At 63.9% G+C, this 56,814-nt stretch carries 51 protein-coding genes, 3 tRNA genes and 1 pseudogene (2 of these 55 only partly in view); 14 read left to right on the top strand and 41 right to left on the bottom strand.

Annotated features, from left to right (window positions below; all coding sequences use genetic code 11):
* A protein-coding gene (locus tag AC1MGT_RS04270) for a fumarylacetoacetate hydrolase family protein (protein WP_499503140.1) crosses the window boundary here: on the bottom strand, positions 1–675 show its 5' portion. It extends 351 nt beyond the left edge of the window; the window shows 675 of its 1,026 coding nt (coding positions 1–675); the start codon lies at positions 673–675; its stop codon lies off the left edge, out of view.
* A 96-nt stretch (positions 676–771) separates the two neighbouring features.
* Here AC1MGT_RS04270 and AC1MGT_RS04275 point away from each other — a divergent pair, with 96 nt between their 5' ends.
* A complete protein-coding gene (locus tag AC1MGT_RS04275) occupies positions 772–1,677 on the top strand; it encodes a LysR family transcriptional regulator (RefSeq protein WP_499503141.1) in 906 nt (301 codons plus the stop codon).
* A gap of 53 nt (positions 1,678–1,730) precedes the next feature.
* A complete protein-coding gene (locus AC1MGT_RS04280; protein ID WP_499503142.1) occupies positions 1,731–2,312 on the top strand; it encodes a gamma-glutamylcyclotransferase in 582 nt (193 codons plus the stop codon).
* Here AC1MGT_RS04280 and AC1MGT_RS04285 read toward each other — a convergent pair.
* The 3 genes from AC1MGT_RS04285 to AC1MGT_RS04295 all read right to left on the bottom strand — a co-directional run bounded on the left by AC1MGT_RS04285 (position 2,293) and on the right by AC1MGT_RS04295 (position 4,806).
* The gene (locus tag AC1MGT_RS04285; RefSeq protein WP_499503143.1) at positions 2,293–2,877 is read right to left on the bottom strand and encodes an AAA family ATPase; all 585 of its coding nucleotides are present in this window, start codon (positions 2,875–2,877) and stop codon (positions 2,293–2,295) included. The two genes, AC1MGT_RS04280 and AC1MGT_RS04285, sit on opposite strands and share 20 nt — an antisense overlap.
* Positions 2,878–2,938: 61 nt before the next feature.
* Positions 2,939–4,234, bottom strand: coding sequence for an MFS transporter (locus AC1MGT_RS04290; RefSeq protein WP_499504249.1), 1,296 nt, complete (start codon positions 4,232–4,234; stop codon positions 2,939–2,941).
* Between the two features lie 236 nt (positions 4,235–4,470).
* Positions 4,471–4,806 (bottom strand): four-helix bundle copper-binding protein, encoded by a 336-nt coding sequence (locus AC1MGT_RS04295; protein ID WP_499503144.1) that lies wholly within the window; start codon positions 4,804–4,806, stop codon positions 4,471–4,473.
* A gap of 284 nt (positions 4,807–5,090) precedes the next feature.
* On the opposite strand from AC1MGT_RS04295, the gene AC1MGT_RS04300 reads away from it, so the two are divergent.
* The 3 genes from AC1MGT_RS04300 (at position 5,091) to AC1MGT_RS04310 (ending at position 8,902) form a co-directional block, all read left to right on the top strand.
* Positions 5,091–6,161 carry a mechanosensitive ion channel family protein gene (locus AC1MGT_RS04300; protein ID WP_499503145.1) on the top strand — a complete coding sequence of 357 codons (1,071 nt, stop codon included), beginning with the start codon at positions 5,091–5,093 and terminating at the stop codon, positions 6,159–6,161.
* Between the two features lie 160 nt (positions 6,162–6,321).
* Positions 6,322–7,671 carry a DUF2254 domain-containing protein gene (locus AC1MGT_RS04305; protein WP_499503146.1) on the top strand — a complete coding sequence of 450 codons (1,350 nt, stop codon included), beginning with the start codon at positions 6,322–6,324 and terminating at the stop codon, positions 7,669–7,671.
* Positions 7,664–8,902 (top strand): cation:proton antiporter, encoded by a 1,239-nt coding sequence (locus tag AC1MGT_RS04310; RefSeq protein WP_499503147.1) that lies wholly within the window; start codon positions 7,664–7,666, stop codon positions 8,900–8,902. The genes AC1MGT_RS04305 and AC1MGT_RS04310 overlap by 8 nt, the downstream gene beginning before the upstream one ends.
* A gap of 18 nt (positions 8,903–8,920) precedes the next feature.
* On the opposite strand, the gene AC1MGT_RS04315 is transcribed toward AC1MGT_RS04310, so the two are convergent.
* From AC1MGT_RS04315 to AC1MGT_RS04355, 9 genes and pseudogenes are all read right to left on the bottom strand, one after another.
* Positions 8,921–9,613: a DUF421 domain-containing protein gene (locus AC1MGT_RS04315; protein ID WP_499503148.1), complete on the bottom strand. Its 693-nt coding sequence runs from the start codon at positions 9,611–9,613 to the stop codon at positions 8,921–8,923.
* A 37-nt stretch (positions 9,614–9,650) separates the two neighbouring features.
* Positions 9,651–10,793: a PA0069 family radical SAM protein gene (locus AC1MGT_RS04320; protein ID WP_499504250.1), complete on the bottom strand. Its 1,143-nt coding sequence runs from the start codon at positions 10,791–10,793 to the stop codon at positions 9,651–9,653.
* Between the two features lie 160 nt (positions 10,794–10,953).
* Positions 10,954–11,607, bottom strand: a pseudogene (ubiG, locus tag AC1MGT_RS04325) (bifunctional 2-polyprenyl-6-hydroxyphenol methylase/3-demethylubiquinol 3-O-methyltransferase UbiG); the annotation flags it as partial.
* Between the two features lie 62 nt (positions 11,608–11,669).
* Entirely contained in the window at positions 11,670–12,692 is a 1,023-nt protein-coding gene (locus AC1MGT_RS04330; protein WP_499503149.1) for an NAD(P)/FAD-dependent oxidoreductase, read from the bottom strand.
* Entirely contained in the window at positions 12,689–13,111 is a 423-nt protein-coding gene (locus tag AC1MGT_RS04335) for a thiol-disulfide oxidoreductase DCC family protein (protein WP_499503150.1), read from the bottom strand. The genes AC1MGT_RS04330 and AC1MGT_RS04335 overlap by 4 nt, the downstream gene beginning before the upstream one ends.
* Positions 13,112–13,123: 12 nt before the next feature.
* Positions 13,124–13,819, bottom strand: a complete 696-nt coding sequence (locus AC1MGT_RS04340) for a tRNA-uridine aminocarboxypropyltransferase (RefSeq protein WP_499504251.1) — start codon at positions 13,817–13,819, stop codon at positions 13,124–13,126.
* On the bottom strand, positions 13,801–15,168 hold the full coding sequence (locus tag AC1MGT_RS04345; protein ID WP_499503151.1) for an efflux transporter outer membrane subunit: 1,368 nt from the start codon (positions 15,166–15,168) through the stop codon (positions 13,801–13,803). Before AC1MGT_RS04345 ends, AC1MGT_RS04340 begins: the two co-directional genes overlap by 19 nt.
* Positions 15,169–15,179: 11 nt before the next feature.
* The gene (locus tag AC1MGT_RS04350) at positions 15,180–16,271 is read right to left on the bottom strand and encodes an HlyD family secretion protein (RefSeq protein WP_499503152.1); all 1,092 of its coding nucleotides are present in this window, start codon (positions 16,269–16,271) and stop codon (positions 15,180–15,182) included.
* A 1-nt stretch (position 16,272) separates the two neighbouring features.
* On the bottom strand, positions 16,273–17,955 hold the full coding sequence (locus AC1MGT_RS04355; RefSeq protein WP_499503153.1) for an MFS transporter: 1,683 nt from the start codon (positions 17,953–17,955) through the stop codon (positions 16,273–16,275).
* Positions 17,956–18,153: 198 nt separating this feature from the next.
* Between AC1MGT_RS04355 and AC1MGT_RS04360 the strand changes: the two genes are divergently transcribed.
* Positions 18,154–19,425 carry a dienelactone hydrolase family protein gene (locus AC1MGT_RS04360; protein ID WP_499503154.1) on the top strand — a complete coding sequence of 424 codons (1,272 nt, stop codon included), beginning with the start codon at positions 18,154–18,156 and terminating at the stop codon, positions 19,423–19,425.
* A gap of 137 nt (positions 19,426–19,562) precedes the next feature.
* Positions 19,563–20,762: an esterase/lipase family protein gene (locus AC1MGT_RS04365; RefSeq protein ID WP_499503155.1), complete on the top strand. Its 1,200-nt coding sequence runs from the start codon at positions 19,563–19,565 to the stop codon at positions 20,760–20,762.
* Between the two features lies 1 nt (position 20,763).
* On the opposite strand, the gene AC1MGT_RS04370 is transcribed toward AC1MGT_RS04365, so the two are convergent.
* A complete protein-coding gene (locus AC1MGT_RS04370; protein WP_499503156.1) occupies positions 20,764–21,324 on the bottom strand; it encodes a DUF2325 domain-containing protein in 561 nt (186 codons plus the stop codon).
* A gap of 164 nt (positions 21,325–21,488) precedes the next feature.
* Here AC1MGT_RS04370 and AC1MGT_RS04375 point away from each other — a divergent pair, with 164 nt between their 5' ends.
* Together AC1MGT_RS04375 and AC1MGT_RS04380 are read left to right on the top strand one after the other, a co-directional pair.
* Entirely contained in the window at positions 21,489–23,747 is a 2,259-nt protein-coding gene (locus AC1MGT_RS04375) for an ATP-binding protein (protein WP_499503157.1), read from the top strand.
* Complete coding sequence (locus tag AC1MGT_RS04380) at positions 23,740–24,195, top strand: response regulator (protein ID WP_258835020.1); 456 nt, start codon at positions 23,740–23,742, stop codon at positions 24,193–24,195. Before AC1MGT_RS04375 ends, AC1MGT_RS04380 begins: the two co-directional genes overlap by 8 nt.
* On the opposite strand, the gene AC1MGT_RS04385 is transcribed toward AC1MGT_RS04380, so the two are convergent.
* On the bottom strand, positions 24,177–25,826 hold the full coding sequence (locus tag AC1MGT_RS04385; RefSeq protein ID WP_499503158.1) for a response regulator: 1,650 nt from the start codon (positions 25,824–25,826) through the stop codon (positions 24,177–24,179). The two genes, AC1MGT_RS04380 and AC1MGT_RS04385, sit on opposite strands and share 19 nt — an antisense overlap.
* Before the next feature lie 165 nt (positions 25,827–25,991).
* Here AC1MGT_RS04385 and AC1MGT_RS04390 point away from each other — a divergent pair, with 165 nt between their 5' ends.
* Positions 25,992–26,306, top strand: a complete 315-nt coding sequence (locus AC1MGT_RS04390) for a hypothetical protein (RefSeq protein ID WP_499503159.1) — start codon at positions 25,992–25,994, stop codon at positions 26,304–26,306.
* A 62-nt stretch (positions 26,307–26,368) separates the two neighbouring features.
* On the opposite strand, the gene AC1MGT_RS04395 is transcribed toward AC1MGT_RS04390, so the two are convergent.
* Positions 26,369–26,444 (bottom strand) — tRNA-Asn (locus tag AC1MGT_RS04395).
* Positions 26,445–26,577: 133 nt separating this feature from the next.
* Between AC1MGT_RS04395 and purT the strand changes: the two genes are divergently transcribed.
* On the top strand, positions 26,578–27,789 hold the full coding sequence (gene purT / locus AC1MGT_RS04400; protein ID WP_499503160.1) for a formate-dependent phosphoribosylglycinamide formyltransferase: 1,212 nt from the start codon (positions 26,578–26,580) through the stop codon (positions 27,787–27,789).
* A 56-nt stretch (positions 27,790–27,845) separates the two neighbouring features.
* Here purT and AC1MGT_RS04405 read toward each other — a convergent pair.
* The 4 genes from AC1MGT_RS04405 to AC1MGT_RS04420 all read right to left on the bottom strand — a co-directional run bounded on the left by AC1MGT_RS04405 (position 27,846) and on the right by AC1MGT_RS04420 (position 30,217).
* Positions 27,846–27,921 (bottom strand) — tRNA-Asn (locus AC1MGT_RS04405).
* 57 nt (positions 27,922–27,978) lie between these two features.
* Positions 27,979–28,737, bottom strand: coding sequence for an alpha/beta fold hydrolase (locus AC1MGT_RS04410; protein ID WP_499503161.1), 759 nt, complete (start codon positions 28,735–28,737; stop codon positions 27,979–27,981).
* A 76-nt stretch (positions 28,738–28,813) separates the two neighbouring features.
* Positions 28,814–28,889 (bottom strand) — tRNA-Asn (locus tag AC1MGT_RS04415).
* A gap of 116 nt (positions 28,890–29,005) precedes the next feature.
* Positions 29,006–30,217: an amino acid aminotransferase gene (locus AC1MGT_RS04420; RefSeq protein WP_499503162.1), complete on the bottom strand. Its 1,212-nt coding sequence runs from the start codon at positions 30,215–30,217 to the stop codon at positions 29,006–29,008.
* A 119-nt stretch (positions 30,218–30,336) separates the two neighbouring features.
* Here AC1MGT_RS04420 and uvrB point away from each other — a divergent pair, with 119 nt between their 5' ends.
* Positions 30,337–32,424, top strand: coding sequence for an excinuclease ABC subunit UvrB (gene uvrB, locus AC1MGT_RS04425; protein WP_221290607.1), 2,088 nt, complete (start codon positions 30,337–30,339; stop codon positions 32,422–32,424).
* 21 nt (positions 32,425–32,445) lie between these two features.
* Here the strand turns inward: uvrB and AC1MGT_RS04430 are convergent, their stop codons facing one another.
* Together AC1MGT_RS04430 and AC1MGT_RS04435 are read right to left on the bottom strand one after the other, a co-directional pair.
* On the bottom strand, positions 32,446–34,467 hold the full coding sequence (locus tag AC1MGT_RS04430) for a hybrid sensor histidine kinase/response regulator (RefSeq protein ID WP_499503163.1): 2,022 nt from the start codon (positions 34,465–34,467) through the stop codon (positions 32,446–32,448).
* Between the two features lie 87 nt (positions 34,468–34,554).
* Entirely contained in the window at positions 34,555–35,151 is a 597-nt protein-coding gene (locus AC1MGT_RS04435; protein ID WP_499503164.1) for a MarC family protein, read from the bottom strand.
* Positions 35,152–35,265: 114 nt separating this feature from the next.
* Between AC1MGT_RS04435 and AC1MGT_RS04440 the strand changes: the two genes are divergently transcribed.
* Entirely contained in the window at positions 35,266–35,595 is a 330-nt protein-coding gene (locus AC1MGT_RS04440) for a TfoX/Sxy family protein (RefSeq protein WP_499503165.1), read from the top strand.
* A gap of 102 nt (positions 35,596–35,697) precedes the next feature.
* Here the strand turns inward: AC1MGT_RS04440 and AC1MGT_RS04445 are convergent, their stop codons facing one another.
* The 16 genes from AC1MGT_RS04445 to ndk form a co-directional block, all read right to left on the bottom strand.
* Positions 35,698–36,237, bottom strand: coding sequence for a phosphoribosyltransferase (locus AC1MGT_RS04445; RefSeq protein ID WP_183555411.1), 540 nt, complete (start codon positions 36,235–36,237; stop codon positions 35,698–35,700).
* Positions 36,238–36,261: 24 nt separating this feature from the next.
* Positions 36,262–37,578: an adenylosuccinate synthase gene (locus AC1MGT_RS04450; RefSeq protein WP_183555412.1), complete on the bottom strand. Its 1,317-nt coding sequence runs from the start codon at positions 37,576–37,578 to the stop codon at positions 36,262–36,264.
* 3 nt (positions 37,579–37,581) lie between these two features.
* Positions 37,582–38,736, bottom strand: coding sequence for an ATP phosphoribosyltransferase regulatory subunit (locus AC1MGT_RS04455; protein ID WP_499503166.1), 1,155 nt, complete (start codon positions 38,734–38,736; stop codon positions 37,582–37,584).
* A 271-nt stretch (positions 38,737–39,007) separates the two neighbouring features.
* Positions 39,008–39,886, bottom strand: a complete 879-nt coding sequence (hflC, locus tag AC1MGT_RS04460; protein ID WP_499503167.1) for a protease modulator HflC — start codon at positions 39,884–39,886, stop codon at positions 39,008–39,010.
* The gene (gene hflK / locus AC1MGT_RS04465) at positions 39,886–41,172 is read right to left on the bottom strand and encodes an FtsH protease activity modulator HflK (protein WP_499503168.1); all 1,287 of its coding nucleotides are present in this window, start codon (positions 41,170–41,172) and stop codon (positions 39,886–39,888) included. Before hflK ends, hflC begins: the two co-directional genes overlap by 1 nt.
* 4 nt (positions 41,173–41,176) lie before the next feature.
* Positions 41,177–42,400: a GTPase HflX gene (gene hflX / locus AC1MGT_RS04470; RefSeq protein ID WP_258835116.1), complete on the bottom strand. Its 1,224-nt coding sequence runs from the start codon at positions 42,398–42,400 to the stop codon at positions 41,177–41,179.
* Positions 42,401–42,432: 32 nt separating this feature from the next.
* Positions 42,433–42,672 (bottom strand): RNA chaperone Hfq, encoded by a 240-nt coding sequence (gene hfq, locus AC1MGT_RS04475; protein ID WP_183555416.1) that lies wholly within the window; start codon positions 42,670–42,672, stop codon positions 42,433–42,435.
* A 147-nt stretch (positions 42,673–42,819) separates the two neighbouring features.
* Complete coding sequence (der, locus tag AC1MGT_RS04480; RefSeq protein WP_183555417.1) at positions 42,820–44,157, bottom strand: ribosome biogenesis GTPase Der; 1,338 nt, start codon at positions 44,155–44,157, stop codon at positions 42,820–42,822.
* A 6-nt stretch (positions 44,158–44,163) separates the two neighbouring features.
* Entirely contained in the window at positions 44,164–45,318 is a 1,155-nt protein-coding gene (gene bamB / locus AC1MGT_RS04485) for an outer membrane protein assembly factor BamB (protein ID WP_499503169.1), read from the bottom strand.
* 85 nt (positions 45,319–45,403) lie between these two features.
* Positions 45,404–46,090 (bottom strand): YfgM family protein, encoded by a 687-nt coding sequence (locus AC1MGT_RS04490; RefSeq protein ID WP_499503171.1) that lies wholly within the window; start codon positions 46,088–46,090, stop codon positions 45,404–45,406.
* Positions 46,091–46,137: 47 nt separating this feature from the next.
* Positions 46,138–47,490 carry a histidine--tRNA ligase gene (gene hisS, locus AC1MGT_RS04495; RefSeq protein WP_499503173.1) on the bottom strand — a complete coding sequence of 451 codons (1,353 nt, stop codon included), beginning with the start codon at positions 47,488–47,490 and terminating at the stop codon, positions 46,138–46,140.
* A 46-nt stretch (positions 47,491–47,536) separates the two neighbouring features.
* Positions 47,537–48,838, bottom strand: a complete 1,302-nt coding sequence (gene ispG, locus AC1MGT_RS04500) for a flavodoxin-dependent (E)-4-hydroxy-3-methylbut-2-enyl-diphosphate synthase (protein ID WP_499503174.1) — start codon at positions 48,836–48,838, stop codon at positions 47,537–47,539.
* A gap of 23 nt (positions 48,839–48,861) precedes the next feature.
* Positions 48,862–49,893, bottom strand: a complete 1,032-nt coding sequence (locus AC1MGT_RS04505; protein WP_499503176.1) for a helix-turn-helix domain-containing protein — start codon at positions 49,891–49,893, stop codon at positions 48,862–48,864.
* 27 nt (positions 49,894–49,920) lie between these two features.
* Complete coding sequence (gene pilW, locus AC1MGT_RS04510; protein WP_499503177.1) at positions 49,921–50,730, bottom strand: type IV pilus biogenesis/stability protein PilW; 810 nt, start codon at positions 50,728–50,730, stop codon at positions 49,921–49,923.
* Positions 50,730–51,899 carry a dual-specificity RNA methyltransferase RlmN gene (rlmN, locus tag AC1MGT_RS04515; RefSeq protein WP_258835036.1) on the bottom strand — a complete coding sequence of 390 codons (1,170 nt, stop codon included), beginning with the start codon at positions 51,897–51,899 and terminating at the stop codon, positions 50,730–50,732. Before rlmN ends, pilW begins: the two co-directional genes overlap by 1 nt.
* A gap of 126 nt (positions 51,900–52,025) precedes the next feature.
* Positions 52,026–52,451, bottom strand: a complete 426-nt coding sequence (gene ndk, locus AC1MGT_RS04520) for a nucleoside-diphosphate kinase (RefSeq protein ID WP_499503179.1) — start codon at positions 52,449–52,451, stop codon at positions 52,026–52,028.
* Between the two features lie 252 nt (positions 52,452–52,703).
* Here ndk and AC1MGT_RS04525 point away from each other — a divergent pair, with 252 nt between their 5' ends.
* The gene (locus tag AC1MGT_RS04525; protein WP_183555426.1) at positions 52,704–53,387 is read left to right on the top strand and encodes a Bax inhibitor-1/YccA family protein; all 684 of its coding nucleotides are present in this window, start codon (positions 52,704–52,706) and stop codon (positions 53,385–53,387) included.
* Between the two features lie 545 nt (positions 53,388–53,932).
* On the opposite strand, the gene rlmD is transcribed toward AC1MGT_RS04525, so the two are convergent.
* The 3 genes from rlmD to AC1MGT_RS04540 form a co-directional block, all read right to left on the bottom strand.
* Positions 53,933–55,303, bottom strand: a complete 1,371-nt coding sequence (gene rlmD, locus AC1MGT_RS04530; protein ID WP_499503181.1) for a 23S rRNA (uracil(1939)-C(5))-methyltransferase RlmD — start codon at positions 55,301–55,303, stop codon at positions 53,933–53,935.
* Positions 55,304–55,416: 113 nt separating this feature from the next.
* Positions 55,417–56,409, bottom strand: a complete 993-nt coding sequence (gene rpoS, locus AC1MGT_RS04535; RefSeq protein ID WP_499503183.1) for an RNA polymerase sigma factor RpoS — start codon at positions 56,407–56,409, stop codon at positions 55,417–55,419.
* A 6-nt stretch (positions 56,410–56,415) separates the two neighbouring features.
* Positions 56,416–56,814, bottom strand: partial view of a peptidoglycan DD-metalloendopeptidase family protein gene (locus AC1MGT_RS04540; RefSeq protein ID WP_499503184.1) — the 3' end only. Its footprint extends 480 nt past the window's final position; the window shows 399 of its 879 coding nt (coding positions 481–879); its start codon lies off the right edge, out of view — the gene reads right to left on this strand; it ends in the stop codon at positions 56,416–56,418.

The raw sequence follows: 56,814 nt of genomic DNA on the forward strand, positions 1-56,814 counted from the left end.
ATTGAGCGTGACCAGGATCGGCAGATGCAGCTTGTTGCCCTGCCAGGCGTCGCCCAGCTCATCCGGCGTGACCGCCACCGGCGAAAAGGCACTGGCCGGCTTCGACTGGTAAAAACCGAAGCCCTTGGCCAGTTCGTTCGGGATCAGATTACGCAGCGACACGTCGTTGACCAGCATGACGAGGCGGATGGCGCTGGCAGCCTCGGCTGCGTCGGCACCCATCGGCACGTCGTCCGTGACCACGGCCACCTCGGCTTCGAGATCGATGCCCCAGTCTTCGGACAGGGCCGCGATCGGGTCCGTCGGGCCGACGAAGGAATCGCCACCGCCCTGGTACATCAGCGGATCGGTATAGAACGACGCCGGCACCTCGGCGCCGCGCGCCTTGCGCACCAGCTCGACGTGGTTGATGTAAGCCGAGCCGTCGGCCCACTGGTAGGCGCGCGGCAGCGGCGAGTGGCAATCTTCTTCGATGAACGATTCGGCCGCCTCGGCGTTGCCGTCATTGAGCTGGGCATAGACGTCTTCGAGCTGCGGCTTGCACGCATCCCAGTTGTCGAGCGCGGCCTGCAGCGTGCGCGCGATGGTCGGGACTTGCTGGCAGGTGACCAGGTCACGGCTGACGACGACCAGGGTGCCGTCGCGGCCGCCGGCTTTGAGGGTGGCGAGTTTCATGGACTATCCTTTTGTTATTGCTGAGTAGCCGCCATTACAAGGTAAAACGCACTATCATACAAACGATATTTTCAGCGTGATATATCACCTTATCTGATGAATCCAACGTTACGACAAATGCGCGCCTTCGTCGCGCTGGCCCGCACCGGCAACTTCACGCTGGCCGCGCAGTCGCTGCACGTGACGCAATCGGCACTGTCGGGCCTGATCAAGGAGCTCGAGCAGACGCTGGACGCCCGGGTCGTCGACCGCAGCACGCGCCGGATCGGCCTGACCGATATCGGTCGCGAATTGCTGCCCTTATTTAGCCAGATCATCGACGACCTGGACGGTGCGCTGGCTAACGTGGCCGACCATACGCGCCTGAAGAAAGGCGTCGTGCGCATCGCGGCGCCACAGCTGATGGCGTGCACCCTGCTGCCGCCAAGCATTGCCGCCTACCGCGCGCAGCACCCCGAGATCGTCGTACGCCTGGCCGATACCGAAGTCGAGGGTGTCATTACGCGCGTGCTGTCGGGCGAGGCCGATGTGGGGATCGGCCCGGAACGCACGCCCGCGCCGCCACTGCTGGCGCGCGAACTGTTCACCATGCCGTTCGCGCTGGTGTTTCCGCACCAGCATCCGCTGGCCGCGCTCGAGCGCGTGACGTGGCAGGATGCGGCGGCCTACCCGTTCATTTCGCTGCAGGGCCAGTTCACCGAATTGCTGCTCGACGCGGTGCAGCCCTCGCGCACGGGCGTTGCGCTCACGCCGGCGCACGAAGTGACGTTCATGACGACGGCGCTGGCCATGGTCAGCGCGGGTCTGGGCGTCACGGTATGCCTGCCCTACGCGGCGCCGCTGGCCACGCTGTACGGCTTGACGATGCGCCCGCTCGATGCGCCGACGCTGCAGCGGCGCTTTTTCGTCTACACGCGGCCCGGCCGGTCGCTGTCGCCAGCCGCCGAGAGTTATGTGGAATTCCTCTTTGCATATGTAAAACGGGCGCAAGCGGAAGGCTGATTCTCACAAAAAGGCACGCTACAATGGGTCGTGTCTTTTTTATCGGACCCACGATGTCCCTCGATACGATCGCGATCAACCGCCAGATGAACAAGTTCGATGGCCATGCCAGCGTCTGGCTGTTTGGCTACGGCTCCCTGATCTTCAAACCCGATTTCCCGTTTCTCGAAAAGCGCGCTGCGTTTATCCGCGGCTGGACGCGCCGCTTCTGGCAAGGCTCACACGATCACCGCGGCACCGAGGCCGCGCCGGGGCGCGTGGTGACGCTGGTGCAGGATCCTGACGCCGTCTGCCACGGCATGGCGTTTCTCGTCACGCCCGAAGAATTCGCGCATCTCGACCATCGCGAAAAGAACGGCTACCTGCGCCTGGCAACGCAAATGCAGTTTGATGACGGCAGCAGCGACGAAGGCATCGTGTATATCGCCACGCACGACAACGCAGCGTATCTGGGTCCGGCCGATGAACACGCCATTGCGCGCCAGATCGCCACGGCGCGCGGCCCGAGCGGCCCGAACAGCGACTACCTGCTGGGCCTGGCCCAGTCACTGCGCGCGCTGGGCAAACCCGATGCGCACGTGTTCGAGATCGAACGGCATCTGGCGGAGATGGGTGTTACGCAGCAGTACGCGTAATTGAGTTCCCCTGCGGCGCGATGGCTGCAAGTGTGGCCAGCACGCGCGCAGCACGCTGTTCGAGCGAACCCGTCAGGATCGTGTAGCCGATGCCGCGCCCATCCAGATCGTCCAGCACCAGTTGCTGGATCTGCGTGCGCCACGCCGCGTTCTCGCGCACGCCGGGCTCTTCTTCGTAGGGGATGTCGTCGGCGCACACGAAGTGGTGCAGGTAGCGCGTGCGGCATTCCAGCGCGTAGCGCAGCAAGGCCGGTGGCACCGGCTCGGTGACCTGGCCGAAGCGCAGGCCAAGCAGCAGCGTGGTCAGTGCATTGGTGTCGACGAAGACGTAGTCGCCAGCGGCGTTCGCGATAGCGGCGTCTTCGGCAGCGCGGTGCCGTTCGGCGATCTCGACGTAATCGGCGGCCACCAGCTGGCCCTGCTTTTCTTCCCAGACGAAACGGCCGATCTCGGGCACGAACTGCGCGCCCTGCCCGCGCGCCAGCATGCTGGCCAATGTCGATTTTCCCGTCGACTCGGCGCCGACGAACACTACCAGCCGACTGCCCGCCTCTTGCTCACCCATGCCTGCATCCTGTAACGATTGATGCGACATCCTAGCCGAGCCGCCGTGACAACTCAACGGTTCAGTCGAGCGCGCGCTGGCGCGACTCGGTGTCCACGCACAGGATGGCAATGGCGCCCATGAGCAGGAAACCAGAGAGCATGATCAGCGCCAGCGTGAAGTGCGTCGCCATCACCGGCGCGACGATCGCGGGCGCGAACAGGCCGCCGAAACGGGCAACTGCCCCGGCCATGCCCATGCCGCTGGCGCGCAGGCGGGTCGGGTAGACCTCGGGCGTGAACGCATACAGCGCGCCCCACGTGCCCAGCAGCGCAAAGCTCATCAACAGCGTCGAACCGACGACCAGCACGGTCGAGCTGCCCAGGCTGTAGCCGAGGCATCCGACACTACTGAGCAAGAGAAAACCGACGAGCGTCGGCTTGCGGCCCCAGCGTTCGACGCCGTAGGCTGCCAGCGCGAAGCCGGGCAACTGGACCAGCGCCAGCACGATCAGGAATTCCTGGCCGCGCATGAAGCCGAAGCCTTCCGCGCTCAGCCGGATCGGCAGGTAGACGAACACGCCGTAGTAGGCAATCGAAATCAGGCCCCAGGCGACGAACAGCGCGATGCTGCGCCGGCGCAGCCCGCCCGAGAACAGCGACAGCAATGTCGTCCTGACCTGCGGCTCGGGCAGCAACGGCGGTATTGCGACCGTGCGGCCGTTGGCCCTGGCCACGCGCGCCAGCACGGCGCGCGCCTCGTCCGGTTTGCCGCTGCGATGCAGGTACATGGGCGACTCGGGGATATACCAGCGCAGCACGATGCCGATGAGCGCCGGGATGCCGGTGACAAAGAAGATCACGCGCCACGCATCGTCGCCCCAGCCCACCGCCCACAGGGCCAGCACGGCCAGAGCGATCGTGCCGAGCGCCCAGAACGATTCGAGCAGCACCAGCCAGCGGCCGCGCCGGTCACTGGGCAAAAATTCGGCCATCATCGTGTAGTCGACCGGCAGCGTCGCGCCCACGCCGATGCCCGTCATCAGGCGCAGCGCCAGCAGCCACGTAAAATCGGGCGCGAACGCCGACGCCACGCCGAAGCAGGCATCGATCACCACCGCCATCAGCAGCACGGGCCGGCGGCCGATGCGATCCGCCAGGCGCCCGAAGGCAAACGCGCCGATCAGCATGCCGACGAAGAACACGGTCCCCGTCTGCAGTGCCTGCGGCATCGACAGCCCGAAGGTTTTTGCGATCGACGGCGCAGAAAAGCCGATCGACAGCACCTGCATCGCGTCGGCCAGCCACACCAGACCGAAGATCAGGAAAATGCGGTATTGGAACTTGCCGACGCCGGCGGTATGCAGCGCCTGTTCCATCGATACGGCAACGCCGTCAGCGCTGATTGCGCCGGGGATCGCGTCCTGTCCTGCACTGACCGAAGGGCTCATGGATTCTCTTGAAATGCAACGCGTCGGCTTCAAGCCGTGCGCTAGCGCTGCACAGCCATGCCTCGTGCGGGAGACCAGCGCCAATACCGCCATTCGGATTGGTCAGCCGGTCAATGTTGCATCTTAAGATAAAACGAACGCTTCAGTACCTTTCGCAGCAGGCGTCAGGCCGGACCGGCCATCGCGCGGCAGGCCTCGGCGCAGCGCCGGCATGCTTGCGCACAGCGCTGGCAATGATCCATTTCATGCTGCGCGCACTCGTCGCCGCAGGCCGAGCAGATCTGCGCGCAGAGCGAGCAGATTGCCGCAGTGAATTCACTACCGCGTGCCATGTACGCGGCAGCAAGCCGACAAATGGCTGCACAGTCCATATCGAGCGAGATACAGCGCGACATCATCTTGACATCCTCCTCGCCAAGGCAGGCGGCGGAGCATGCATCGCAAGCTGCCGCACAGGCGTTACAGGCATCGATGCAATCTTGAACATTGTCGTTTGTCATAGGCTCTCCAGGTTTCCGGGCTCAACCGATATCACCGTTCAACGTTGCCGCCCCGCGCCTGCGCAGCGGCTCGCCATCCGGTATCCAGGCTCAAGCCTACGCAATCTGGCCAGCGGGCGCCGTACGTTTCGGCGCGACAAGTAGCAGTTGCCAACCTGCCACGAACGGTCCCTGCTCCGTCGGCGGCGCCCGTCCGGTACGGTACACGGCATGTGGATTTGTACGAATACGTTATCGTCTCTACAATATTAAGAATCAACGACCACGCGCAACGGCACCCACCAATGAACTACATCATCCTGGATAACGAATTGACGGTCTGGGCAGTCGCCATCGGCGTCGCCCTGACTGTCTCCTTGGCACTTTTCATCATCAAGCGGGTGCTGGTCAAGCGGCTTGGCGCCTACGCCGCGCACACCGAGACTTATCTTGATGATCTCGCCATCAAGGTACTGTCAGCAACGCACCCCCTGTTCATCGTACTCATCGGCCTGTTCGCCGGAGCGCACTGGCTGACGCTGCCGCCCAAGCTTGCAACCTTGCTGTCGCACCTGACCGTGGCCGTTCTGCTGCTGCAGGTGGCGCGTTGGGCTGACGCTGGCCTGCATGCCTGGTTGCGCCGCTATCGCGCGAAGCGCAGCGCCGAAGATGTGGCCAGCGCCACCTCGACCGCGGCCATCGGGTTCCTGGCACGCACCTTCCTGTGGCTGGTCATCCTGCTGATGATTCTGGATAACTTTGGGGTCAACATTACGACCCTCGTGGCCAGCCTGGGCATCGGCGGCATCGCGGTGGCGCTTGCGCTCCAGAACATCCTGGGCGACCTGTTTTCTTCGCTGTCGATCGTGCTCGACAAACCGTTCGTGGTGGGCGATTTCGTCTCGGTCGGCGATGTGTCAGGGACGGTGGAGTATGTGGGCCTGAAGACAACCCGCATCCGCGGCCTCGGCGGCGAGCAGGTCGTGTTCTCCAACAGCGACCTGCTCCAGAGCCGGATTCACAATTTCAAGCGCATGGAGACGCGCCGTATCGTGTTTTCGATCGGTGTCGTCTACGAGATCAGCCGCGAGCAGTTACGCGCCATTCCCGGCATGCTGCGCGCAGCAGTCGAAGCGCAAGCGAACGTGCGCTTCGACCGCGCGCACTTCAAGGCATATGGCGCGTCGTCGCTCGACTTCGAGATCGTCTACACCGTGCTGTCGCCGGACTATGGCGTCTATATGGACATCCAGCAGGCAATCAACGAGCTTCTGTTCGAGCGCTTCGAGGATGCGGGAATCGGCTTCGCCTACCCGACCCAGACGGTTCACCTGGCCAATCCCGAGATCGCGGTCCGTCGCGCGCCGAGCCGGTAAGCCCGCGGCTTGAGGGCGCTGGCACACGTGCCGGCTGCCACCCGTGTGTGTTGCATCGCGAACCGACAAGCTGCGGTCCGGCATCCAGACTTTGGCGTCTGCTGTCACCGCCAGCAGGCCGGGCGCCTGCACCAGACGCTAACCGAAAGCTGACAGAATCATGCGAAATCGACTGCAGTTCCTGTTCAACCGCCTGCGGGAGCGCCTCTGGGTCAAACCGCTGATCGCCTGCATCCTGTCCGTCGGCGGCGTCCTTCTGGCGCAACTCGCCGATACCATTCCGATCGACTGGAAGGTTCCGGAGATCGCGCAAGGTTCGGTGGTCGACATGTTGGAGATCATTGCCGCGAGCATGCTGGGCGTGGCCACCTTCGCCGTCGCGTCGATGGTGTCGGCATATGCATCGACCGGGCAATCCGCCACCGCGCGCGCTTTCCCGCTGATCGTGGCGGATGACGTATCGCAGAACGCACTGTCGATCTTCGTGGGGGCGTTCATTTACGCCATCGTCGCCCTGAGTGCCACGACCAACGACTATTTTGGCAAGGCGGGCCGCTTCACGCTGTTTGTTCTGACGCTGCTCACCATCGTTGCCGTCGTGCTGGTGTTCGTGCGCTGGGTCGACAGCATCGCGCGACTGGGGCGGCTCGGCGCCGTCATTGCCAAGGTCGAGCAGGCGACCATGGCTGCCATGAAACGGCGCCAGAACGACCCGTGGCTCGGCGGCGTGGCGCTGCACGACGCGCCGCTCGGTGTGCCGATGTACAGCGAGCGCATCGGATTTCTGCAGCGGGTCGATATGGATTTGTTGCAGCGCTGCGCCACCAAACACAAATTACGTATCAGCCTGGCGGTACTGCCGGGCGCGTCGGTCGTCCCTTCGCGCCCGCTCGCCCATATCCTCAATGATGGCGTCGACAGTACGTCCCCTGCTCAAGCCGACCTCGACAAGGCATTCATTATCGGCCCGCTGCGCCAGTTCGACGACGACCCCCGCTTCGGACTCGTGGTGCTGGCCGAGATCGGCTGCCGCGCGCTGTCGCCGGCGATCAACGATCCGGGCACGGCCATCGCCATCCTCGACACGCTGCACCGCCTGTTCGCGCTCTGGGGCCGTCAGGCCGAACACGCCGAGCCGGAATGCAGCCGGGTGTCGGTGCCATGCCTGGTGCTCGGCGACATGGTCGAAGAGAGCTTTACCGCCATCGCGCGCGACGGTGCCCATCTGGTCGAAGTGGCGCTGCATGTGCAGCGCGTGCTGGGCGAGATCGGTACCTGCGACGACGCAACAACGCGCACCGCCGCACGCCATCACGCCGGCCTCGCGCTGGCACGGGCCGAGCGCGCACTCGACTTTGCCCCCGATCTGGCGCAGGTACGCCTCTGCCATGCCCGCTACGGCAAACTGGCCAGCAGGCGCGCGAGCCGCAGCCTGAAGACAGCCCCTTCCCAACCGTTCGTGGCATCCGGCACCACCACCTGTTCAAGCGAAAGGCCCAACGATGCCTGAATTTATTCCGGTCTTCCTGGTTATCACTGCCGTGATCGCCTGGTTCAACGCCCGCTTCCTCAAGCTCCCGTCGACGATCGGGGTGATGGCTGCGGCCCTGATGCTCTCCACTGCGGCGCTCCTGCTCGACTACGCGGGCGTGACCCATCCGCGGCAGTATGCGGCCGAGCTGCTCGGTACGGTCGACTTTTCGCAGGTGCTCATGGAAGGCATGCTCAGCCTGCTGCTGTTCGCGGGCGCCCTGCACGTCGACCTGCAGCAACTGGCGCGCTACCGCTGGCAGATCGGTCTGCTGGCGGTGTTCGGCACGCTGGCCGCCGCGGTGGCGGTTGGATTCGGCCTGTACTACCTGCTGCCGCTGACCGGACTCGCCCTTCCGCTGGCGTTCTGCATGGTATTCGGCGCGCTGATCGCGCCGACCGACCCGATTTCGGTTACCGGACTGCTGCGCAAGGTCGGGGCGCCGGCCAGTCTCGAGTCGGTGGTGTCAGGCGAATCCTTGTTCAACGACGGCGTCGGGATCGTCATCTTTTCAGTCATGGCAGCGATTGCGGTCGAGCACCATGTGCCGGGCGGCGTCGAAACCTCGGTGCTGTTGCTGCGCGAAGCCGGCGGTGGCATCGCGTTCGGCGCCGTGCTCGGCGGCGTGACTTACCTCATGCTCAAAAGCATCGACAGCTACCAGGAGGAAGTCCTGCTGACAGTGGCAGCGGTCCTGGGCGGCTACAGCCTGACCCATGTTCTCGGCGTGTCCGGTCCGCTGGCAATGGTTGCGGCCGGCATCCTGATCGGCAATCGCGGCCGGCGCAAGGCGATGTCGGCGCACACGCGCGAACAGCTCGACGGCTTCTGGGAACTGCTCGATTCGATGCTGAACGCCGTGCTGTTCGTGCTGATCGGATTCGAAGCCCTGCTGTTGCCGTTTTCGGGGCCGTTGCTGGCCGCAGGACTGCTCGCGGCCGGGGTGACCTTGCTTGCCCGCCTGCTTAGCGCCGGTCTGCCGGTGGCAGCGCTCGGCAAACGCGCCGGCCTGCCGGAAGGCGCGTGGCAGGTGCTGACCTGGGGTGGCTTGCGCGGCGGGATTTCCGTGGCACTGGCCCTGTCGCTGCCTGCCGGCCCGGAACGCGACGTGATCGTAACGATGACCTATATCGTGGTTGTACTGTCGGTGTTGATACAGGGCCTGAGCGTGGAACGGCTCGTGCGGAAAGTGGTGCCCTGCGCCACCTGAGGCGCAGCGCAACGCCGGTCAGTCGCCGAGGCTGCCAAGTTTTGCACAGGCGGAGCGGTCACCGGCCTGGCTGGTCGGAATGACCGACAGGCTGCCATCGGCTTCAAGGATGACGAGATCGATGTCGTGCAACGATCCGCGCCCTTGCTTGCGCACTGCGGCCATGACCTCGTCGTCGGTTACGCGCTCACGCTTGAGGGCATCCTGGCAGAGCTGGCCACCTTTCAGCAGCACGGTCGGCCTGGTCTTGACGATGGCGTTGACCAGCGATGAGCGCACCGAGCACCACGTGATCGCCAGTTGCAGCACGACCAGCAGGGCCAGTGCAGCCAGGCCCAGCGCCAGGCTGACATTCTGGTTGACCAGGATGGTCGACAAGGTCGATCCGAACGCCACCGTCACGACAAAATCGAACGAGTTCATTTTTGAAAGCGTTCGGTTGCCGCTTAGCCGAAGCAGAAAGATCAGGCCCGCATAAGCAGCAACCCCGACCACGACAACACGGTACAGACTTTCCCAGCTATCGAAAAACATCGCGCTCTCCTTTTGATTGATGCGAGTATCGCATGGGCAATCGAGGCGGGTTGCTCGGTAGATGGACGTCAATGGTGTACCAGCCAGCGCAGGGTCGGCAACCATGGCGGGCCTGCCAGGAACAAGCGTCAGACAAGCATCGATGCCGGCGGCGGCCACCATCGGCAATTGCAACATATGTGCTCGAGAATTGCGTCGATGTACACGCGCGCGTTCAGAACAGGTCCAACTGGCTCGCGACGCTTGCGCGTGCCTTCGCTGTACCCGCCGGCACCACCAGTGGCCGCCGGAATTGCGAGCGATCGAGCCGCCCGAAACGCCCGCGCAAGGATTTGAAGCCAAGGCGCTCGACCGCTTTTTCAAAGCGCTGACGGATCAGGTCGGCCCACACGCCGTCGCCATGCATGCGCCGTGCAAAGTCGGCATCGTAATCCTTGCCACCCCGCATCTCGCGGATGCGGTTCATCACCCGCTGCGCGCGGTCCGGGAAATGGGCTTGCAACCACTCTTGAAACAGCGGATTGACTTCGTGCGGCAGGCGCAGCACCGTGTAGTGCGCGCCGACCGCACCGGCATCGCGCGCCGCTTCAAGGATGCGTTCGATCTCGGGCTCGGTCACGAACGGGATGATCGGCGCCACGCTCACGCTGACGGGAATGCCGGCGTCGGTCAGCGTGCGGATCGTGCGCAGGCGGCGCATCGGTGCGGCTGCGCGCGGCTCGAGCGTGCGTGATATCTGCGCATCGAGCGTCGTGAGCGTCACCGCCGCGCACGCCAGGTTGTTGGCCGCCATCGGCGCCAGCAGGTCGATGTCGCGTTCGATCAACGATGATTTGGTGATCAGGCCAAGCGGGTGGCGGCATTCGGACAAGACCTCCAATACCTGGCGCGTGATCTGGCGTTCGCGCTCGCAGGGCTGGTAGGCGTCAGTGTTGACGCCGATGGCGATATGTTCGGGGACGTAGCCGGGCTTGGCGAGTTCGCGCCGCAGCAGTTCGGGAGCATTCACCTTGGCGAAGAGCCGGGATTCAAAATCAAGGCCCGGCGACAGGCCGAGATAGCTGTGCGTGGGCCGCGCGAAGCAATAAATGCAGCCGTGCTCGCAACCCCGGTAGGGATTGAGCGACACGCTGAACGGGATATCGGGTGACGTGTTGCGCGACAGGATCGTCTTGGCGAACTCGTCGGTAACCACGGTCTTGAACGCGGCCGATTCACCGGCCGCCCCGGTAGTCGACTCATAATCGGCATCAGACCAGCCGTCGTCAAAACGCTCGCGACCGTTGACCTCATAGCGCCCCTGCATATTCGACACCGCACCACGCCCCTTGCGTGCAACGCGCGGCGGCGCCAGCATGATGTGTTCTTCTACCCGCTGGCGGCGGATGGGCTCATCGGTGTCGATCATGGCCGCTGCTCCATACTGTATGTTTATACAGTATATTACGCCGCTACCCCATCAAATTCAAGCGCCAGCTTCTTGATGAGCATCAAACCACTTTTCCCAGCTGCTCCAGTCAGGTCGGACGGGCAAAGGTCGCCAGATAGTTCACGCTCGTATCGCTGCACCATGAGGCGCGATGCAACACCGGCAGGTAACGCATGCCGCGCAGATCGATCCGCTGCAGCCCGGCCCCGGTGGCTGCAGCCAGCATCTCGGCGGGTTTGACGAAGCGATGCCACTGGTGTGTGCCACGCGGCAGCACGCGCAACACGTACTCCGCCGCCACGATCGCCAACAGATAGCTCTTCCAGGTGCGGTCGATCGTCGACGCCAGCAGCAAACCACCGGGCGCAACGCGCCGAGCTGCCTCTTCGATGAAGGCGTCGGGGTCGGCCACATGCTCGGCCACCTCGAGCGCCAATACGACGTCGAAGCATTCATCGGGCCGCAGGACAGTCTCCAGTTCGCCCAGGCGATAATCGACTGCCGCGCCGCTGGCGTCGGCGTGGCGTTGCGCCGCCGCCAGGTTGCCAGGCGAGGCATCGATGCCGACCACGTGCGCGCCACGCAGCGCCAGCGGTTCGGACAGCAGCCCGCCGCCGCAGCCGACGTCGAGGATGCGCAGACCCGCCAGCGACGTATCGGCGCGGCCGAAATGCGAGGCCATGCATGCCAGCAGATAAGCCTGGCGCAGTGCGTTCGTGACATGCAGCGGCCGCATCGGGCCGTTCGGGTCCCACTAGGTGGCGCCGAGTCGGTCGAAGCGGGCGATTTCGTCTGCAAGCGCGCTCATGTTTGGTCTCCACTCGCAGCAGCGGTCACCAGCGCTGCCAATGCACGGCCGGAGCGCCAGGCGCCTTCCACACCGCCGCCGGCAAGGGCATCGCCGCACACGCCAAGCCCCATGCCAGCGTCCCACCAGGCACCAGCGGCCCGCTCGTCATCAGGCGCCGTTGCCAGCGTTGCATACAGCCAGCGATGCACGGCCGCGAAACGCCAGGCCAGAGCGCCGCCGACACAATCGGCAAGCGCCGCCTGCAGCATCGCCTGCACCTGGTCGGGCGGCGTGTCCAGATGCGCGCCGGTCCAGTCGGGCGCTGCGTGCACCACCCACTGGGCCTGCCCCGCCAGCACTGCGCGCGCCGGCTTGGCATCGTTGCGCACCACCAGCGCCAACGGGCCGGATGCGGGCAGCGCCAGGCCCCAGTCACAGCCCGTTGCGGGCGCGTCGGTTGTGCCCATCAAGACCCAGACGGGCAACATCGGCACGGCCTGCGCGTGCGCCGCCCAATCCGGGCGATGCATGCCCAGCAGCGCGGCCGCCTGTTTCGGCGGGATCGCCAGCGCCACTGCATCGAAGCCATCGGCCAGGGTCACACCAGCGCTCTCCAGAGACCACGTCGCGCCGCTGCGGCGCACGCCATCGACCGCGCACAGGGTATGCAACGGCAGGTCCTTCAACAAGGCGCGGCACGGGGCCGGCATGTCGGGCGTGGCAACCCAGAACGCGCCGCCAGGCAGGGCTGCGCCATGCGCTAGCCTCGGCGTCCAGCGCGCCAGCAGACCGGCGCGCTGTCCCTCTTCCACGAAACCCAGGAAGTCGGCGCCCACGGCAGCAAAGCACGGCGTCCCGTGATCCAGGCCCAGCGCGGCGTCGGCGAGCGTTACACGCCTGGTGGACATGCGCCCGCCTACGCCGCGCGACTTGTCGAACACCTGCACCGCATGCCCGGCATCGGCCAGCGCGCGCGCACAGGTGGCCCCGGCAATGCCGGCCCCGATCACGGCCACCCGCATGCTCGTGCCACTCATCGCTTGCTGCCGCGGCCGCGCCACAGCGGCCGCATGACGAGGAACAGACGGTAGGCCGGCTCCAGCAACGCCAATGCCAGCCTCGACCCCAGCAGGCGTCCAAGCCAGGCCCAGCGCGGCAAGGACCGCCACAGCAGGGTAAATGCCTCTGCACCACTGGCCAGGGTGCCATCGGGACGGCGCATGTGCAGGCGCGCCATGGCAGCCTCGCGGTTCAGTCCCGGGCCAAGCGCTTCGGGCGCGCAGTGGGCGACGTCGACCCAGCACACCTGGTCTGCGCCGTCCTGACGCTGATAGAGGGCGATCTCGCGGGTGCATACGGGGCAGCCGCCGTCGTAGTACACCGTGGGGGAGGTTAAGGATTGTTCTTGCATGATTTGATCATACAGGAAACAGGTCAAAATGCGGTTCACCGTCACGGGTGTTTCGGTTTAACGACCCACTAAACGGTTCACGTCCTGTTCATCAGATTTGCTTGCGTTGCATGCGAGTGATACGGCAGCGCAAGCGCGTACATAGGCCGCTTGTTGTGCGACAAACCCGTCGAAGGCGTCGAGCAGCGGGCCAAAGCGCCCGGGCGCGGTTTCAAGTTGTCCCAGTGCTTGCGCCGCCGCTTCCAGGCTCGACAGCTGATGCGGCGCGTGCGCTTTGCGGATGCGGTAGTTCGACGGCACTACGTCGGTCAGTGCCAGCCGCGGCAGCCGTTGCAGCGCCGGGTTCAGGTACAGCATCTTGCGGCTCTTGCGCCAGGTGGCGTCGAGCAGCACCAGCCGCAACGCGTCGGCGGGTAGCGCCGGCATTGGTGGCGGCATCGGCAAGCCCGCGTCGCCCGGCGTGGCCGGATACAGCAGCACGGGCGTGCGCCCATCCGCATGCAGCAGGCTGTCGAGCACCCCGGCATCGAAGGCTTCGCCGGTCGCCATCACACTGCCATTCACGCACAAGTGCAGCAAGCGCGCGCTGTTCTTGGCGTTGCCCACTTCCAGCGGATGCTGCAGGATCAGCAAATGCGCCTGCGCGCGCACCGGCGTGATCCAGCGGCAAATGCAGGCCGACTGCGCCCGCAAGCACCTCTCACAGACGGCGCGTTTCAAACCAGCCACATCCGTCACGGTGCCGGCGTCCAGCCACCGCCCAACGCCCGATACAGATCGACGTGCGCCGCCAGCAAACTTGTACGCAGTTGCAGCGCGGCGAGATCGGCACTGAACGCCGTACGCTGCGCGTCGAGCTCTTCCAGATACGACGCGTAGCCATTCGTGTAGCGGTTATGGGCCACGCGCAACACTTCACCAGCCGCCGCGCGCCGCGCCTCGGCTTCCACCAGTTGCCGCTGCAAGCCATCGATCGACGCCAGGGCATTCTCGGTCTCGGCAAACGCCGTGCGCACCACGGTCTCATAACCGTAGATGGCGCGGTCGCGCACCGTGCCGGCGATCTCGGCCTGGGCACGCAGGCGGCCCGCGTCGAACAACGGCGCAAGCACGCTGCCGCCGATGCTCCACAGTTCCGTCGGCGAACGCAGCAATTGCGTGATGCCACCCGCCCCTGCCCCAAGCGACGCCGTCAACCGGATCGACGGCAAGAGCGCGTCGCGCGCAACGGCCAGGCTGGCGTCGGCCGCCGCAATGGCCTGCTCGGCCTGGGCGATGTCGGGCCGGCGCCGCAGCAGTTCGGACGGCAAGCCGGCGCCCGGGGTCGGCTCACGCAGCGACAGCAGATCGGTACCGCGTGCGATCGGGCCCGGGCTCTCGCCCAGCAGCAAATTGAGCGCCTGCTCCTGCTGCGCCACCTGCCGCTCGAGCTGCGGCACGGTGCCGGCCGTCGCGTGCAATTCGGCCTCGGCCTGCGACATTTCCAGGCGCGAGCTGTAGCCCACCTCGAACTGGTGCCGCGCCAGGTTGTACGAGCGCTCGCGCGACGCCAGCGTGGCCCTGGCCAGCGCCAGCTGGGCGTCCAGGCCCAGCAGGTTCAGATAACCCGACGCCGTATTGGCCGCCACCGCCAGTGCCGCTGCTTCCAGCGCCGCCTCTTGCGACAACGCCTCGAACCGCGCCGCTTCGACGGTGTTCGCCACGCGGCCGAACAGGTCCAGCTCGTAGCTGGCCTGCACGGCGCCCACAAGCGACGTCGATTCGATCGGCGTGCCTTGCGGGCCGATGGCGCGCGCCCGGGTCGGCGCCAGCGACAGGTTCAGCGCCGGCAGACGCGCGCTGTCGGCCACGCGAATGCGCGCCTGGTATTCCTGCAGCCGCGCGCGGGCAACCTTGAGGTCACCGTTGTTCGCCTGCGCCTGTCGCACCAGCGCGTCCAGCGCCGGATCGCCGAACGCGCGCCACCAGTCACGCTCGACGCTGGCATTCGCGCCGGACAAGGTCGTGCGCCACGCCACCGGCACCGTCACCGAGGACGGCGGCGCCGGCTGCGGCGCCATCGCGCAGGCGGCCAGCAGCAATGGCGCTGCCGCCAGAACCATTAAGCGCCGCTTCACCGCTGCCCCGCGTTCGCCGTGGTGGCAGCGGCCGTATCGATCGTCGTCACCACCGACATCCCGGGCCGCAGGCGGTTGGCCAGCGGCTGGTTCGGGTCGATGCTGATGCGCACCGGAATCCGCTGGGCAATCTTGACGTAGTTACCGGTGGCGTTGTCCGGCGCGATCACCGAAAACTCCGACCCGGTGGCAGGCGCGATGCGCTCGACGTGGCCGCGCAGCTTCGCGCCGCCCAGCGCATCGACACTAAAACTGACCGGCTGGCCAACGGCCACCCCCGCCATCTGCGTTTCCTTCAGGTTGGCGATGATCCACATCTGGTTCGGCACCAGTGCGGTCAGCTGCGCACCCGCATTGACGAAGGCGCCCTGACGCACGGTCACCTGCCCCAGCTGTCCATCGCGCGGCGCGGTGATGTTGGTATTCGCTAGGTCGATCTCGGCCAGCTTGACGGCCGCTTCGGCGCTGGCAACCGCGGCTTCGAGGGCGGCGCGATTGACGCCAACCGACGCCAGGTTCTGGCGGGCGATCTCGACGGAGGCTCGGGCCTGGTCGCGGCTGGCTGCGGACTGGGCACGGGTGGCGCGCGCAGCGTCCAGTTCGCGCGCCGACAGCGAACCGTCGGCCGCCAGCTCTTCCACGCGGCGCAGGTCGGCGCTGCTGCGCCGGGCCTGGGCTTCGTTCGAGGCCAGCAGCGCCTGGTTCTGGGCGATGGTGGCGCGGGCGCTGGCGTTCGTCTGCGCGAAGTTGGCCAGCGCCGCCTTGCGGTTGGCCAGTTCGGCCCGTGCCTGCGCCAGGCGCTGGATCGGGATCCGGTCATCGATGCGCAGCAGCAGCTCGCCCTTCTTGACGGTCTGGAAATCCTGCACGCGGACCTCGGTCACGTAGCCGCTCAGTTGCGGACTGATGATCGTCACCTGGCCGCGCACCAGCGCGTTCTCGGTCGCCTGCAGCGTGCTGCGAAACGGCGGCAGATTCCAGGCATACAGCACGATCAGGATGCCGGCGAGCGCGATGGCAGCAAAGGCCAGCGCACTGAGGATGATCTTGCGCTTCGGGCGCGCGGGGGTGGGAACAGGTTCTGACATATCAATCGGTGACGGTAATAGGTGCGGGAGTATTGTTGACAGGTGCGGCGGGTGTGGGTGCAGCAGCCGGTGCGGTAGCCGGAAGGTTGTAATGCATCCAGACGGCGTGCAGGAAGATCCAGGTCGCGCTCGTGGCGGCGATCAGGGCGATCATCAAGAACACGTCGTTATAGGCCAGGATGTTCGCCTCGCGCGTGGCGCTGGCGGCCAGCGACGCCAGGCTCTGGCGCGTGCGCGCGGCCGGGTCGGCCAGCAATTGCCCGGCCGCCGCCGCGCCGGACTGGATGCGCCCGGCCACGAGCGGATCGAGCGAACTCAAGCCCTCGACAATCGTCGACGAGTGGAATTTCTCGCGCATGATCTGGAACGTGCCGACCAGCGCCGAGCCGATCAGGCCGCCCAGATTCTGGGTCAGGCCGAACAGCACCGAGAAACTGATCAGGGCGCCGGGATTGCCGATCACGGTGACGATCATTGAAATCAGCGACGGCCCGATGAACAGCGTGCCGCCAAACGCGAGCAGGCTCTGGCTCAGGTACATCTGCTCGACACGGGTCTGGTTGGTGGCGTGCGCGTCCATCCAGGCGCCCAGCGCCATCAGCAGCAGCGCAATGACCTGTGGCGCCATCAGGTGCTTCACGTTGACCGTGAGGGCCGACACCACAATGCCGGCGACAGTGGCCGCCAGCACGCACAGGAACAGCGACTGCATCTGGTTGTTGTCCAGTCCCACAGCGCGCAGGAAACCCACCGCACCCACGCTCTGCTCGGACAGCACGATGCGCACCAGCAGCAGCGACAGCGCCACGCGCAGGATGCTGCGGTTGGTCAGCCAGCGCAAGTTGAGCAGTGGATTGGCCCGGTTGTGCTCGACGCACATCGCGGCCGCGAGCAGGAAGATCGACACCGCCAACGCCACGCCGATCCACGCCTGCTCGGTCCACCAGAAGATGCGCCCGAACGTGAGCACCATGCACAGCAGCGCCATGCCCGGCGCAAACAGCGCGAACGTGACGAAGTCGGTAGGCCGGAACGCCTTGATCCGGTCGCCCGGCGGCAACTTGAGCAGCAGCACGGCGCCCAGCGACACCAGCGCCAGACCCAGCTCGAACATGTACAGGCCGCGCCACTCGGCAATGCGCAGCAGGTCGCCCGAGAAAATATAAGCCAGCGGCAGCGCCAGCTGGGCCGTGCCGAGCGCGACCGCGATGCCTTTCAGACGCCACTCCTTCTTGAACCCCTGCAGCGTGTAATACAGGCCGAGCGGACTGACGGCGGCGGCCAGCATGCCGTGGGCGGCGCGCACAGCGATGGCCGAGCCGAGGTCATTGACGAACAGGTGGGCCAGCGTGACCAGTGCGTACAGCACCAGGAAGCACTCGGTGAACAGGCGCAGGCCGAACTGTTGCCGGAATTTCACCAGCAGCAGGTTCATCGACGCGTTGGCCATCACGTACGCGGCTGGCAGCCAGGCCGTTTCGGTCTGGTAGGCGCCCAGCACGCCCTGCAGGTTGATCAGGTTGACGGCAACCAGTGCATTGCCCAGGCCGCCCGTGATCGTGACGAGGATGCCGACCGCCAGATAGGCCAATCGCAGCTTTGTCGTGTGCGCCGGCGTGGACGGAGAGCCGGGCAGCATCGGCTTTTCGTCGGGTGCCCATTCGCGTGGCGCGTACTTGCTCATCCTGCTATTTCACCATAATTGTCAGGCTCGCTATCTTACGCCTTTGCTCGACTTCACGTCGGATGGCGCTTTCGCCACACCCAAACCATTTAATGCAAAAGTTGGGCAACCAGATATTGCTCTACGGATTTATTGGCTCTAGACTCAAGTTGTGCCGTGCGGAAATAGTTTCGTATGGCAGCATTTCCAGAGTCAGCCATGTCGAACATCCACGCCATTCGCACCCTGATCTCCGCTTCGCTTGCCGCGCTGGCCATGCTGCCCGCATTCGCCCAGTCACAGGACCTGGCAGCATCCAATCCGATCACCAGCACGCTTGACTACCGGATGAACGAGCGCGTCATCCAGGTGCCGGCCGGGCCGCACGACGTACTGCTCGAAACCACGGTCTTCCAGCCCGATGGCGCCGGTCCCTTTCCGCTGATCGTCATCAACCACGGCAAGGACCCGGGCCGCCCGAGCCTGCAGCCGCGCGACCGCTTCTATCATATGGCGTCCGTATTCGTGAAGCGTGGCTACGCGGTGATGGTGCCGATGCGCCAGGGCTTTTCCAAGTCGGGCGGGCGCTACCGCGATCGCGGCTGCGACATGAAGGCCAACGGCTATACCCAGGCCGAAGACATCCGCGCCACCCTCGCCTATGCACGCCAGCAACCGTGGGTCGACGGCGGTCGCATGATCGTGGCCGGCCAGTCGTACGGTGGGCTGGCGGCCATCGCACTGGGCACCGAGGCGCTGCCGGGCGTGCGCGGCCTGATCAATTTTGCGGGCGGCTTGCGCGACGACAGCAACCGCTGCGCCTGGCGCTCGCAACTGGTGTCGGCGTTTGCCGACTACGGCGCCAAGGCAAAAGTCCCGAGCCTGTGGCTGTACGGCCAGAACGATTCGCTGTTCGGCCCGGAACTGGCCAGCCGCATGCACGCCGCCTATGCGGCGGCTGGCGGTCGTGGCCGGCTGGTCGAATTCCCCGCCTTCAAGCGCGACGCCCACGGCATGCTGGCCAGCCGCGACGGCGAAAAAGTCTGGCTGCAAGATACTGAACAGTTCCTGCGCGAGATCGGGATGCCGACCGCCGTCGTGGTCGACGTCCCTGCCCCGCCCAGCCCGGCGCGCACCGATTACGCGCAGGTCGACGATATCGCCGCCGTACCGTTCCTGTCCGAGACCGGCCGCCGCGCCTACCGCGATTACCTGACCAAGATGACGCCGCGCGCGTTTGCCGTGTCGGCCAGCGGCGGCTGGACCTGGGCGGAGGAAGGCGAAGATCCGGACGGACGCGCACTGGTCACGTGCTCGGCCAAGAGCAAGGAGCCGTGCCGGCTTTACTCGGTCGACGACTATGTGGTCTGGCATGACGAGCGCATCGACCGGACCGAGAAAGCGGCAGCCACGGCGGCGCTGATGCCGGCGCCGAACCCGATGGCCGAATCCGATCCGACAACGTCAGTGGGCAGTACGACCGCGCGCTGATCGCGCAGGCTTGTCAAGCGGCCTGCGCAGTTCTTCCTGCATGAGTTCGCTTTACGGTGCGTCCGGTCGATCCAGCGCAAACTGCCGCCTGGTGATACGCCCGACAATGCGGCTGTTGCATTGTCCGGAGCTGACCAATGGTTCGTCTCGTCCACGCTTGCGCTGCCGCGTTTCTCGTTTTCGCCATCGGGCTGCTGGCCGCCCCCGCCGCCACAGCCGCGAACAACGATCCTGTCGTGCTGGTACACGGCTTTCTGGGCTTCGGCCCCGACGAGTTCCAGAAGAGCGGCTTCAACTACTGGGGCGGCTATGGCGACATCGCCGCGCACATGCAGGTCTATCGTGGCCCGCACACGGTGGTTGCCGCCGCCGTCAGCCCGATCGCGTCGAACTGGGACCGCGCCGCAGAGCTGTATGCGCAGATCAAGGGCGGCTGCGTCGACTACGGCAAGGCGCACGTCGCAGCACAGGGCGTGCCCGGTCAGGTGCAAAAGCCGCCCGGCAAATGCTGGGCCGCCGATCCCCGCGACAATCCGCGCGCTTATCCGTCGGCGCTGTATCCGCAATGGGGTCGTGACCATCCGATCCACATGATCGGCCACAGCCAGGGTGGCACGACGATCCGCGCCCTGATCCAGCTGCTGGAACACGGCGCAATGACGGACGAAGGGGACGGCGCGCTGTTCAGGGGCGGCAAGACAGGCTGGATCCGCAGCGTCACGACGATCTCGGCGCCGCACAATGGGACCACGCTCAGCGACGCGGTCTTGAATATCCTGCCCAATGTGCCCAGCGTGCTGCGCGACATCCTGCGCAACCGGGCTGCCAGCTGGGAACTCGCGCCTGACGGCGCCCGCGAATTCAACCGGTGGGCGCTGACGTCGCCCAACGTCTACTATTTTTCAGTGGGCACGCTGGCCACCGCCAGCGGCAGCTGGTGCTGCAACGGCACCGACCGTGCGATCGCACCAATCCAGACAACGGCGTTCCAGTACGCGCGCGCCGACATGATGCCCTACTTTAAATCGTTCGCCGGCGAGTGGATCGTGCCGTCAGCCGCCCAGCGCGGCATGGGCAGCTACACCGTCAATGTGCCAAACCGGGTGCGCATCGACAGCGACTGGTTCCCGAGCGATGGCGTCGTCAACACGGTCAGCATGCGCGCCCCCGGCGGACATCCGGTGCGCGACTACAACGGAACGGCGCTGCGCGGAACATGGAACTTTCTCGGCAACTACCCGGGATACGACCATTTCGATATCCTGAACTGGCCCAATCAAGGGCCATCGGCTGATCCGCTGTACGACCGGATCAGCGACATCCTCTTTGCGCTATAGCTCAGGATGACAACACCTCGTGGGGCCGGTGGATGCGCACGATCTGCAAGCCGTCGGGCTGGTCCACCAGCATGCACAGCTTACCGGTGCGCTTGCAATGGTCCTGTACGCGCCAGTAGTCGCCGTGGCTCATGCAACCGGTCTGGCAGATCACCAGATCGGCAGCTTGCAGGCTTGCTTCCAGGTCAGCCGCCAAGCCGGCCGGCGTGTGCGCCGAGTGACCAGCTCTGCCCGTCTGCCCGGCCAGCTCACGGCGCTGCAGCGTGCGCGTCAAGTCATGCACGCGCGCCTGCAACGCGGCCACTTGCCGGCCCAACGCAACGCGCCGGCCGAGGCCCGGCAGCGCCGCGTCGAGGGCGGCGCGGTCTTCGCGTTCCCACGCCAGCGCCGTTGCAGCACGAATCGTCGCGCCCCGCGCGCGGATCAACTGCGCCTCCATGGTGGCGATGCGCGCGGCCTGGGACTGCAGCAGCGCACTGCAGCGTTCCTGCGCCTGCGCATGCGCCCGCAGCAACATCACGTGTTCGCCAGCCAGGCCGTCGGCTTCCCGGTATGCGGTCATCTGCGCCTCCTGTTCCTGAACCAGAACCAGAACCCATCTTAGATGAGAACGATTCTCATTTCAAGAGCGCGTCGAAGGGGGGACAAATCGACACATCGTGACGTAAGAACAAACTTTCACGATACAATATGGCCCTGCCCACCTGTGCGTTACCCCGACGGCCCATGACCCAGGCATCTCCCGACCAACTCGACATTTCCAGCTGCGCCAGCGAGCCCATCCGCACGCCTGGCGGTATCCAGCCCCACGGCTTCATGCTGACGCTGTCGCCTGCACTCGACGTGTTGCAGGCCAGCGCCAACCTGCTGCCGCTGGCCGGTCTTGCGGCGGAAGCGGCGATCGGCCTGCCATTGGCAGCCGTCATCGGCAAGGCCTGTGGCGAGCGCATGGCGCGCGAACTGGCCACCGACAAGCTTGGCCAGCGCCCTATGTATCTGGGCACCGTCACGCTTGGCAACGACCGCCATTTCGATGTAATGGGCCACGTCTGGGACGGCCTGGTGATCGCCGAGTTCGAAGCTGTCGATCGCGCCGAGCCCGCCGATTTTCGGCATCTGTATCCGCTCATTACCGACTTTCTCGCCAAGGTCGGCGAACACGCTTCGATCCCTGCGCTGACCGAGCTGGCTGCCCACCATATACGTTCCGTCACCGGCTACGGCCGCGTGATGGTGTACCGGTTCGACCCCGATGGCCACGGCCGCGTGGTGGCCGAAGCCAAAGCGCCCGACTACGACTCGTATCTGAATCAGTCTTTTCCGGCCAGCGACATTCCATCCCAGGCGCGCGAGCTGTACCTGAGCTCGCCGATCCGCGTCATCCAGAATGCCGACTACGATGCCTCACCACTGGTACCTGAGGTCAATCCCGCCACGGGCACCCGTAACGACCTGACGTACGCGGCGCTGCGCAGCGTCTCGCCCGTGCATCTGCAATACATGCGCAATATGGGCACGCAGGCCTCGATGTCGGTCTCACTGATCGTCAAGGGCAAGCTATGGGGCCTGATCGGGTGCCACAACGCCGTCCCGTGCGCGGTATCGGTCGAAAAACGCACGGCCTGTGAACAGCTCGGTCAGATCCTCGCGTTGTGCGTCGAGAGCCGCGAAGACAGCGCGGAGCTGCAGTTCCGCCTGGACGTGCGCCGCATCATGGTCGAAATCCTTGGCCGCCTGACCAAAAGCGCCGACTTCATCGACAATCTGCGCGGCGTGTCCGGCGAGCTGCTGCGCTTTGCCCGCGCCGGCGGCGTGGCCATCGTGGCAGACGAACGTATCATCACTTACGGCGATACGCCGGACGACGCCGCCATCCGCGACCTGTCGACCTGGCTTGCCGTGCATGGCCACACCGAGGTATTCCACACCGACGAGCTCGCCGCCGTGTACCCGCCGGCCAGCGCCTTTCTCCACAATGCCAGCGGCCTGCTGGCGCTGCCGATCTCGCGCATCCACCAGCACTATCTGCTGTGGTTCCGCCCCGAAATGATCCAGACCGTGGAATGGGCCGGCAATCCATACGAAAAGGAAGCTGCCCCTGGTGCGCCGACCCGGTTATCGCCGCGTCAGAGCTTCGCCACCTGGCGCGAAACCATCCATGGCCACAGCCTGCCGTGGCACGCCGCCGAAATCGAGATGACCACCGAGTTCCGCACGGCGCTGCTGGGCATCGCGCTCGAGCGCGCCGAACAGATGGCCGAACTGGCCGAAGAGCTGGGCCGCGCCAACAAGGAACTCGAAGCGTTTTCGTATTCGGTCTCGCACGACCTGCGCGCCCCGCTGCGCCACATCGCCGGCTTTTCCGACCTGCTGCTCGAATCGGCCGGCAGCGAAGACGTGGCGCTGCGCCAGCGCTTTTTGAAGAACATCAAGGAATCGGCGCGCCTGGCGGGCAAGCTGGTCGACGATCTGCTGTCGTTCTCGCAGATGGGCCGCGCCGCGCTGCGCCCGACAAGCATCGACATGACCGACCTGGTGTCCGGCTGCATCGACAAGCTGGGCCTCGAGATCGGCCAGCGCCGCGTCGACTGGCACATCGACCGCCTGCCCGTCGTGCAGGGCGACCCGAGCTTCCTGCACCTGGCGATGTTCAACCTGCTGTCCAACGCTGTCAAATTCACCAACGGGCGTGACCCGGCCGTGATCCGGATCTGGGCCGAGGATGCCGGCGACGATATCGCGTTCCACGTGGCCGACAACGGCGCCGGCTTCAACCGCGACTACGTGCACAAACTGTTCGGCGTATTCCAGCGCCTGCACCGCATGGAAGATTTCCAGGGCACCGGCATCGGCCTGGCCAATGTGCGCCGCATCATCGAACGCCACAACGGCCGCGTCTGGGCCGACTCGATCCTGGGCGAAGGTGCAACGTTCTCCTTCACCCTCCCCAAACAAGCCATCACAGAACAAGGCACCCATGCTTAAGCCCATCCTCCTGGTAGAAGACAATCCCCACGACCTGGAGCTCACCCTCATCGCCCTGTCGAAGAGCCAGTTGGCCAACGAAGTCGTGGTCGCGCGCGACGGCGCCGAGGCGCTCGACTATCTGCACCGGCGCGGCGAATTCGACGGCCGCCAGCTCGGCAATCCGGCCGTGATCCTGCTCGACCTGAAATTGCCGAAGGTCGATGGACTCGAAGTGCTCAAGGAAATCCGCACCACCGCCGAACTGCGGTCAGTGCCGGTGGTGATGCTGACGTCGTCCAAGGAAGAACAGGACGTGATCCGCAGCTATGAGCTGGGTGTGAATGCGTATGTGGTCAAGCCGGTCGATTTCAATGAATTCGTGCGCGCGATTGCCGACCTGGGGATCTTCTGGGCGGTGCTCAACGAGCCGCCGCCAGGCTCGCACCGTTACATCAAGCCGAAGTGACTGGCCGTTTGCGGCTTGCCTGAGGCACGCCGCGAACGACGCAGCAAATGACGGATGCGCGCACTGAGCGCGTCCGGATGATAGGGTTTTTGCAGCAGGTGGACCGAAGCGTCCAGCTTGCCTTCGTGGGTCAGCACGCCCTCGGCATACCCTGAGGTATACAGCACTTCGCACTCCGGCAGGTGGCGCCGCACGATCTCGCCCAGTTGCAGGCTCGACAGCGGCCCCGGCATGATCACGTCGGTAAACACCAGGTCGATATGCCGGCCTTCTTCCACCAGCGCCGCCGCGCTGGCCGCATCGCGCGCTTCCAAGACGTCGTAGCCCAGCGCCGACAGGATGCCGCAGGTCGACGAGCGCACGTCGTCTTCGTCTTCAACCACGAGAATGGTTTCCAGGCCGCCCGTCAGCGACGGGTGCACGGCTGCCTCAGCTTGCTCGGCCGGGATCGCGGTGCTGCGTGGCAGATAGATGCGCACGCTGCTGCCCTTGCCCGGCTCGCTGCGCAGCACGATTTCGCCGCCCGACTGCTTGACGAAACCATACGCCATCGACAGCCCCAGGCCCGTGCCCTGGCCCGTCGGCTTGGTGGTGAAGAACGGTTCGAACGCCCGGCGCAGCACGTCGGGCGGCATGCCCTTGCCCGTGTCAGCGATCTCGAGCATCACGTAATCGTTGTGCGGAACGTCGGGCGGCAAATCGTCGTCGGCCGCCGCGTTGATGGCGCGGATGGTCAGCGTGCCGCCATCGGGCATCGCGTCGCGCGCATTGATGACCAGGTTCAGCAATACGTTGTTGAGCTGATTGGGATCGACCATGGTGCTGCCCAGCTCGGGCGCGACTTCGGTCTCGACCCGGGTGCCGGCGCCAAGCACGCGGCGCGCCATGTCGTCGAGCTCACGCACCAGATGAGTCGGATCGATGACGACTGATTGCAACGGCTGGCGCCGCGCGAAGGCCAGCAAATGCGCGGCCAGCTTGGCGCCGCGCTCGACACCCGACAGCGCCATCTCGACGCGCGTACGCGCGGCGTCGCTCAGGTTGCCGACCATCTTCAGCAATTGCAGATTGCCGCCGATGATTTGCAGGACGTTGTTGAAATCGTGGGCCACGCCACCGGTGAGCTGGCCGATCGCTTCCATCTTTTGCGCCTGATGCAGCGCCAGCTGGCTCGCCGCCAGTTGCTCCTGGCTCAGGCGCAGCGATGCAAAGGCTTCGTCGCGCTCGCGCCGCGCAACGCAGGCGCCGCTGTGATACCGGACACGCGCCACGAGCTCACGCGGATCGGGCCACTTGACCATGTAGTCGTTGGCGCCGATGGCAAACGCCTTGGCCTTGGTATCGGGGTCGTCTTCGGAAGAGAGCAGGATGACCGGCACGTCATGGGTGTCCGGATGCGCGCGCAGCATGGTAATCACATCAAAGCCATCCAGACCGCCAGGCATGCGCAAATCCACGATCACCACCGTCGCAGCGACATCGCGCGCAACCTCGACGGCGCGCGCCGGGCTGGACTCGTAACGGAGCTGGTGACCGACACAGCTCTTGAGGCCATGGGCGATGATGTCCTGGGCAAACGACTCATCGTCGATCAACAGCACGGAACAAACGGTGGAGTTGTCTTCGATCATTGCAAACTGCGTCGCTTTCAGGGCTGGAGGGGTAACGTGCTGCGCGAGAATTCGGGGTTAATTCTACACTAATACCATTTAACAAGGGTTCGTCCCGCTTGGTATCATTCCAGCAAACACGGGTCAAGACTTGTGCGGTAAAAAATCGCCCTGCATATGGCGCGCATGCCACATCACCATGCCACGACCACGCCCGATGACCCCTGCCCGTTGTGCGGACGGCCGCTGGGAACGGAGCACGTCGACCGCCATCACCTGATCCCGAAGACGTTCAAGGGGCGCGACCAGTACCCGATCCACAAGATTTGCCACCGCAAGATCCACTCGGCGTTCACCGAGCGCGAACTGCTGCAGACCTATCACACATGGGAATCGTTACGCGGGCATGCGGATATCGCGGCGTTCATCGCGTGGGTAGCGAAGAAGCCGGCGGGGTTTTATACGCGCACGTACACCGCGAACAAGAAAAAGGGACGCTGACGGAGTAACCGGCGCCGGAAATGCAAAAAGGGCCGCATTTGCATGCGGCCCTTCTCTTGTTCTGGCTCCCCGACCTGGACTCGAACCAGGGACCTGCGGATTAACAGTCCGTCGCTCTACCAACTGAGCTATCAGGGAATTGAGGCAATATTATAGCCGGGCATTTGCGGTTTGACCAGAGCAGTGTGTGAATCGGCTGGCTGGCCGCTGCCAAAGGGCGCTTTTGCTATAGTCGCAGCTTCCCACCACCCTCTTTGATCCCCGAACGACCATGACCATTTCACGCACCCTCGGCACCCCACTCTCCCCTTCCGCAACCCGCGTCATGCTGCTCGGCTCGGGCGAACTGGGCAAGGAAGTGATCATCTCGCTGCAACGCCTGGGCGTCGAGGTGATCGCCGTCGACCGTTATCCAAACGCACCGGGCCATCAGGTCGCGCACCGCGCGCACGTGATCGACATGACCGATGGCGCGGCGCTCGAAGCGCTGATCGCGCAGGAACGACCTCACCTCGTGGTCCCGGAAATCGAAGCGATCGCCACCGACAAGCTGGCCGAACTGGAAGCGGCCGGCGTCATCACCTGCATCCCGACCGCACGCGCGGCGCAACTGACAATGAACCGCGAAGGCATCCGCCGCCTGGCCGCCGAAGAACTGGGCCTGGCCACGTCGCCCTACCAGTTCGCCAGCAGCCTGGACGAACTGCAGGCTGCCTGTGCTGCCGTGGGCTTCCCGTGCGTGGTCAAGCCGGTGATGTCGTCGTCGGGCAAGGGCCAGTCGAAGCTCGATAGCGCGGATGATGTGGCCGCGGCCTGGGCATACGCTGCCAGCGGCGGGCGTGTCGATGCCGGGCGCGTGATTGCTGAAGGCTTCATCGACTTCGATTACGAAATCACGTTGCTGACGGTGCGCTCGCTGGGCGCAGATGGCCAGGTCGTAACGAGCTTCTGCGATCCGATCGGGCACAAGCAGGTCCAGGGCGACTACGTCGAATCGTGGCAGCCACATCCGATGCAGCCGCTGGCACTGGAGCGCTCGCGCGACATCGCTGCCAAGGTCACCGGCAATCTGGGCGGGCTGGGTGTGTTCGGCGTTGAACTGTTCGTCAAGGGCGACATGGTGTGGTTCTCGGAAGTGAGCCCGCGCCCGCACGATACGGGCATGGTGACGATGGCCAGCCAGGTGCAGAGCGAGTTCGAGCTGCATGCGAAGGCGATCCTCGGGCTGCCGGTGAATGTGGCCCTGCGCGCGCCGGGTGCATCGGCCGTGATCTACGGTCAGCTCGATGAAGCCGGGATTGCGTTCGAGGGCGTGGCCGAGGCGCTGCAGGTACCGGGCGCCGATGTGCGCCTGTTTGGCAAGCCGGAGTCGTTTGCGCGGCGGCGCATGGGCGTGGCACTGGCCACGGCGGACGATATCGACACGGCACGTGAACGTGCGCTTGAGGCGGCGGCGAAGGTCAAGCCGGTGTCGGGCAAGTAAGCATCTACAGGCCCCAATACAAAAAGGGCCGCATTTGCATGCGGCCCTTCATATTCTGGCTCCCCGACCTGGACTCGAACCAGGGACCTGCGGATTAACAGTCCGTCGCTCTACCAACTGAGCTATCAGGGAATTGAGGCCGCATTATACCTGCTGGTGTCGATTTCGCAAATTTTTCGAAAAGAAAATCTAGCGAGGGATCCGCGCCAGCAAGCGTTTGAGCGTATCGATCACCAGTTCCGGCTCGGACAATTGCGGAAAATGCGCGCTGCGCTCGGCCACGACCCGCTCGCCCAATGGCGACAAGGCGACCAGCGCCAGCTGCGAACGCTCTCGTTCACGCACCAGCGCCGCTGGCACCAGCCAGCGCGGCAGGCGCTTCGTGCCCGACAGCACCGTCACCGGCACGGGCGGGAATGCCGGTGCCTCGAGAATATCCTTGACGGTCTCGCGCTCGTTGCGGAGCTCGTCGAACGCGTCGCGCGGCGACACGCGGTCGAGCAGCTTGACGAAGCCGCGCTGCAGCGCCGACTGGTGTTGCTTCAGATTGTCGACATCCTGTGGCGCCGTCGCCTCGATGAACAGCACACCTGCCACCTCGTCGGCGAACTCGCGCGCGAACAGGTTGGCGTGCAGGCCGCCAAACGAATGCGCCACCAGCACGAAGGGCGGCGGCACCTTGGCAAACTGCAGCAACAGCCGCAACTGCGCGACAACTGTTTCGCCATACTGCGCTTCAGTCGGCTTCGGACTGCCGCCCGTGCCTGGCCGGTCGTAGCTGAACACGGTGCCCAGCGCCTCGATCTCGGGATACAGCTTGAACCAGCCATCGAGCGGGCCGCCAGCGCCGCCGATCAGCACGATCGAGGGACTGCCCTGCCCGGCGCGCGCAAAGCGAAACATCTGCCCTTCGATCAGGGTGGCGTGGCTCTTGAGTGGTTGCTTCACGCGAACTCTCCAAAAAGACGACATAACGCCGCATAACGAAAAAGGCCGCATCCTTCGATGCGGCCTTCTTGTATTCTGGCTCCCCGACCTGGACTCGAACCAGGGACCTGCGGATTAACAGTCCGTCGCTCTACCAACTGAGCTATCAGGGAATTGAAGCTGGCATTATATGGTTCATGAAACGTTTCTGTCAAATCAGAACAGGCGTTTCGCTTTCCATCTACTGCTGCTCTCTTGCGCGCTTGCAGCGATCAAGAGAGCCAGGATTTTAGAGAACTTTGGCGATGGCGTCAACGACGCGATCGATGTTCGTCGAATTGAGCGCAGCCACGCAGATGCGGCCCGTGTCCACGGCGTAGATCGATTCGTCGCGCAGCTTGCCCACTTGCTCCTTGGTCAGGCCCGAGTACGAGAACATGCCGACCTGCTGGCGCACGAATTCGAAGTCGTGGTCCGGGGCCTTGGCCTTGAGCTTTTCGACCATCGCGCCGCGCATCTCGCGGATGCGCACGCGCATGCCGGCCAGTTCTTCTTCCCACAGCTTGCGCAGCTCGGGCGTTGCCAGCACGGTGGCGACGACCTTGCCGCCATGGGTTGGCGGGTTCGAGTAGTTGGTGCGCACGACGCGCTTGAGCTGCGACAGCACGCGCGTGGCTTCTTCGCTCGTGGTGGCCACGATCGACAGCGCGCCCACGCGCTCGCCGTACAGCGAGAACGATTTGGAGAACGAGTTCGACACCAGCATTGCCATCCCGGTCGCAGCGAAGCGACGCACGACGGCGCCGTCTTCATCGATACCGTTGGCGAAGCCCTGGTACGCCATGTCGAGGAATGGCACGAGGTTGCCGGCCTGGACGGCGGCAATCACCTGATCCCACTGGTCCTGGCTCAGGTCGGCGCCGGTCGGGTTGTGGCAGCATGCGTGCAGGACGACGATGGCGCCGGCCGGCATGGCCTTCAGCGCAGCAAGCATGCCGTCGAAATTCACGCCGCGGGTGGCCGCATCGTAATACGCGTAGTTGTGGACCGTGAAACCGGCGCTTTCGAACAGCGCGCGGTGGTTTTCCCAGCTCGGATCGCTGATATACACGTCGGACGCTGGCAGGAAGCGCTTGAGGAAGTCGGCGCCGATCTTGAGTGCGCCGGTGCCGCCGATGGCTTGCACGGTCAGCGCGCGTTTCTCTTGAATTACCGGGCTGTCGGCACCAAATACCAGCTCTTGCACCGCTTTGTCATACGCAGCCAGGCCTTCGATCGGCAGGTAGGTTCGCGGCGTTGGCTGCTCCATCAGTTTCGCTTCCGCTTTCTGCACGCACTCGAGCAGCGGCACTTTGCCCTTGTCGTCATAATAGACACCCACGCCGAGATTGATTTTCGCGGTGTTCGTGTCGGCGTTGAAGGCTTCGGTGATGCCCAGGATCGGGTCGCGTGGGGCCATTTCAATGGCACTGAACAGGCTGGCGGAGGCAGTGGAAGTCATCTGATAAACTCGGTTTTGTTGGCTGGATTGACAGCGGCGGGGTTTGCAATTGTATAGACAGCGGCCCCTGAACCTGCAGGGCCGCGAGCGGATTCTCATTCTAACAAAGGTCTGTAAGCATGGCTGAATTATCCATCGCAACTTCTCCCGAACCGACCGTCATCACGTTCCCGGATTCGCCGTTCAAACTGCACCAGCCGTTCGAGCCGGCGGGCGACCAGCCCACCGCGATCAAGGGCCTGATGGAAGGCATCGACGACGGCCTGATGTACCAGACGCTGCTGGGCGTCACGGGCTCCGGCAAGACCTACACGATGGCCAATGTGATCGCGCAGGCCGGCCGGCCCGCGATCATTTTTGCGCCGAATAAAACGCTGGCGGCGCAGTTGTATTCGGAGTTCCGCGAATTCTTCCCGCAAAATGCGGTCGAGTATTTCGTCTCGTACTACGATTACTACCAGCCCGAAGCCTACGTGCCGCAGCGCGACCTGTTCATCGAAAAGGACTCGTCGATCAACGAGCACATCGAGCAGATGCGCCTGTCGTGCACCAAGTCACTGATGGAGCGGCGCGACGTGGTTATCGTGGCCACCGTCTCGGCGATCTACGGTATCGGTAATCCCAACGAATACCACAAGATGATTCTGACGCTGCGCCACAAGGACAAAGTGGCCCAGCGCGACATCATTGCGCGCCTGATCCAGATGCAGTACACGCGCAACGAAATGGATTTCTCACGCGGCTCGTTCCGCGTGCGCGGTGACACGATCGACATCTTCCCGGCCGAGCACGCCGAGCTGGCAATCCGCGTCGAGATGTTCGACGACGAGATCGAATCGCTGCAATTGTTCGATCCACTGACGGGCCGCGTGCGCCAGAAGATCCCGCGCTTTACCGTGTATCCGGGTTCGCACTATGTCACGCCGCGCTCGACCGTGCTGCGTGCGGTCGAGTCGATCAAGGCCGAGCTGCGCGATCGTCTCGAAGAATTCCGCCAGCAGAACAAGCTGATCGAAGAGCAGCGCCTCGAGCAGCGTACCCGCTTCGACCTCGAGATGATGGCCGAGATCGGTTTTACCAAGGGCATCGAGAACTATTCGCGCCACCTGTCCGGCGCGATGCCGGGCGAGCCGCCGCCGACGCTGATCGACTACCTGCCGAAAGACGCGCTGATGTTCATGGACGAGTCGCACGTGATGATCGGCCAGCTCAATGCGATGTACAACGGCGACCGTTCGCGCAAGGAAAACCTGGTCGAGTACGGCTTCCGCCTGCCATCGGCGCTGGATAACCGGCCGCTGAAATTCGTCGAGTTCGAAGGCAAGATGCGCCAGACGATTTTCGTCTCGGCCACGCCGGCCGAGTACGAACAGGGCCGCGCCGACAACGTCGTCGAGCAGGTGGTGCGCCCTACGGGCCTGGTCGATCCGATGATCATCGTGCGCCCTGCCCTGTCGCAGGTGGACGATCTGATGGGCGAGATCAACGACCGCATTGCCAAGGACGAGCGCGTGCTGGTGACGACGCTGACCAAGCGCATGTCCGAGCAGCTCACCGAATACCTGGGCGACCACGGCATCAAGGTGCGCTACCTGCACAGCGATATCGACACGGTCGAGCGCGTGGAAATCCTGCGCGACCTGCGCCTGGGCACCTTTGACGTGCTGGTCGGCATCAACCTGCTGCGCGAGGGTCTCGATTTGCCGGAAGTGTCGCTGGTCGCAGTGCTCGACGCCGACAAGGAAGGTTTCCTGCGCTCCGAACGTTCGCTGATCCAGACGATTGGCCGCGCGGCGCGTAACCTGAACGGCGTGGCGATCCTGTACGCGGACCGCGTCACCGATTCAATGCGGCGCGCCATCGACGAGACCGAACGCCGGCGTGCCAAGCAGATCGCGTTCAACCTCGAGAACAACATCATCCCGAAAGGCGTGCACAAGAAGATCAAGGAAATGATCGACGGCGTGTACAACCCGAATACGGAGCGCGAGGTGCAGCAAGACGCCAAGGAAACGGCGAAGATCGAGTCGATGAGCGAGAAGCAGATCAGCAAGGAGATCAAGCGCCTCGAAAAGCTCATGGTCGACCACGCCAAGAACCTGGAGTTCGAGAAAGCCGCGCAGGTGCGCGACCAATTGCATGTGCTCAAGCAGCAGGCGTTCGGCGCGCCGGGGGCCGACAACGTCGTCTCGATGCTGGGTAAATAACGCCAGCGGGGCGTTGCCGGCTCAGCGCTCTATGCTGGCCAGCAACGTCAGCAACCGGTCCAGGTCGGCCGGCTTGACCATATGATGGTCGAAGCCGGCTTGCTGGGCACGCTGCTGATCTTCGGCCTGGCCGTACCCGGTCAGCGCCACCAGCACGGCCTCTGCCGTCGCGGGCTGTGCACGCAGGCGACGGGCCAGTTCGTGGCCGTCCATATCGGGCAAGCCAATATCGAGCAGCGCCACGTCCGGCGGCTCGCGCAATGCCGTCGCCAGCGCGCTCGCGCCATCGAATTCAACCCGAACAGCGTAACCATTCATCTCCAGCAGCGTGGCCAGCATCTCGGCAGCGTCGACGTTGTCGTCCACCACCAGCACGCGCAGGCCTGATGCGTCAGGTACAGATGCGGCCGGCGCGGGGGCTGGCACCTCCACGACCGGTTCCAGCAACGGCAGGTAGACGACAAATTCACTGCCCTCGCCCAGCCCATCGCTGAGCGCATCGACGCGGCCGCCATGCAGCAGGACCAGGCTCTTGACGAGCGCCAGCCCGAGGCCCAGCCCGCCTTGCGAACGATCGGGCGTGCGTTCGGCCTGCGTGAACAGGTCGAAAATATACGGCAGCACGGGCAGGTCGATGCCCTGGCCATTGTCGCGCACGGCAATGCGCACGTCGCCGCCGTCAGTGCGCACGCTCAGCACGATGCGGCCTCTGGCCAGCGTGTACTTGGCGGCATTGTTCAGGATGTTGGACAGCACCTGGATCAGGCGCGTGCGGTCGCCCAGCACGTACAGACCGGGTTCAATGTCGAGGGACAGTTCATGGTGGCAGCTGTCGAGCATCGGCCGCACCTGCTCCACAGCTTCGTGCACGAGCGGTTCAACCGCCACCGCTTCCTTCGCCATCGTGACCTGCCCGCGCGTGACACGCGAGACGTCCAGCAAATCGTTCACGAGCGCTGTCATGTGCTCGGCCTGGCGCGCGATGATTGCACTAGCGCGCGCAATGCCGGGCGCGTCCATCTGGCCGCGCTGCAGCAGCTGCGCGGCGGTGGCAATGGGCGCGAGCGGATTGCGTAACTCGTGCGCGAGCATTGCCAGGAAGTCATCCTTTTGACGGTTGGCTTCGCGCAGTTCATCCTCGATGCGCTTGCGCACCGTAACGTCGCTGCCTTCCAGGAAAATACCCGTCACCTTGCCGTACTGGTCGCGAATCGGCTGGTAGACAAAATCGAGATAGCATTCTTCGAGCGGGCCGCCCGGCTCGCGTTGCACGCGCAGCGGCACGGCATGACCGACGAATGGCTGGCCACTGGTATAGACCTGGTCGAGCAGTTCGAAGTAGCCCTGCCCCTGCACCTCGGGCAACGCGTCGCGCACCGGCTTGCCGATCAGATCGCGGTGGCCCACTAGTGTCAGGTAGGAACGGTTGGTCAGTTCGAATACATGGTTGGGGCCGCGCAACACGGCGATGATGCCGGGCGCTTCCTCGAAGAGGTTCACCAGGCGCGTGTTTTCTTCGTCGCGATAACGCTGCGCCAGGACTTCATTGGTAATTTCGACGCAGGCACAGAACATGCCGGCGACCATGCCGTTCTCACGTCGCACGGGCGAGTACGAAAAGCGGAACCATGTCTCTTCGTCGTAACCATGACGACGCATGGTCAGCGGAAAGCGCTCGAGGTAGATGGACTCGCCGTTCATCGTGCGATCGACCATCGGCGCGATCTCGTCCCATATATCGGGCCACACATCGCAAAAACGCAGACCGAGCGAGGCCGGGTGCTTGGCGCCCAGGATCACGCTGTAGGCATCGTTGTACAGGAAGCCAAGCTCATCGCCCCAGGCGACGAACATCGGGAACTTGGAGTCGAGCATCAGTGCAACCGTCGTGCGCAAGGCCTGCGGCCAGTCGCGCGGATGACCGAGTGGCGAGGTAGTCCAGTCGTGTTCGCGCATCAGCGCACGCACCGTGCCGTCGCCGAGGAATAATGACGGTTCTTGCCGCACGTCGGTCGGCGCTCCCACTACCTGATTCATACCCATGATGCTTCGTGTTGATCCGCGCACATCGCGCAAGCGAAGTGTGCCAGATTTGCAGCGCCGCTCACGCACGCCAGCGTGACATGAGCGTTACAGCGTCCGCACAAACTCGCGGATACCGCCCAGCAGCATCTCGACCGCCATCGCCGTCAGGATCAGACCCATCAGGCGCTCGAAGGCCGTCATGACCTGCGGCCCCAGCTTTTGCTGCAGCTTTTCGGCACTGAGGAACACGGCCAGCCAGACGATGCCGACCGCCGCCAGTGCTGCCACGTGCACCATTGTTTCGGTAAAACTGGTGGCCGACAGCAGCAGCACAGTGGCCAGCGCCGATGGGCCGGCCAGCGCAGGAATCGCCAGTGGGACGATGAACGGTTCGCCGCCCTCGCTCTTGCCCAGCACGCCATCGGGGTGCGGGAAGATCATGCGGATCGCAATCATCAACAGGATTACGGCGCCGCCGATGCGCAGCGCGATCGGGCTCAGGTGCAACGCTTCCAGGAAGTGCTTGCCGAAGAACATGAACACCAGCAGCAGCACGAAAGCAATCGCACACTCGCGGATCACGATGCGGTTGCGGCGCTCGATTGGCGTGTCTCTCAGTGCGGCCGCAAACAGCGGGACGTTACCGAACGGGTCGGTCACGAGGATGAGCAGAATGAAGGTGGAGAAAAAGCTTTGGGTCATGGCTTATTATTCTTTTGAATACGCGACTACAGTAAAGGCGTAATCTTACCAGAGTGCATCAACGTGCCGGACGATCTGGCACCAAGACCGATCACCTCTACATCGAAAGCAGACATGGGATCACAACAGAGCACTGTCGACTTCATCCTCGACCAGATGAGCGCTGCCGGGGCGGTCAGCACCAAGAAAATGTTCGGCGAATACGGCGTCTATCTCGACGAGAAGATGGTCGCACTGGTGTGCGACGATGTCCTGTTCATCAAACCGACCGAGGGCGGTCGAGCCCATATCGGGACCCCTGTCGAGGCGCCACCCTACCCGGGTGCAAAACCCTGTTTCCAGATCGACGGCGACCTGTGCGAAGACCGGGACTGGCTGAGTCAGCTGGTGCGCATTACCGCGCAGGAGCTGCCGCTGCCCAAGAAGAAAAAGAAGGCGCTGTAACGGTTATCTATTGGTGAGCTCGGTTGACACAGTGAAGCGCCAATAAAAAAGCGGGGAAAGGCATCTGCCCTTCCCCGCTCGTCGCCCGTCTGACCGGGTGAATTACTTCTCGAACTTTTTCAGCCAGGCCGACAGCTGGTGCGGACGCAGGCCGTCGTATTCTTCGAACGGCTGATGAATCCATGGGTTGTGCGGCAGGTCGTCCAGGAAGTAATCCGGACGAATCGACGACGTGCCCTTGACCCAGATGACCGCCGATTTGACTTCGGTGACCTGCGGGTAGTTCTCGGTCAGGTGCTGGCTGACTTTACGCAGCGTCACGCCCGAGTCGGCCAAGTCATCCACCAGCAGCACGCGGCCAGCCAGCGGGCCCTTGGTCATCGTCATGTACTTCGAGATGTCCAGGTCGCCTTGCTTGGTGCCGGCTTCTTCGCGGTACGAGCTGGTCGACAGGATCGCCAGCGGCACGTCGAAGATGCGCGAGAACACGTCGCCCGGACGCACACCGCCGCGCGCCAGGCACAGCACCTGGTCGAACTTCCAGCCCGATTCGTACACTTGCAGCGCCAGGCGCTCGATCAGGCGGTGGTATTCGTCCCACGAGACCCACAGGTCTTTTTCGGTCGATACAGGGGAATTCATCTTTTTTGACTCCAGATTTTGTCGTTATGCCGCGAACGGGTGGCGCAGCACGATCGTTTCTTCGCGGTCAGGACCGGTCGAGACCATGTCGATCGGCACGCCGACCAGTTCTTCGATGCGCTGGATGTAGGCGCGGGCGTTGGCCGGCAGCTCTTCCATCGACTTGGCGCCGACGGTGCTTTCGGTCCAGCCTGGCATCTCTTCGTACACTGGCTCGCAGCGGGCTGCGTCTTCAGCGCCGACCGGGAAGATGTCGACCGCGCGGCCGTCGATCTTGTAGCCGGTGCACAGCTTGAGCGACTCGATGCCGTCCAGCACGTCGAGCTTGGTCAGGCACATGCCCGACACGCCATTGATCTGGACCGAGCGGCGCAGCAGCGCGGCATCGAACCAGCCGCAGCGACGGGCGCGGCCCGTGACGGTGCCGAACTCGTGGCCCACGCGCGACAGGTGCTCGCCGACGCCAGCGTCGGTTGGCAGTTCGGCCGGGAACGGGCCCGAACCGACGCGGGTGGTGTAGGCCTTGGTGATGCCCAGGATGTAGTGCAGCATGTTCGGACCGACGCCAGCGCCGGCAGCGGCATTGCCGGCCACGCAGTTCGACGAGGTGACGAACGGGTAGGTGCCGTGGTCGACGTCCAGCAGCGAGCCCTGCGCGCCTTCGAACAGCAGCTTGCCGCCGGCTTTGTGCGCGGCGTACAGGGCGGACGACACGTCGCCGACCATCGGACGCAGGCGTGGCACGAGGGCCATCGCGTCGTCGAACGTGGTCTGGAAGTCGATCGCTTCAGCGCCCAAGTAGTTGACCAGGACGTGGTTGTGGTAGTCGAGGTTCTCTTTGAGCTTCTCGGCAAAGCGCTCTGCGTTGAGCAGGTCGGCGATGCGGATGGCGCGGCGGGCGACCTTGTCTTCGTAGGCCGGGCCGATGCCCTTGCCCGTGGTGCCGATCTTGTTCTCGCCACGCTTGAGTTCGCGTGCCTTGTCGATGGCGACGTGGTACGGCAGGATGATCGGGCAGGCTTCCGAGATCATCAGGCGCGAGACGACTTCGACGCCGGCCGCGGCCAGCTTGTCGATTTCACGCATGACGTCCGGCACCGAGACCACGACACCGTTGCCGATGTAGCAGGCGACGCCTTCGCGCATGATGCCCGACGGGATCAGTTGCAGCGCGGTTTTCTGGCCCTTGATCACCAGGGTGTGACCAGCGTTATGGCCGCCCTGGAAACGCACCACGCCAGCGGCGTGGTCGGTGAGCCAGTCGACGATCTTGCCCTTGCCTTCATCGCCCCACTGGGTGCCGATGACAACGACGTTCTTTGCCACGTTAGTATTTGACATCACTTAACCTAAGTTTTTGAGAATCCAATTTCCACTTTCGAGGACGAGTACGCGGTCGCACTCGAACTCGTCCTGAACATTGTCGTGACCCGGCATGCTCTGGATCACGACTTCGCCTGCCTTGCGCAGGTCAGCGATTTTTTCCTTCAGCTCGGGGGCATTGCCCCACGGCGCGCGAATGGAATGCTTGCGCTCGGCCATCGGCAGCAGCCGGGCCAGTTCGCGCAGGTCGAGCGAGAAGCCCGTTGCAGGCCGCGCACGGCCGAACGCTTCGCCCACATGGTCGTAACGGCCGCCGCGCGCAACCGCATTCGGCAAGCCCGTCACGTACAGCGCGAACATGGCGCCGCTTTCGTACTGGTAGCCACGCAGGTCGGCCAGATCGATCGCGATCTCGGCGCGGCCCAGCGCGCCGGCGGCCAGCGCTGCCAGTTCGGCCAGCGCGCGCTGCACGCCCGGCAGCGCCGGCAGGGCTTCGCGGGCTTCGGCCAGCACGTCGATATTGCCGTACAGGCGCGGCAAGGCCAGCAGCGCCTTGCGGGTCTGCGGGTAGTAATTCTGCGAGATGGCATCCAGGCCCGGCGCATCCTTGGCGCGCAGCAGGCAATAGAGCTGGTTCTCGTCGCGCTTGGCCGCCGGGTCGTCGTCGAGCAGTGCGCGCAGCACGCCGACGTGGGCCAGGTCGAGGCGCACGTTCGTGAAGCCGGCCAAGGCCAGCGAACCCAGCGCCAGTTCCTGGATCTCGGCATCGGCTTCGAGGCCGGCATGGCCGTAGATCTCGGCGCCGATCTGCATCGGCTCACGCGTGGCGTGCAGGCCCGACGGGCGGGTATGCAGCACGCTGCCGGCGTAGCACAGGCGGGTGATCGAGTCGCGGTTGAGCAGGTGCGCGTCGATGCGCGCGACCTGCGTCGTCATGTCGGCGCGCAGGCCCAGCAGGCGGCCGGACAGCGGATCGATGACCTTGAAGGTTTTCAGGTCGGTGTCGGCACCGGCGCCGGCCAGCAGCGAATCGAGATACTCGAGCAGCGGCGGCATGACCAGTTCGTAACCGTAGAGCCGGAAGTTATCGAGCATCAGTCGGCGCAACTCTTCGATCTTGCGCGCTTCGGACGGCAAGACATCGGCGATATTTTCAGGCAATAGCCAATTCGGCATGGGCAACGACGTTATGGGTTTGGGATAGTCAATGGCAAGCTTCGTACGACAGGCGTGCCAGCGCACGACGCGAACGCCGAATCGGTGATTTTAACCGAAAACCACCAGATTGAGGCAGCGAAAGCGGGACTGGCGGGGGTCAAGGTTGATAATCTGCCACGATGCCGGACAGTACGGGCAATGCCTGCCGCAGACGACACTGGGGGAGCAAGGCCGATGGCCCTGCTCCCCCAGATTGTTCAACTACCCCCGCAGCAAGGCGGGAACAGCGTTATTTGCCGCCGCCTGCAGGTGCCTTGAAGTACTTGAAGAACTCCGAGCTTGGATCAACAACGATGACATCGCTGCGATCCTTGAAGCTCGCACGGTACGCTTCGAGCGAACGGTAGTAGCGTGCGAATTCCGGGTTCTTGCCAAAGGCTTCGGCGTAGATGGCCGATGCTTTCGCATCGCCGTCACCCTTGACTTTTTCGGCGTCGCGGAACGCTTCGGCGATAATCACGGTACGCTGGCGATCGGCGTCGGCGCGGATCTGCTCGGATTCGGCAGCACCGGTTGAACGCGATTCGTTGGCGACGCGGACACGCTCGGCGCGCATGCGTTCGTACACCGAATTGATGTTCTGCTCGGTGTACTCGACACGCTTGAGGCGCACGTCGACGATGCCGATGCCGACTTCCGCGGCTTCAGCAATGAGCTTGGCCTGCACTGCTGCCATCACGGCTGCGCGCTGGCCCGAAATCACTTCACGCACGGTGCGCTTGGTGATCTCGTCGCTCAGTGCCGCCTTGATGACCTGCGACAACCGGTTCTGCGCGCGCGTTTCATCGCCGGCGAAACTCACGTAGTACAGGCGCGGATCGCTGATGCGCCACTTGATGAACGAATCAACCAGCACATTGCTCTTCTCGGACGTGATGAAGCGGTTCACGTCAGGCGTGTCGAGCGTCAGGATGCGCTTGTCCATATAGACCACGTTCTGGAACGGTGGCGGCAATTTGAAGTGCAGGCCCGGCTTGTCGATCACTTCCTTGACCTGGCCAAGCGCGAACACGATCGCGAAACGGCGCTGGTCGACAACGAAAATGGTGGACGACAGCAGCATCAGTGCGATGAAGCCGGCCACGAAGATGGTAACGAGGCGGTTCATTAACGGGTCTCCCGATCACGTGAGGAATCACGGCTGCGCTCATCACGCTGGCGCACCGCTTCCAGGGCCTGGGTCACTTCGGTCGGCTGGGCAGCGCCTGGCACTTGCACCGGACCCGACTTGCTGCCGACCTGGGCATCGTTGGCTGCGACCTGCTGCATCAGCTTGTCGAGCGGCAGGTACAGCATATTGTTGTTGGCACGCGAGTCGATCATCACCTTCGTGGTGCTGGAGAAGATCTGCTGCATCGTGTCGACATACATGCGGTCACGGGTCACGCCCGGGGCCTTGGCATAGGCAGCGACGACCTGATCGAAGCGCGACGCGTTACCGGTCGCGTTTTCAACCACCATCGAGCGATACGCTTCGGCGTCCTGCTGCAGGCGGAACGCCTGGCCGCGCGCGGCTGGGATCACCTGGTTGGCATACGCTTCACCTTCGTTGCGGGCGCGGGCGCGGTCCTGGCTGGCGCGGACCGCGTCATCGAACGCGCTCTGCACCTGCTCCGGCGGTTGCACGCCCTGCATCGTCACGTTGCTGATCAGGGCGCCCAACTTGTAGCGATCGGTGATCGTCTGGATCAGCGTCTGCACATCGGCCGCGACTTTCTCGCGGCCTTCGTACAGGACGAAGTCCATCTTGCTGCGACCGACCACTTCGCGGATCGCCGTTTCGGCTGCCTGACGCACGGTGTCGTCCTGATCGCGGTTGTTGAACACCCATGCGACCGGGTCTTTCAGCGTGTATTGCACGGCAAACTGGATGTCGACGATGTTTTCGTCGTCGGTCAGCATCAGCGATTCCAGCGGCTGCTTGTTGCTTGCCGTGCCACGATAGCCGATCTCGGCCGTACGGATGGTCGAGACATCGACGATTTCGTGGGCCTGGATCGGATACGGCCAGCGCCAGTTGAAACCCGGCGTCGTCGTGTGGCTCAGCTGGCCGAACGTCGTGACCACAGCAGTTCTACCCTCTTGCACGATGAACGCGCCGGAGGCCAGCCAGATGAAGCCGACGATGATGGCAATGACGCCCGCACCGATGCCGGCGCCGCGCATTTCGCGGTTCGGACCGCCACTGTCGCCGCCACCGTTGTTATTGCCACGGTTGCCGAACATCTTGTTGAGGCGCGCATTGAAATCGCGCCACATCTGGTCGAGGTCAGGCGGGCCGTCGCCCGGACGGCGACCGTCCTGGGCCTTGCGGTCATCTTCTGGGTTACGGCCCCAGCGTGGGTCGTTCAGCGACAGTTTGACGCCGAATCTTTTTAGTATGGAAACAAACATAGGCTTAGCGTGGCCCAACAAGGGTGGAAGTTGGCAGATGATCGGCAGGACCTTCGGGTAGCGCGTCAGGCAGCGCGTCCACCGACGCATCGACCTCGGCGAGCTCGAAAGCGTCGTCCTGTTCTTCGTTTTCCGGGGTGGCTCGATAACTTTGACCAGGTCCGGACTTGGCCGTTTCGGCGATCGCCGAACGCAGCAGATCCAGGCCGGCGCCGCTATGGGCACTGATAAACACCCGGTTGATCTTATCATACTCATCACGCTCGACCCCGGGCTCCAGGCCCGCTGCATCGATCTTGTTCCAGACCAGAATTTGGGGAACATGATCGGCGCCGATCTCGCGCAACACCTCGTTGACCTGCTCCACCTGCTCCATACGAGTAGGTGACGCGCTGTCGACCACGTGCAGCAGCAGGTCGGCGTGGATCGTTTCTTCGAGCGTGGCGCGGAATGCCGCCACCAGCTGGTGCGGCAAGTCGCGCACGAAGCCGACGGTGTCGGAAATGACGACACTGCCCACGTCGTCGCCCAGGTACATGCGGCGGCTGGTCGTGTCGAGCGTGGCGAACAACTGGTTCGCCACGTACACGCCGGCCTTGGTCAGCGAGTTGAACAGCGTCGACTTGCCGGCATTGGTGTAGCCGACCAGCGAGACGGAGAACGTGTTATTGCGGCCGCGCTGGCGGCGCTGGGTCTCATGCTGCTTGCGCAGCTTGGCCAGTCGTGCGCGCAGCGCCTTGACGCGTTCGCCGATGAGCCGGCGGTCGGTCTCGAGCTGGGTTTCACCCGGACCGCGCAGGCCAATACCGCCCTTTTGCCGTTCAAGGTGAGTCCAGCCGCGGATCAGGCGCGTGGCCAGGTGCTGCAACTGGGCCAGCTCGACCTGCAGCTTGCCCTCGTGGCTCTTGGCGCGCTGCGCAAAGATATCGAGGATCAGGCTGGTACGGTCGACGACGCGCAGCTCGAGACGACGCTCGAGGTTACGCTGCTGGGCAGGCGAGAGTGCGTGATTGAAGATGACGATATCGACGCCAAGTGCCTTGGCGTCGAGGGCGATTTCATCGGCCTTGCCGCTGCCGATGAAAAGTGCGGGATCGGGGCTCGAGCGCTTGGCCGTGATCGTGGTGATCGGTTCGGCGCCAGCGGACTTCGCAAGCAGGGACAACTCTTCGAGACTGGCGTTGAAGTCGCCAGTCCCGAAGTCGATGCCGACCAGGGCTGCGCGCATGAGCGGCGTGCCGGGGGCGTCAGCCATCGGCCTTACTCGGCTTCGCTGGAGTCAAGATTGAGGTTGACGGCGCGGGCCGGCACGACGGTAGAGATGGCGTGTTTATAGACCATCTGGGTCACGGTGTTGCGAAGCAGGACGACGTATTGGTCGAAGGATTCGATATGACCCTGCAGCTTGATACCGTTGACCAGGTAGATCGAGACAGGGACGTGTTCCTTGCGCAAGGCGTTGAGGAATGGGTCTTGTAACAGTTGCCCTTTGTTGCTCATAACAGCTCCGTGATGTTGTTGTAGTTAAAAGTTTGAGGCGATTTGCCGATTTTCAAGTAGTCATGCCACATGGGTGAGGCCATATTCTGCCAAAGCGAATGCGGCCCTGAACTACTGTAACCTGTTTCGCCACTTTTTGTCGTACTGCTACGGCTTCGCGAACGGGTTCTTGCCACTGCGCAGTTCGATCCGCAGCGGGGTGCCGACCAGGCTGAACGTCTCGCGGAAATGCTTCTCGAGATAGCGCTTGTAGGGCTCGCTGATCCCGTCCAGGGCATTGCCGTGGATGACGATGATTGGCGGGTTCTGGCCACCCTGGTGGGCGTAGCGCATCTTTGGACGGCCCGAGCCCTTGCGTTTCGGCTCTTGCTTCTCCACGGCCTCTTGCAGCGCGCGCGTCAGGCGCGGCGTCGACAGGTTGGCGGTGGCGGCAGCATAGGCCGCCTCGACCGATTTCATCAGTTGCGTGATGCCGGTGCCGCGCAGTGCCGAGACGAAGTGCGTGTTAGCGAAGCTCAGGAAATCGAGCTTGCGGTCGAGATCGATCTTGACTTCGTCGCGCTCGTCGGTTTTCAGGCCATCCCATTTGTTGACGGCCACGACCAGCGCCCTGCCCGATTCCAGGATGAAGCCGGCGATGTGCGCGTCCTGCTCCGAGATATCTTGCTGGGCGTCGAGCAGCAGCACGACGACGTTGGCGTCGGCGATCGACTGCATCGTCTTGACGACCGAGAACTTCTCGATGGCTTCAAAAATCTTGCCGCGACGGCGGATACCGGCGGTGTCGATCAGCGTGAACTTCTTGCCATCGCGTTCGAACGGTACTTCGATCGAGTCGCGCGTGGTGCCTGGCATGTCGAACGCAATCACGCGCTGCTCGCCGACCAGCGTGTTGATCAGGGTCGACTTGCCCACGTTCGGGCGGCCGACGATGGCGATCTTGATGCCGTGGTCGACGTGCTCGAGTTCGGCCGGTTCGTCCGGACGCGCGGCGAACGCGGCGTCGAGCGCCTCGACCACGAGGTCGGTCACGCCGTCGCCGTGGGCGGCCGAAATGACGTACGGGTCGCCCATGCCGAGTTCATAGAAGTCGGCCGTGACGGCCGTGTACTTCATGCCTTCGGACTTGTTCACGACGAGCATGACCTTGCGGCCGCTCTTGCGCAGGAAATCGGTGATGGTCTTGTCGTGCGGGGTCAGGCCCTGACGACCGTCGACGATGAACACGACCACGTCGGCTTCGGCGACGGCCTGGCGCGTTTGCAGCGCCATTTCGTGCATGATGCCTTCTTTGGCGACCGGCTCGAAACCGCCCGTGTCAATGACCAGGAATGGTCGTTCGCCAATGCGGCCTTCGCCGTAGTGGCGGTCGCGCGTCAGGCCTGGCATGTCGGCCACCAACGCGTCGCGCGAACGGGTCATGCGGTTAAATAAGGTCGATTTCCCGACGTTGGGTCGACCTACGAGTGCGATTACCGGCTTCATGTTTTCTTATTCGACCGCGATGGCGGTCACAGTTCCGTTTTGTGTTTGAAAAATCAGGTTTGAGCCAGCCACCAGCGGCGTGCCCACGATCGGGCTCCCGTCGGTTGCGGCGCGCGCCAGGAAAGAGCCATCTTCGCGCGACAGGAAGTGCACATAGCCTTCGTAGTCGCCAACCGCGACGGCGCGGCCATACGACAGCGGGGTCGACAGGCGGCGGAACGACAGTTTGTCGTTCTTCCAGCTGCTGGCGCCCGTGTCGCGGGTGAATGCATTGAGTGCTCCCTTGTCGTCCGGTGCGAACACGAACAATTGGTCGACGGCTACGCCGACGCTGGAGGACAGGTCACGCGTCCAGCGCGCCGAACCGGTCACCAGGTCAAAGCAGCCTACGCGCCCTTGGTAGGAAGCGGCGCACACCTCGTTCTCGAACAGCACCGGGGCGCCGCCGATATCGGTGACGCGTTCCAATTCGGTCGCGCCGCGCGAGATGCCGACCTCGACGTCCCAGCGCGGTGCGCCGGTAGCGATGATCAGCGCGGACAGCTTGCCGCCCGGCTGCGCGACGATGACGTCGGTGCCGGCCACGATCATGCCCGGCGCGTTGCGCAGCGTCAGCGGCGGCGCGACTTTCTGCACAGTCCATTTCTTGCTGCCATCGGTCGCGTCGACACCGACGATGCGGTTGTCGATCGAACGGGCGACGACGATGCCTTGCGACACGACCGGCGCCGACAGGATCTCGCTCGACAGCTGCGTTTTCCAGAGCAGCTTGCCATCCATGTCGTAGCCCATCAGGATGCCCTTCTCGCCACCGACGACGATCAGGTTACCGTCCGTGCCGACGCCTGCCGACAGGTCGCTGTCGGCCTTGACGCGCCACAGCTGCTTGCCGGTGGCCGCGTCGACGCGCGCAATGGCGCCATCGGCCGCGGCCACGACGAGCGTGTTGCCGCTCAGCACAGGCGAGAACTGGTAGCCCTTGGCCTTGCCGATGTCGAGTTTCCATGCGGTGCGCACGGCCATGCTGCCCTTGAGTTCGACGAGCTTGGCGGGTTGATCGCCCTTCTTGTCGGATGCAAATGGATTGAGCGAATTGAGGGTCGAGCAACCCGTCATCAGGGCCAGTACGCCGACGCCAACAAGCTTGCTGCTAATACGCATTATGTTCTACCTTGTTCCTGGACTATAAAGGACGCAAAGCCCGCGGCCGCTCGAAGGCGGACGCGGGCCATCTCATGCGAAAAATTTACGCAGCCGCTTTCTGGTCTGCGGCTGGCGATGGTGCCGTGTTCTTGTCTGCCGGCACGGTACCGCCGATGGCTTCGAGCTTGACCTGCACCAGTTGACGGGCCGGGCTGGCGGCATCCATCGCGGCCAGTGCGGCGACATACGCAGCACGTGCTTCGTTCAGCTTGTTCTGGCCGACCAGCACATCGCCCTTGCGGTCGTTCACTTCGGCAGTGAACTGCGGCAGGAACGTGCCGTTCAAGACTTTCAGTGCTTCGTCGAAGGCTTTTTCATCGAGCAGCACACCCGCCAGACGCAGCTTGGCGATCGATTTGTATTCGTCGTTGCCGTTGTCGGCCGCCCATTGCAGCTGGGCCTTGGCGGTTTTCAGGTCGTTCGCTTCGAACGCCGTCTTGGCCGCGGCCAGGGCTGCCATCTGCGTGTATGGCGAGCTTTCGTACTTGGCGCGGATGTCGCCGGCGATACGCTGCACCTTGGCATTGTCATTGGCCAGCAACGACGTCTGCAGTTCGTCGTACAGCGCCGAGGCTTCGATCGACTTGTTGGCCTGGTGGGTCTTCCAGAAATTCCAGCCGGCGAATGAACCGAGCGCCAGGATCAGGACCCAGACGATGATGTTGCCGTATTTCGACCAGAACGCCTTGAAGGAATCAAGCTGTTCCTGCTCTTGGTGATCGTATGCCATGTGCGTGTTCTTGTAGTGAGTGGATGGAATGCGTAATACGACGGGTGTTAATGCTTATGGATGTGATCGTGATCGTGACCGCAGTGTTCGTCATGCACGTGCGCGCCGGTGATCTGGTCGACCAGGTAATCGACCACTTCCAGGAACGGCACGGTGCTCTGCTGCTGCTCGCCGATCTCGCCGCGCATCGTCTTCACGGCCGCGGTTTCGTTGGCAACTTCGTCCTCGCCAATGATCACGGCAAACGCTGCGCCGGACCCGTCGGCCTTCTTCATCTGGCTTTTGAAGCTGCCGGCACCCGCTGGCGTTGCGCAATGTAACACAACATCCAGCCCGGCATCCCGAATGCGCTCGGCCAGGATGAAGGCTTGCAGCTGCGCCTTCTCGCCCTGATGGACCATGTAGACATCGCATTGGTTCGGCTCGGCCGGCTCGCCCATCGCCTTCATCAGCTCGATGATACGCTCCATGCCCATCGCGAAACCGACGGCCGGCGTGGCCTTGCCGCCAAAGGTTTCCACCAGCGGATCGTAGCGGCCGCCAGCGCAGATCGTGCCTTGCGAGCCGAGTGCATCGGTGACCCACTCGAACACGGTGCGGTTGTAATAGTCCAGGCCGCGCACGAGGCGTGGGTTCACGGTGTACTGCACCGCGTTCTGGTCCAACAAGAATTTGACGCCATTGAAGTGCGCCAGCGATTCTTCGCCCAGGTAATCAAGCAGGCGCGGGGCCGCGTTGACCATCTCCTGCATGGCCGGATTCTTGGTGTCGAGGATGCGCAGCGGATTGCTGTGCAGGCGGCGCTTGGCTTCGGCGTCCAGGATACTTTCGTGCTGCTCGAGGTAGGCGATCAGGTCGGCGCGGTGTCGCTGGCGCTCTTCGGCATTGCCGATCGAATTCAGTTCGAGGCGCACGTTCTCGATGCCCAGGTCATCCCACAGGCGACGGCACATCATGATCAGCTCGGCATCGATGTCCGGGCCCGAAAACCCGATGGCTTCGGCGCCGAACTGGAAGAACTGGCGATAGCGGCCGCGCTGCGGACGCTCGTGACGGAACATCGGGCCCTTGTACCACAGGCGGCGCGGGCCGTCGTAGACCAGATTGTGTTCGAGCACGGCGCGCACGACGCTGGCGGTGCCTTCCGGGCGCAGCGTGAGCTGGTCGCCGTTCATCGAATCCTCGAACGAATACATCTCTTTTTCGACGATGTCGGTCACGGCGCCGATGGCGCGCGAGAACAGGCTCGTCTGCTCGACGATCGGCGTGACGATCTTCTGGTAGCCGTAGCTTTTCAGGATCGTTTCAGTGGTGTTCTCGAACAATTCCCACAGCGGTGCATCGCTGGGCAGGATGTCGTTCATGCCTTTGATGGCAACAATTTTTTCTGGTTTGGACATGGTAAGTAAACTCTTCGATCACCGCGTGCTGGCGCCGCGGCGGATTTTATTGTGCGACCGACTCGCGGCTGTAATTCTTCTTCACGTAATCGAGCACGATCGTCTGGAACTCTTCGACGATTCGCTCGCCGCGCAGCGTGGCAAACTTCTGGCCATCGACAAACACCGGCGCCGCCGTCGATTCGCCCGTGCCCGGCAAGCTGATGCCGATGTTCGCGTGCTTCGATTCGCCCGGCCCGTTGACGATGCAACCCATCACGGCCACGTTCATGCCTTCCACGCCCGGATAGGTCTTTTTCCATTCCGGCATCTGGTCGCGCAGGAAGGTCTGGATATTGTCCGCCAGCTCCTGGAACACGGTCGACGTCGTGCGGCCGCAACCCGGGCACGCGATGACCATCGGCGTGAACTTGCGCAGGCCCATCGTTTGCAGGATTTCCTGGCCGACGATGACTTCGCGCGTACGGTCGCCGCCCGGTTCGGGTGTCAGCGAGATACGGATCGTGTCGCCGATGCCCTCTTGCAGCAGCACCGACAGCGCAGCGGTCGAGGCGACGATGCCCTTGCTGCCCATGCCCGCTTCGGTCAGGCCCAGGTGCAGCGGATAGTCGCAGCGGCGGGCCAGTTCGCGGTACACGGCGATCAGGTCCTGCACGCCCGAGACCTTGCACGACAGGATGATCTTGTCGCGCGCCAGGCCCACTTCTTCGGCGCGGATGGCGTTCTCGATCGCCGACGTGATCAAAGCTTCGTACATGACGGCCTGGGCCGACCATGGATTGGCGCGCAAGGCGTTCTCGTCCATGATGCGCGCCAGCAGCGACTGGTCCAGGCTGCCCCAGTTCACGCCGATGCGTACCGGCTTGTCGTACTTGGCAGCGATCTCGATCATCTGGGCGAACTGGGTGTCGCGCTTGGCGCCCTGCCCCACATTGCCCGGATTGATGCGGTACTTCGACAGCGCCTGCGCGCACTCGGGATAGTCGCGCAGCAGCAGGTGGCCGTTGTAATGGAAGTCGCCGACCAGCGGCACATCGACTTCCATGCGGTCGAGCTGGGCGCGGATCGCCGGTACGGCCGCTGCTGCTTCCGGCGTGTTCACGGTGATGCGCACGATCTCGGAACCGGCACGCGCCAGCTCCTTGATCTGGATGGCCGTGCCGATCGCGTCGGCGGTATCGGTATTGGTCATCGACTGCACGACGACGGGTGCATCGCCGCCGACCCACACCTGGCGCGCGCCGTGCGCGACCAGGACCTTGCGGCTGGCGCGGCGGGCCATCGGGCCCGATGGAATGGCTGCGGCCGATGCAAACTCGGGGACAGGGGTTTCGTTCAAGGAATTCATGTTGGTTCCAGCGAGTGATCAGCTTATTTCAGGGCCACGCGTGCGATGGTCTTGCCCGGCTGCTGTGGCAGCGGGACGTTGGCGCCGCGCAGTGTCGCCGTCACGGCGCCCGGCACGCCGACGGTCAGGTTGACAGGGCCGGCGACTTCGACCGACTCGGTGCTGCCGGCTTTGACCAGGCGCGAGATCAGCGGACGACCGCCGCTGCTCGGACGCACTTCGATCCACGAATCGGCGCGCACGTTCAGCACCAGCGTGTTGGCGCCGGCGGCAGCCGGTGCTGCGGCGGCCGGCGCTGCGGCAGCCGGGGCCGCCGCGACTGGCGCCGGCGTGGCGGTAGCCGGTGCAGTGACCGGCGCAGCGGCAGGTGCGGCAGCGGGTGCGGTCGGCGTGGTTGGCGCCGTCGTTGGCGCGCCCGCCGGGGCCGTGCCCTGGCTCGATGGCGACGGCACCGAAATGAGCGGCACGGACGGATTGATCAGGCCTTGCTGGACCGGCGCGGCGGCACCTGGCGCAGCAACGCCCGGCGCCACGACACCGGCAGCCGGATTCTCGAGCACCATCGTATCGCCCGATTCGACGTCGCGGTTCAGGCTTGGTATCAGGTCGAACTGCCAGGCCGCAACGGCGGCGCCGGCCACGATGACTACGGCGGCGATCCAGCCCAGCGGCAGGCTGCGGCGCTTGCCGTTGATCGGGAACCGGGTTTCCGAGAACGCAGCCGGTTTTTGTTCACGGCGCGCAGCAGCCATCGCCGACTGGGCGCCCGCGCGGGCTTCCGGCGGCATGTTCAGTTCGATCATCGACACCAGTGGCGCCGCGTCGATGCGCAGCAGCTTGGCGTAAGCGCGCACGAAGCCGCGCGTGACGGCCGGGCTGGGCAGCGAGGCGTAATCGCCCGCTTCCAGCGCCAGCACCTGGCGCGGCGCCAGCTTGAGCTGGTCGGCAACCTGCTCGACGCTCCAGCCCATGGTCTCACGCTGGGATTGCAGGGTCTTGCCAGGGATGCCGGACGCGTTGCCCGGTGCGGCTGGCTGGTCTGCTTGCTCGTTCATTGTCCTTGTCCTTGTCCTTGTTCTTCTTTACTCACCAAACGCCCCGCGCTCGTACGCTGCGTACTCGGGCGAACCGGGGAAGCGGCGCCGCAGCTGGGCCGCCAGCGACGCTTCATGGGTCCGGTCACCCGCCTTGCGGCCGATGCGCATGGCAAGCCACAGCGCATCGGCCGGCAGCGTCTCGAGCTTGGCTGTCTCGAGCAGACGGTTGATGAAAAAACCGGCGCGCTCAAGGTCGCGCCGCTCGTAGTACACCCGCGCCAATCCGGTATTGACCGTCGGCAGACCGGGGTTCAGACGCAAGGCTTCGAGCAGATAGCGCTCGGCCGCATCGTTGTTCCGGTTCTTGATGCTGCACACGCCCGCATTCACCAGCGCGCTGAGCGGCGTCTGGTACGTGGGGTTCTTCAGTGCCGCATCGAAATAACGCATTGCCTCGGCCGGGCGGTTGACCGACTGGCACAAGAACGAACCGAAGTTGTTCGAAAACTCGGGGTCATTCGGGCGCAGGCGCAGCGCCTGCTGGTAATTCTCTTCAGCCAGCGGATACTGGCCCATCGACGTGTAGACCAGCGCGCGCAAACCGTAGGCGTCGGCATAGGCGGCATCGGCCGCCAGCGCCTTCTTGATTTCGTCGAGCGCGATCTCGTACTTGCCCTGCTGATAATAACCGACCGCCAGCTGAATGCGGATCGACGCACGCTTCTCGCCCGCCGTCTGGTCCGACGCTGTCTTGAGCTCGCCGGTGGAACCCGACCCGCCGCCCGCGTTGCTGGCGCATCCGGCCAGCAGGGTCAGGGTCGAGGCGAGTGCAAGCGCGGCGGCGGCAAGCTTCATCAGGTCGGGATCTCCACGATGCGCCCGAAGTCGGCGCCGAACTTTTTCTGGTACTCGGCCATTTTTTCCATGCGCTCGACCACCCGGGTGCGGTCCTTGACCTCACCGGCCAGCTGGCCGCAGGCGGCGTCGATATCGTCGCCGCGCGTCTTGCGCACGGTGGTGACGATGCCGGCATCCATCAGCACCTGGGCAAACGCCTTGATGCGGGGATTCTTGGAGCGGAACAGGCCGGACTCGGGGAACGGATTGAACGGAATCAGGTTGAACTTGCAGTTCACGCCGACCACGGGGTCGTTGACCAGCGCGATCAGTTCGCGTGCGTGCTCGTCGCTGTCGTTGAAGCCGTCGAGCATGCAGTATTCGAAGGTAATGAAGTCGCGCGGTGCGAATTCAAGATAGCGCTTGCAGGCGGCCATCAGTTCGCGCAGCGGGTATTTCTTGTTCAGCGGCACCAAGATATCGCGCAGCGCATCGTTCGACGCGTGCAGCGACACCGCCATGGCCACCGGCACGTCCTGCGACAGCTTGTCGATGTTCGGCACCACGCCCGAGGTCGACAGGGTCACGCGACGGCGCGACAGGCCGTAGGCGTTATCGTCGAGCATCAGCTTGAGCGCGGTAACGGTGGGTTCGTAGTTCAGCAGCGGCTCGCCCATGCCCATCATCACCACATTGGTGATCTGGCGTTCGCCCTTCGGGCCTGGCTCGATGCCTTTGGTGCGGCGCAGCTCGAACTCGGCCATCCACAGCTGGCCGATGATTTCGGCGACTGTCAGGTTACGGTTGAAGCCCTGCTTGCCCGTCGAGCAGAAGCGGCAGTTGACGGCGCAGCCCGCTTGCGTGGAGATGCATAGCGTGCCGCGGTTTTCTTCCGGGATGAACACGGTTTCGACCGCATTGCCATTGCCGACATCGACCAGCCACTTGCGCGTGCCGTCGGTGGACGTGTTGTCGCTGACGATGGCTGGTGCGCGCACTTCGGCGCGCGTGCTCAGCTTTTCACGCAGCGACTTGGCCAGGTCGGTCATGCTGTCGAAGTCCGCGGCGCCAAACTGGTGAATCCAGCGTTGGAGTTGCTTGGCGCGGAACGGCTTCTCACCCAAGTCGGCGCAATAAGCGACGAGTTGCGCGGGATCGAGGTCCAGCAGGTTGGTGAGCGTCGTCATGGCAAAAATTCCTCAGTTTCAGCACCCGCTCGCATCGGCCCTTGGCCGCTGGCGAGCGGGTTACTCATTGCATTAGTCCGGGGAGAATGCTCCGGGGCGCGCCCGGACTGCGCTCCCCCTTACTAATTAACGCGAGTAGACGTTCAGTGCCGGGAAGTAATAAGCGATTTCCACAGCAGCGGTGTCGGCAGCGTCCGAACCGTGAACAGCGTTGGCATCGATCGAATCAGCGAAGTCAGCGCGGATGGTGCCGGCGTCAGCTTTCTTTGGATCGGTTGCACCCATCAGGTCGCGGTTTTTCAGGATCGCGCCTTCGCCTTCGAGGGCGGTGACCATGACTGGGCCCGAGATCATGAACTCGACCAGGTCCTTGAAGAATGGACGTGCAGCGTGCACAGCGTAGAAGCCTTCGGCTTCAGCGCGCGACAGTTGCACCATGCGTGCAGCGACGATCTTCAGGCCAGCTTCTTCGAAACGGCTGTAGATTTTGCCGATCACGTTTTTTGCGACTGCGTCAGGCTTGATGATGGACAGGGTGCGTTCGATTGCCATGAGAAAACTCCAATAAAATGAAAGGTTTAGAACTGAGCGATGTAAACAAACTTTGGGACTCAATTAACCTTCAATTTTACCATATCCGACCCGAAAAGCTCATATTGCGGTGGCGGTCGGCAAGGTGGTACAGTGGCGGCAAATCTACGTCCAGTTTCTCCATCAACCTTCATGCTCGTTTAAGCTGCGTGTTATAGGATGATAGGTAGTTGCTGTACAGTACCTGCAGTCATTCATTTCTCCGGAGGCACTATGTATCCTAGTACCCAAAGTACCATCGACCTGACCAAAGGTGGCCAGGCCTCGCGTAACAAAGTGCTACGCAATACTTACTGGTTGCTGGCGCTGTCGATGATCCCGACCGTGGCAGGCGCCTTCCTTGGCGTGTCCATGGGTGTCGCGCTGTTCAGCGGTATCCTCGGCTTCGTGATCTTCATGGCCGTCGCATTCGGCTTCATGTGGGCGATTGAAAAGAACAAGGACTCCGGTCTGGGCGTTGCCCTGCTGCTGGGCTTCACGTTCTTCATGGGCCTGATGCTGGCACCGCTGCTGACGCACACGCTGAACTATTCGAACGGCGGCAGCCTGATCATGACCGCCTTCGGCGGCACCGCGATCGTGTTCGCCGTGATGGCCAGCATCGCCACCACGACCAAGCGCGATTTCTCGGGCATGGGCAGCTGGCTGATGGCCGGCGTCGTCGTGCTGCTGCTGGCGGTCGTCGCCAACATCTTCCTGCAGATGTCGGTGCTGTCGATCGTGATCTCGATCCTGGCGATCGGTATCTTCTCGGCCTTCATCCTGTATGACGTGCAGCGCATCGTCAACGGCGGCGAAACCAACTACGTCACCGCCACGCTGTCGATCTACCTGAACGTCTTCAACATCTTCTCCAGCCTGCTGCGTCTGCTGGGCATCGTGGGCGGCGACGACTGATCGTACCCTGCTCCGATAAAAAAACCGGCCACTGGCCGGTTTTTTTTCATCCTCCACTTCGTCACCCACAGCCGGGGTCAGGTCTGACATTTAGACACGACCTCAGCTTTAGCCACATCCAATGGTGTCTAGCCCAGCACAGCGGGGGTCAGGTCTGACATTCGGACACGACCTCAGCCTTAAACACTTCCAACGGTGTCTAGCCCGTCATTAGCATGGCTCGATGCCAGCCAGATTGTCGAGATCATGTCCGAATGTCAGACCTGACCCCGGTTTTTCGTGCTTCTTCACCCACAGCCGGGGTCAGGTCTGACATTTAGACACGACCTCAGCTTTAGCCACATCCAATGGTGTCTAGCCCAGCACAGCGGGGGTCAGGTCTGACATTCGGACACGACCTCAGCCTTAAACACTTCCAACGGTGTCTAGCCCGTCATTAGCATGGCTCGATGCCAGCCAGACTGTCGAGATCGTGTCCGAATGTCAGACCTGACCCCGGTTTTTCATGATCCCGGTTTTTCAATGTCAGACCTGACCCCGGTTTTTCAGGTCCACTCTTCTGCTGGGGCTGGCTTTTCGCCCAGCTCGAACACGCCGATCGATTCAACGTGGGAGGTGTGCGGGAACATGTTGACGACGCCTGCCTTCGTCATCACGTAGCCGGCTTCGTGTACGAGGATGCCGGCGTCCCGCGCCAGCGTGGATGGGCTGCACGAGACGTACACGATCCGCTGCGGCATCAGGTGCTCGTGGGTGGTGCGCAGCTCGGCCAGCGACTGCGCCAGCGCCATCGCGCCATCGCGGGGCGGGTCGATCAGCATGCGGTCGAAGCGGCCCAGCGCCACCAGGTCTTCTTTCGTCACATCGAACAGGTTGCGGGTCGAGAATGACGTTTTGGCCGCCAGGCCATTGGCGCGGGCATTCTCCAGCGCGCGTTCGGTCAGCGCGGTGCTGCCCTCGATGCCGACAACCTCACGTGCCTGGGTCGCCAGTGGCAGCGTGAAGTTGCCCAGGCCGCAGAACAGGTCGGCCACGCGGTCGGTCGGTTGCACGTCGAGCAGGCGCAGCGCCTTCGAGACCAGCACGCGGTTGATCTGGTGGTTGACCTGCGTGAAGTCGGTCGGCTTGAACGGCATGCGGATGCCGAACTCGGGCAGCGTGTAATACAGGTCTGTACCCAGCGGATAGTACGGGTGTGCCGAATCGGGCCCCTTCGGCTGCAGCCACCAGTGGATCTTCCATTCGTCGGCGAATGCTTTGAGCAGCGTTTCGTCCTTGCGGCTGAGCGGCGCCATGATGCGCAGTACCAGCACGGTCGATTCTTCGCCGATCGCCAGTTCGATCTGCGGCACATGGTCGATGACCGACAGCGCTGCGATCAGTTCGCGCAGCGGCACGATCAGGCGCGCGACGTGGTCGGGCAGGATTTCGCAGGTAACGATGTCGGCCACCAGCGCCGAGGCTTTCTCGTGAAAGCCCACCATCACCGTGTTTTTCTTCGGCACATTACGCACCGACAGGCGCGCGCGGTAGCGGTAATCCCAGGTCGGGCCGTACATTGGCCGCAGGATGGTCTCGGCCTTCACCTTGGCGATGTGCTTGAGGTTATCTTCGAGCACTCGCTGCTTCATCGCGACCTGCGCGCCCGGCTCCAGGTGCTGCATCGAGCAGCCGCCGCAGTAACCGAAGTGGATGCATTTGGGCTCGACCCGCATCGAGGACGCGCGCTGCAGCGTGACCATGCGGCCCGCTTCCCAGTTCTTCTTTTTCTTGAGCGTCTCGTAGCTGACGCGCTCGCCCGGCAGCGCGCCTTCGACGAAGACCACTTTACCGGGCGAGCCGTCGGCGTTCTCGAGGTGGCCAACGCCGCGCCCGTCCATGTCGAGGGATTTGATGTCGATGAAAATGTCGTGCATGGGCGATCAGAAAGGAGTGAGCGTCGAGGGGAGGATGCGCTGGCGGCGCGGCCGCACAGGCGCGCGCATGATAGCAAGGAAACCGATGAGGCGCTACAACCTGCCCCGATGGTTCATAACAGCGCGTCGCGCACCACGCCACGGGCGGCCATCGCCCGCTTGAGTTTCACCAGCGCTTCCTGCTGGATCTGGCGCACCCGCTCGCGCGTGACACCCAGCTCGTCGGCCAGCGTCTCGAGCGTGGCCGGCTCGTCGTTGTCGAGGCCGAAGCGGCGCGTGACGACCAGGCGCTGCTTGTCCGGCAGGCGCGCCAGCCAGTCGCGCACCAAGAGCGCGGCTTCCTGCTGCTCGGCGTGGGCATCGGGGCTGCTCTCGCCGTCATCGGGCAGCACGTCCATCAGGCTCGATTGCGGATCGTTGTCGAGCGGCGCGTCGAGCGAAGTAGGATGTTCGGACAGCATCAGGATGTCCTGTACCTCCTCGACCGGACGGCCGACCAGACTGGCGATGTCCTCGCTCGAGGCTTCCTTGCCGTCGTGGGTTTGCGCTTCGAGGTGGTATTTGGCGCGCAGTACGCCGTTGAGTTCACGCACCATGTGCACGGGCAAGCGCACCGTGCGCGCCTGGTTCATGATCGCGCGCTCGATGCTCTGGCGGATCCACCAGGTCGCGTAGGTCGAGAAGCGAAAGCCCCGCTCGGGCTCGAACTTGTCGATCGCGCGCATCAGGCCGATATTGCCCTCCTCGATCAGATCCAGCAGCACCACGCCGCGGTTGATGTAATGCTTGGCGATCGAGACGACCAGGCGCAGATTGTGCTCGATCATCGTCTGGCGCGCGCCGAAGTCCCCCGCCTTGGCCAGCGTGGAGAAATGGACTTCCTCCGCGTGCGTGAGCAACGCGCGGGTGCCGATCTGGTTCAGGTAATGCTGGGTGGTATCGGTCGCGAGCTCGGCCTGCAAGACCTTGCGCAGCTCGTCGACCGTATCGACGACGGCAACCGCCAGTGGCTCGCCGTCGCCCGCAGCAGCCACCGGCTCGCTTTCCGGGTCATCCGGAAACTCGTCGGTGTCCTGCGAATCGAGCGAGTGCGGCGGCTGTGTCATACCATCCTATCGAACGGGCAGGAACCTCGTCGGGTCGACCGGCTTGCCCTGCTGGCGAATCTCGAAGTGCAGCTTGACCAGGTCGGCGTCGGAATCGCCCATTTCGGCGATCAGTTGGCCCTTGGCCACGTTGTCGCCTTCCTTCACGACAATCTTGCGATTGTGCGCGTAGGCCGACAACAGGCTGTTGCTATGCTTGACGATGACGAGGTTACCATAACCGCGAATCCCGCTGCCAGCGTACATGACCTTGCCGGAGCCGGCGGCCACCACGGGCTGGCCGGCCCTGCCGGCGATGTCCAGGCCCTTGTTGCGGCCGTCGTCGAAGGTGGCGATGACGCGCCCTTCCGATGGCCACATCCAGCTCAGGCGCGCTTCGTCGCTGGCGCCGGCAGCCGGGGCTGC

The sequence above is a fragment of the Telluria sp. BA11 genome (assembly GCF_056680305.1).

Coding starts and splice junctions, on each gene's coding strand:
- AC1MGT_RS04275 (WP_499503141.1), top strand. CDS start 772: ATGAATCCAACGTTACGACAAATGCGCGCCTTCGTCGCGCTGGCCCGC.
- AC1MGT_RS04280 (WP_499503142.1), top strand. CDS start 1,731: ATGTCCCTCGATACGATCGCGATCAACCGCCAGATGAACAAGTTCGAT.
- AC1MGT_RS04285 (WP_499503143.1), bottom strand. CDS start 2,877: ATGGGTGAGCAAGAGGCGGGCAGTCGGCTGGTAGTGTTCGTCGGCGCC.
- AC1MGT_RS04290 (WP_499504249.1), bottom strand. CDS start 4,234: ATGGAACAGGCGCTGCATACCGCCGGCGTCGGCAAGTTCCAATACCGC.
- AC1MGT_RS04295 (WP_499503144.1), bottom strand. CDS start 4,806: ATGACAAACGACAATGTTCAAGATTGCATCGATGCCTGTAACGCCTGT.
- AC1MGT_RS04300 (WP_499503145.1), top strand. CDS start 5,091: ATGAACTACATCATCCTGGATAACGAATTGACGGTCTGGGCAGTCGCC.
- AC1MGT_RS04305 (WP_499503146.1), top strand. CDS start 6,322: ATGCGAAATCGACTGCAGTTCCTGTTCAACCGCCTGCGGGAGCGCCTC.
- AC1MGT_RS04310 (WP_499503147.1), top strand. CDS start 7,664: ATGCCTGAATTTATTCCGGTCTTCCTGGTTATCACTGCCGTGATCGCC.
- AC1MGT_RS04315 (WP_499503148.1), bottom strand. CDS start 9,613: ATGTTGCAATTGCCGATGGTGGCCGCCGCCGGCATCGATGCTTGTCTG.
- AC1MGT_RS04320 (WP_499504250.1), bottom strand. CDS start 10,793: ATGCTGGCGCCGCCGCGCGTTGCACGCAAGGGGCGTGGTGCGGTGTCG.
- AC1MGT_RS04330 (WP_499503149.1), bottom strand. CDS start 12,692: ATGAGTGGCACGAGCATGCGGGTGGCCGTGATCGGGGCCGGCATTGCC.
- AC1MGT_RS04345 (WP_499503151.1), bottom strand. CDS start 15,168: ATGGTTCTGGCGGCAGCGCCATTGCTGCTGGCCGCCTGCGCGATGGCG.
- AC1MGT_RS04350 (WP_499503152.1), bottom strand. CDS start 16,271: ATGTCAGAACCTGTTCCCACCCCCGCGCGCCCGAAGCGCAAGATCATC.
- AC1MGT_RS04355 (WP_499503153.1), bottom strand. CDS start 17,955: ATGAGCAAGTACGCGCCACGCGAATGGGCACCCGACGAAAAGCCGATG.
- AC1MGT_RS04360 (WP_499503154.1), top strand. CDS start 18,154: ATGTCGAACATCCACGCCATTCGCACCCTGATCTCCGCTTCGCTTGCC.
- AC1MGT_RS04365 (WP_499503155.1), top strand. CDS start 19,563: ATGGTTCGTCTCGTCCACGCTTGCGCTGCCGCGTTTCTCGTTTTCGCC.
- AC1MGT_RS04370 (WP_499503156.1), bottom strand. CDS start 21,324: ATGACCGCATACCGGGAAGCCGACGGCCTGGCTGGCGAACACGTGATG.
- AC1MGT_RS04375 (WP_499503157.1), top strand. CDS start 21,489: ATGACCCAGGCATCTCCCGACCAACTCGACATTTCCAGCTGCGCCAGC.
- AC1MGT_RS04380 (WP_258835020.1), top strand. CDS start 23,740: ATGCTTAAGCCCATCCTCCTGGTAGAAGACAATCCCCACGACCTGGAG.
- AC1MGT_RS04385 (WP_499503158.1), bottom strand. CDS start 25,826: ATGATCGAAGACAACTCCACCGTTTGTTCCGTGCTGTTGATCGACGAT.
- AC1MGT_RS04390 (WP_499503159.1), top strand. CDS start 25,992: ATGCCACATCACCATGCCACGACCACGCCCGATGACCCCTGCCCGTTG.
- purT (WP_499503160.1), top strand. CDS start 26,578: ATGACCATTTCACGCACCCTCGGCACCCCACTCTCCCCTTCCGCAACC.
- AC1MGT_RS04420 (WP_499503162.1), bottom strand. CDS start 30,217: ATGACTTCCACTGCCTCCGCCAGCCTGTTCAGTGCCATTGAAATGGCC.
- uvrB (WP_221290607.1), top strand. CDS start 30,337: ATGGCTGAATTATCCATCGCAACTTCTCCCGAACCGACCGTCATCACG.
- AC1MGT_RS04430 (WP_499503163.1), bottom strand. CDS start 34,467: ATGGGTATGAATCAGGTAGTGGGAGCGCCGACCGACGTGCGGCAAGAA.
- AC1MGT_RS04435 (WP_499503164.1), bottom strand. CDS start 35,151: ATGACCCAAAGCTTTTTCTCCACCTTCATTCTGCTCATCCTCGTGACC.
- AC1MGT_RS04440 (WP_499503165.1), top strand. CDS start 35,266: ATGGGATCACAACAGAGCACTGTCGACTTCATCCTCGACCAGATGAGC.
- AC1MGT_RS04445 (WP_183555411.1), bottom strand. CDS start 36,237: ATGAATTCCCCTGTATCGACCGAAAAAGACCTGTGGGTCTCGTGGGAC.
- AC1MGT_RS04450 (WP_183555412.1), bottom strand. CDS start 37,578: ATGTCAAATACTAACGTGGCAAAGAACGTCGTTGTCATCGGCACCCAG.
- AC1MGT_RS04455 (WP_499503166.1), bottom strand. CDS start 38,736: ATGCCGAATTGGCTATTGCCTGAAAATATCGCCGATGTCTTGCCGTCC.
- hflC (WP_499503167.1), bottom strand. CDS start 39,886: ATGAACCGCCTCGTTACCATCTTCGTGGCCGGCTTCATCGCACTGATG.
- hflK (WP_499503168.1), bottom strand. CDS start 41,172: ATGTTTGTTTCCATACTAAAAAGATTCGGCGTCAAACTGTCGCTGAAC.
- hflX (WP_258835116.1), bottom strand. CDS start 42,400: ATGCGCGCAGCCCTGGTCGGCATCGACTTCGGGACTGGCGACTTCAAC.
- hfq (WP_183555416.1), bottom strand. CDS start 42,672: ATGAGCAACAAAGGGCAACTGTTACAAGACCCATTCCTCAACGCCTTG.
- der (WP_183555417.1), bottom strand. CDS start 44,157: ATGAAGCCGGTAATCGCACTCGTAGGTCGACCCAACGTCGGGAAATCG.
- bamB (WP_499503169.1), bottom strand. CDS start 45,318: ATGCGTATTAGCAGCAAGCTTGTTGGCGTCGGCGTACTGGCCCTGATG.
- AC1MGT_RS04490 (WP_499503171.1), bottom strand. CDS start 46,090: ATGGCATACGATCACCAAGAGCAGGAACAGCTTGATTCCTTCAAGGCG.
- hisS (WP_499503173.1), bottom strand. CDS start 47,490: ATGTCCAAACCAGAAAAAATTGTTGCCATCAAAGGCATGAACGACATC.
- ispG (WP_499503174.1), bottom strand. CDS start 48,838: ATGAATTCCTTGAACGAAACCCCTGTCCCCGAGTTTGCATCGGCCGCA.
- AC1MGT_RS04505 (WP_499503176.1), bottom strand. CDS start 49,893: ATGAACGAGCAAGCAGACCAGCCAGCCGCACCGGGCAACGCGTCCGGC.
- pilW (WP_499503177.1), bottom strand. CDS start 50,730: ATGAAGCTTGCCGCCGCCGCGCTTGCACTCGCCTCGACCCTGACCCTG.
- rlmN (WP_258835036.1), bottom strand. CDS start 51,899: ATGACGACGCTCACCAACCTGCTGGACCTCGATCCCGCGCAACTCGTC.
- ndk (WP_499503179.1), bottom strand. CDS start 52,451: ATGGCAATCGAACGCACCCTGTCCATCATCAAGCCTGACGCAGTCGCA.
- AC1MGT_RS04525 (WP_183555426.1), top strand. CDS start 52,704: ATGTATCCTAGTACCCAAAGTACCATCGACCTGACCAAAGGTGGCCAG.
- rlmD (WP_499503181.1), bottom strand. CDS start 55,303: ATGCACGACATTTTCATCGACATCAAATCCCTCGACATGGACGGGCGC.
- rpoS (WP_499503183.1), bottom strand. CDS start 56,409: ATGACACAGCCGCCGCACTCGCTCGATTCGCAGGACACCGACGAGTTT.